The 57671-nt window shown below is 51.6% G+C and carries 48 protein-coding genes and 1 pseudogene; 20 read left to right on the top strand and 29 right to left on the bottom strand.

Annotated elements, in window-relative coordinates; genetic code table 11:
• Positions 1-40 precede the first annotated feature (40 nt).
• Positions 41-757, bottom strand: coding sequence for a YceI family protein (locus tag A3842_RS01470; RefSeq protein WP_074100199.1), 717 nt, complete (start codon positions 755-757; stop codon positions 41-43).
• Positions 758-940: 183 nt separating this feature from the next.
• Between A3842_RS01470 and A3842_RS01465 the strand changes: the two genes are divergently transcribed.
• The 4 genes from A3842_RS01465 to A3842_RS01450 all read left to right on the top strand — a co-directional run bounded on the left by A3842_RS01465 (position 941) and on the right by A3842_RS01450 (position 5145).
• Positions 941-1621 carry a response regulator transcription factor gene (locus A3842_RS01465; protein ID WP_074083313.1) on the top strand — a complete coding sequence of 227 codons (681 nt, stop codon included), beginning with the start codon at positions 941-943 and terminating at the stop codon, positions 1619-1621.
• Positions 1609-3027 carry a sensor histidine kinase gene (locus tag A3842_RS01460; RefSeq protein ID WP_074100198.1) on the top strand — a complete coding sequence of 473 codons (1419 nt, stop codon included), beginning with the start codon at positions 1609-1611 and terminating at the stop codon, positions 3025-3027. Before A3842_RS01465 ends, A3842_RS01460 begins: the two co-directional genes overlap by 13 nt.
• Before the next feature lie 95 nt (positions 3028-3122).
• Positions 3123-3617, top strand: coding sequence for a hypothetical protein (locus A3842_RS01455; RefSeq protein WP_074082850.1), 495 nt, complete (start codon positions 3123-3125; stop codon positions 3615-3617).
• Between the two features lie 70 nt (positions 3618-3687).
• On the top strand, positions 3688-5145 hold the full coding sequence (locus tag A3842_RS01450; protein ID WP_074100197.1) for an amidase family protein: 1458 nt from the start codon (positions 3688-3690) through the stop codon (positions 5143-5145).
• 206 nt (positions 5146-5351) lie between these two features.
• Here the strand turns inward: A3842_RS01450 and A3842_RS01445 are convergent, their stop codons facing one another.
• Together A3842_RS01445 and A3842_RS01440 are read right to left on the bottom strand one after the other, a co-directional pair.
• Positions 5352-5909 carry an SLOG family protein gene (locus A3842_RS01445; protein WP_074082846.1) on the bottom strand — a complete coding sequence of 186 codons (558 nt, stop codon included), beginning with the start codon at positions 5907-5909 and terminating at the stop codon, positions 5352-5354.
• A gap of 122 nt (positions 5910-6031) precedes the next feature.
• A complete protein-coding gene (locus A3842_RS01440) occupies positions 6032-8059 on the bottom strand; it encodes a beta-galactosidase (RefSeq protein WP_074100196.1) in 2028 nt (675 codons plus the stop codon).
• A gap of 119 nt (positions 8060-8178) precedes the next feature.
• Between A3842_RS01440 and A3842_RS01435 the strand changes: the two genes are divergently transcribed.
• Positions 8179-9015 (top strand): AraC family transcriptional regulator, encoded by an 837-nt coding sequence (locus A3842_RS01435; protein ID WP_083606917.1) that lies wholly within the window; start codon positions 8179-8181, stop codon positions 9013-9015.
• Positions 9016-9261: 246 nt separating this feature from the next.
• Here the strand turns inward: A3842_RS01435 and A3842_RS01430 are convergent, their stop codons facing one another.
• The 4 genes from A3842_RS01430 to A3842_RS01415 all read right to left on the bottom strand — a co-directional run bounded on the left by A3842_RS01430 (position 9262) and on the right by A3842_RS01415 (position 14493).
• A complete protein-coding gene (locus A3842_RS01430; RefSeq protein WP_256701418.1) occupies positions 9262-11283 on the bottom strand; it encodes a beta-galactosidase in 2022 nt (673 codons plus the stop codon).
• A 132-nt stretch (positions 11284-11415) separates the two neighbouring features.
• Complete coding sequence (locus tag A3842_RS01425; protein ID WP_074100194.1) at positions 11416-12723, bottom strand: ABC transporter substrate-binding protein; 1308 nt, start codon at positions 12721-12723, stop codon at positions 11416-11418.
• A 55-nt stretch (positions 12724-12778) separates the two neighbouring features.
• Positions 12779-13612, bottom strand: a complete 834-nt coding sequence (locus tag A3842_RS01420; RefSeq protein WP_074100193.1) for a carbohydrate ABC transporter permease — start codon at positions 13610-13612, stop codon at positions 12779-12781.
• A complete protein-coding gene (locus A3842_RS01415) occupies positions 13612-14493 on the bottom strand; it encodes a carbohydrate ABC transporter permease (protein ID WP_074082835.1) in 882 nt (293 codons plus the stop codon). Before A3842_RS01415 ends, A3842_RS01420 begins: the two co-directional genes overlap by 1 nt.
• A gap of 133 nt (positions 14494-14626) precedes the next feature.
• Between A3842_RS01415 and A3842_RS01410 the strand changes: the two genes are divergently transcribed.
• From A3842_RS01410 to A3842_RS33120, 3 genes are all read left to right on the top strand, one after another.
• Positions 14627-16459, top strand: coding sequence for a sensor histidine kinase (locus tag A3842_RS01410; RefSeq protein ID WP_074100192.1), 1833 nt, complete (start codon positions 14627-14629; stop codon positions 16457-16459).
• On the top strand, positions 16456-18084 hold the full coding sequence (locus A3842_RS01405; protein ID WP_074100191.1) for a response regulator: 1629 nt from the start codon (positions 16456-16458) through the stop codon (positions 18082-18084). The genes A3842_RS01410 and A3842_RS01405 overlap by 4 nt, the downstream gene beginning before the upstream one ends.
• A gap of 92 nt (positions 18085-18176) precedes the next feature.
• The gene (locus A3842_RS33120; protein WP_218619217.1) at positions 18177-18272 is read left to right on the top strand and encodes a YjcZ family sporulation protein; all 96 of its coding nucleotides are present in this window, start codon (positions 18177-18179) and stop codon (positions 18270-18272) included.
• 56 nt (positions 18273-18328) lie between these two features.
• On the opposite strand, the gene A3842_RS01400 is transcribed toward A3842_RS33120, so the two are convergent.
• The 3 genes from A3842_RS01400 to yicI form a co-directional block, all read right to left on the bottom strand.
• Entirely contained in the window at positions 18329-18745 is a 417-nt protein-coding gene (locus A3842_RS01400) for a hypothetical protein (protein ID WP_256701416.1), read from the bottom strand.
• Entirely contained in the window at positions 18723-19907 is a 1185-nt protein-coding gene (locus tag A3842_RS01395) for an SGNH/GDSL hydrolase family protein (RefSeq protein ID WP_074100190.1), read from the bottom strand. The genes A3842_RS01400 and A3842_RS01395 overlap by 23 nt, the downstream gene beginning before the upstream one ends.
• Positions 19908-20132: 225 nt before the next feature.
• Entirely contained in the window at positions 20133-22454 is a 2322-nt protein-coding gene (gene yicI, locus A3842_RS01390; RefSeq protein WP_074100189.1) for an alpha-xylosidase, read from the bottom strand.
• A gap of 126 nt (positions 22455-22580) precedes the next feature.
• On the opposite strand from yicI, the gene A3842_RS01385 reads away from it, so the two are divergent.
• Entirely contained in the window at positions 22581-23498 is a 918-nt protein-coding gene (locus A3842_RS01385) for an AraC family transcriptional regulator (protein WP_074100188.1), read from the top strand.
• A gap of 298 nt (positions 23499-23796) precedes the next feature.
• Here the strand turns inward: A3842_RS01385 and A3842_RS01380 are convergent, their stop codons facing one another.
• On the bottom strand, positions 23797-25917 hold the full coding sequence (locus tag A3842_RS01380) for a class I SAM-dependent methyltransferase (protein ID WP_074100187.1): 2121 nt from the start codon (positions 25915-25917) through the stop codon (positions 23797-23799).
• Positions 25918-25942: 25 nt separating this feature from the next.
• Between A3842_RS01380 and A3842_RS01375 the strand changes: the two genes are divergently transcribed.
• On the top strand, positions 25943-26443 hold the full coding sequence (locus tag A3842_RS01375; RefSeq protein ID WP_305953361.1) for a DUF1963 domain-containing protein: 501 nt from the start codon (positions 25943-25945) through the stop codon (positions 26441-26443).
• A 197-nt stretch (positions 26444-26640) separates the two neighbouring features.
• Here A3842_RS01375 and A3842_RS01370 read toward each other — a convergent pair whose 3' ends face one another.
• From A3842_RS01370 to A3842_RS01325, 12 genes and pseudogenes are all read right to left on the bottom strand, one after another.
• Complete coding sequence (locus A3842_RS01370) at positions 26641-27621, bottom strand: alpha/beta hydrolase (RefSeq protein WP_371915976.1); 981 nt, start codon at positions 27619-27621, stop codon at positions 26641-26643.
• A gap of 287 nt (positions 27622-27908) precedes the next feature.
• Positions 27909-29276 (bottom strand): sensor histidine kinase, encoded by a 1368-nt coding sequence (locus tag A3842_RS01365; protein WP_074100185.1) that lies wholly within the window; start codon positions 29274-29276, stop codon positions 27909-27911.
• Positions 29273-29947 (bottom strand): response regulator transcription factor, encoded by a 675-nt coding sequence (locus tag A3842_RS01360; RefSeq protein WP_074100232.1) that lies wholly within the window; start codon positions 29945-29947, stop codon positions 29273-29275. Before A3842_RS01360 ends, A3842_RS01365 begins: the two co-directional genes overlap by 4 nt.
• A 38-nt stretch (positions 29948-29985) precedes the next feature.
• Positions 29986-30861: a radical SAM/SPASM domain-containing protein gene (locus tag A3842_RS01355; RefSeq protein WP_074100184.1), complete on the bottom strand. Its 876-nt coding sequence runs from the start codon at positions 30859-30861 to the stop codon at positions 29986-29988.
• A 38-nt stretch (positions 30862-30899) separates the two neighbouring features.
• On the bottom strand, positions 30900-31886 hold the full coding sequence (locus A3842_RS01350; RefSeq protein ID WP_074100183.1) for a Gfo/Idh/MocA family protein: 987 nt from the start codon (positions 31884-31886) through the stop codon (positions 30900-30902).
• Between the two features lie 261 nt (positions 31887-32147).
• The gene (gene thrC, locus A3842_RS01345) at positions 32148-33536 is read right to left on the bottom strand and encodes a threonine synthase (RefSeq protein ID WP_074082811.1); all 1389 of its coding nucleotides are present in this window, start codon (positions 33534-33536) and stop codon (positions 32148-32150) included.
• A gap of 189 nt (positions 33537-33725) precedes the next feature.
• Positions 33726-34220: a CYTH domain-containing protein gene (locus A3842_RS01340; protein ID WP_074100182.1), complete on the bottom strand. Its 495-nt coding sequence runs from the start codon at positions 34218-34220 to the stop codon at positions 33726-33728.
• Between the two features lie 86 nt (positions 34221-34306).
• Entirely contained in the window at positions 34307-34858 is a 552-nt protein-coding gene (locus A3842_RS01335; protein ID WP_074100181.1) for a hypothetical protein, read from the bottom strand.
• A 182-nt stretch (positions 34859-35040) separates the two neighbouring features.
• Positions 35041-35139: pseudogene (locus A3842_RS31760) on the bottom strand (ABC transporter permease); the annotation flags it as partial.
• Between the two features lie 761 nt (positions 35140-35900).
• Positions 35901-37643, bottom strand: coding sequence for an alpha-galactosidase (locus tag A3842_RS01330; protein ID WP_371915975.1), 1743 nt, complete (start codon positions 37641-37643; stop codon positions 35901-35903).
• Positions 37588-37803, bottom strand: a complete 216-nt coding sequence (locus A3842_RS33685; RefSeq protein WP_371915974.1) for a hypothetical protein — start codon at positions 37801-37803, stop codon at positions 37588-37590. Before A3842_RS33685 ends, A3842_RS01330 begins: the two co-directional genes overlap by 56 nt.
• Before the next feature lie 42 nt (positions 37804-37845).
• Positions 37846-40386, bottom strand: a complete 2541-nt coding sequence (locus A3842_RS01325; protein WP_074082803.1) for a glycoside hydrolase family 2 protein — start codon at positions 40384-40386, stop codon at positions 37846-37848.
• A 350-nt stretch (positions 40387-40736) separates the two neighbouring features.
• On the opposite strand from A3842_RS01325, the gene A3842_RS01320 reads away from it, so the two are divergent.
• The 6 genes from A3842_RS01320 to A3842_RS01295 all read left to right on the top strand — a co-directional run bounded on the left by A3842_RS01320 (position 40737) and on the right by A3842_RS01295 (position 48060).
• Entirely contained in the window at positions 40737-42083 is a 1347-nt protein-coding gene (locus A3842_RS01320) for an ABC transporter substrate-binding protein (RefSeq protein ID WP_074100180.1), read from the top strand.
• Between the two features lie 119 nt (positions 42084-42202).
• Positions 42203-43096 carry a carbohydrate ABC transporter permease gene (locus tag A3842_RS01315; RefSeq protein ID WP_074082796.1) on the top strand — a complete coding sequence of 298 codons (894 nt, stop codon included), beginning with the start codon at positions 42203-42205 and terminating at the stop codon, positions 43094-43096.
• A gap of 2 nt (positions 43097-43098) precedes the next feature.
• Positions 43099-43932: a carbohydrate ABC transporter permease gene (locus A3842_RS01310; protein WP_074082794.1), complete on the top strand. Its 834-nt coding sequence runs from the start codon at positions 43099-43101 to the stop codon at positions 43930-43932.
• Positions 43933-43964: 32 nt separating this feature from the next.
• Positions 43965-45782, top strand: coding sequence for a sensor histidine kinase (locus A3842_RS01305; protein WP_074100179.1), 1818 nt, complete (start codon positions 43965-43967; stop codon positions 45780-45782).
• A gap of 29 nt (positions 45783-45811) precedes the next feature.
• On the top strand, positions 45812-47308 hold the full coding sequence (locus A3842_RS01300; RefSeq protein WP_074100178.1) for a response regulator: 1497 nt from the start codon (positions 45812-45814) through the stop codon (positions 47306-47308).
• Positions 47309-47313: 5 nt separating this feature from the next.
• Positions 47314-48060, top strand: coding sequence for a spermidine synthase (locus tag A3842_RS01295; protein ID WP_074100177.1), 747 nt, complete (start codon positions 47314-47316; stop codon positions 48058-48060).
• A gap of 17 nt (positions 48061-48077) precedes the next feature.
• Here A3842_RS01295 and A3842_RS01290 read toward each other — a convergent pair whose 3' ends face one another.
• Positions 48078-48443, bottom strand: a complete 366-nt coding sequence (locus A3842_RS01290; protein WP_074100176.1) for a nuclear transport factor 2 family protein — start codon at positions 48441-48443, stop codon at positions 48078-48080.
• A gap of 269 nt (positions 48444-48712) precedes the next feature.
• On the opposite strand from A3842_RS01290, the gene A3842_RS01285 reads away from it, so the two are divergent.
• Both A3842_RS01285 and A3842_RS01280 read left to right on the top strand, forming a co-directional pair.
• Positions 48713-49465, top strand: coding sequence for a 3'-5' exonuclease (locus tag A3842_RS01285; RefSeq protein WP_074100175.1), 753 nt, complete (start codon positions 48713-48715; stop codon positions 49463-49465).
• 208 nt (positions 49466-49673) lie between these two features.
• Positions 49674-50441, top strand: a complete 768-nt coding sequence (locus A3842_RS01280) for a MerR family transcriptional regulator (protein ID WP_074083308.1) — start codon at positions 49674-49676, stop codon at positions 50439-50441.
• Between the two features lie 56 nt (positions 50442-50497).
• Here the strand turns inward: A3842_RS01280 and A3842_RS01275 are convergent, their stop codons facing one another.
• Positions 50498-50884, bottom strand: a complete 387-nt coding sequence (locus A3842_RS01275) for a MerR family transcriptional regulator (protein ID WP_074100174.1) — start codon at positions 50882-50884, stop codon at positions 50498-50500.
• Positions 50885-50985: 101 nt separating this feature from the next.
• Here A3842_RS01275 and A3842_RS01270 point away from each other — a divergent pair, with 101 nt between their 5' ends.
• Entirely contained in the window at positions 50986-51396 is a 411-nt protein-coding gene (locus A3842_RS01270; protein ID WP_074100173.1) for a carboxymuconolactone decarboxylase family protein, read from the top strand.
• A gap of 42 nt (positions 51397-51438) precedes the next feature.
• On the opposite strand, the gene aroD is transcribed toward A3842_RS01270, so the two are convergent.
• From aroD to A3842_RS01255, 3 genes are all read right to left on the bottom strand, one after another.
• The gene (aroD, locus tag A3842_RS01265) at positions 51439-52203 is read right to left on the bottom strand and encodes a type I 3-dehydroquinate dehydratase (protein WP_074100172.1); all 765 of its coding nucleotides are present in this window, start codon (positions 52201-52203) and stop codon (positions 51439-51441) included.
• A 42-nt stretch (positions 52204-52245) separates the two neighbouring features.
• A complete protein-coding gene (gene rbsK / locus A3842_RS01260; RefSeq protein ID WP_256701427.1) occupies positions 52246-53160 on the bottom strand; it encodes a ribokinase in 915 nt (304 codons plus the stop codon).
• Between the two features lie 191 nt (positions 53161-53351).
• Positions 53352-54299 carry a copper amine oxidase N-terminal domain-containing protein gene (locus A3842_RS01255; RefSeq protein WP_074100170.1) on the bottom strand — a complete coding sequence of 316 codons (948 nt, stop codon included), beginning with the start codon at positions 54297-54299 and terminating at the stop codon, positions 53352-53354.
• Positions 54300-54661: 362 nt separating this feature from the next.
• Between A3842_RS01255 and glgP the strand changes: the two genes are divergently transcribed.
• The gene (gene glgP / locus A3842_RS01250; RefSeq protein WP_074100169.1) at positions 54662-56278 is read left to right on the top strand and encodes an alpha-glucan family phosphorylase; all 1617 of its coding nucleotides are present in this window, start codon (positions 54662-54664) and stop codon (positions 56276-56278) included.
• A gap of 49 nt (positions 56279-56327) precedes the next feature.
• Here the strand turns inward: glgP and A3842_RS01245 are convergent, their stop codons facing one another.
• Positions 56328-57569 carry a GGDEF domain-containing protein gene (locus A3842_RS01245; protein ID WP_074100168.1) on the bottom strand — a complete coding sequence of 414 codons (1242 nt, stop codon included), beginning with the start codon at positions 57567-57569 and terminating at the stop codon, positions 56328-56330.
• Positions 57570-57671: the final 102 nt, after the last annotated feature.

The raw sequence follows: 57671 nt of genomic DNA, 5'->3' as shown, positions 1-57671 counted from the left end.
CCGGGAAGAGTCTTAAGCTTATTTTATTGAAGTGTTCCTGTTATTTCGAGAGTACAAGCTCCAGGCGGACCTCGAGATTATTTTCGGTGTCTAACACAATCGAGTGTGGGTTGGCCATGCCGAAATCTTCAAAGGTTACGGTGGTTGTACCCGAGAGCATAAGCTGTCCGCCGCTATATACGGCCTGACTGTCGAAGGTGACATCCTTTGTAATGCCTTTTACGGTCATCGTGCCCTGCAGCTGGACGGGTACCGCCGTGCCTTCCGTCCATTCCGCCGGCAGCTTCGAGAAAGACTTTACGACAAAGGTGGACTGCGGAAATTCTGTTGCAGAAAGGAAGTCTGCTCCCTTTACATGCTCATCTCTCTGGCCGTTGCCGGAATCCAGTGCACTCATCTCCACGGTGCCTTCTCCGGTCATCGCCCCCGCATCGCCCAGATTCACGTTCCAGGTTCCCTTAACTGACGGGTCCACGAAATTGACAGTTTCCTTGGAGGTCGTTACCGACCAGTATACTTTCGAAGTGTCGGCGATGTTCCAGGCACCATTTAATTGCTCTGCTGTAACGGCTGCTCCTGCGGGCGATGCTGCCGCATTCGCTGTGTTCGTACCATTTGCTGCACCTTGCGCCTGTGTCGGAATCACGGACTCGATTTCAACATTATTGCCCAAGCTGTTATTCAAAAAGGTAAATGCGGTGATGGCTCCTACAATAACGACTCCAGCAGCGATGATGGCGATTGTTTTTTTCTTCATCCTGTTTCCTCCATCCAAATGGTTCTGTATTTTCCAGTATGGCTTGTTTCCCATTCTAGCAGAGCAATATGTCGGGAATAAGTCAAAGCACCCCCATCTGTATTGTGGTAAAATTGTCGTAATTTTAACTATATAGAGTGAACTTAAGAATCTAAGTTGCTGTAAGGAGACTGTCTATAGATGATGAAATCGATTCTGATTGTTGAAGATGAGGAGGCCATTGCCCGCGTGCTCAGCGCTTATCTCAAAAAAGCGGGCTTCCAGATCACCCGCGCCGCCGACGGACGCACTGCGCTGGAGGCCTTCGAGGTGGCTCCGCCTTCCCTGATTCTGCTCGATATCCATTTGCCGAATATGGATGGCTTTGAGCTGCTGGGTCTGATCCGTGAGAAAAGCAGCTGTCCTGTGATTATGCTGACAGCCAGAGACTCTATTCACGACCGGCTGGCCGGACTGGACGGAGGGGCCGACGATTACATGTCCAAGCCCTTCATTCCTGAAGAAGTGGTGGCTCGTGTAAATGCGGTGCTGCGGCGCCCCTCCCAGTGGTCCGACGGCAGCCGCAAACGCCATTATGGCGGCCTGTTTATTGATTTCGGCGCACGCTCAGTGTTCCTGAACGGAGCCGAGGTTTCCTTGAGCCCGCGTGATATGTCGGTACTGCTCTTCCTTGCCGAGCGCCCGAATCAGATCTGTACGCGGGATCAGCTGCTGGAGCATGTGTGGGAGATGGATTATGAGGGAAGTGACAGGGCTGTGGACCTGTCGATCAAAAGGCTGCGCCAGGCCCTGTCGCACTGGCCTGCCGGAGAAGGCGAAATCCGCACGCTTAGAGGAACGGGGTATCAATTATGGACCACCTGAAGTTGAAGAAGCAGCGCAGCACCCACACCTCCATCCTCTCCTACTGGACGGTCCGCTACCTGCTGATTATCGGCACGGGTCTCCTGCTCACCGCGCTGGTGACCTTTTGGTGGATTCAGCAGGAGGCAATGAACAACCGGATGCAAACCACCGGTCTGCTCGCGCAGGAGATTGCCGACCGCAGCGTCAATGCGGACGGCAATCTGAATATTTCCCCGGCTCTGAATCAGCTGATCGAGGACCGCAAGCGGTTCTTCAAACTGACGCAGGAAATGTGCGTCATTATTATGGGACCGGAAGGTGAACTGCTGTTCTCCCAGCCGGCGATGACTGACCAGGAGATGCGCTACGAGCTCAACGACAGCCTGAGCGCGGCGCGCAGCCCGGAGTTCAAGTCGGCCGGTGCCCGGATTCAAGGGAACGGCGAAACGCTCGGGCAGGTCGTGGTCCTGCAGTCCAAACGATCCCTGCGGTTCATTCCGCGGGAGGAGATCACCTTCTTCTCGATTCTCATCTTCTTCCTGATCCTCTTAAGCTGGCTGACTATTTATCTCTTATCCATTAAGCTGGCCAAGCCGATTCAGCGGGTTGCCGCCGCTGCTTCGCAGATCAGCGGCGGTGAATACAACATCATCTTGAAGACGGAGGCCAAGGAGCGGGAAATTCACGAGCTGCTGCTCTCCTTCCAGGAGATGGCGGGCAAGCTTCAGCAGTTCGAGCAGTCCCGGGCGGTGATGCTGGCCGGGGTCTCCCATGAACTTAAAACCCCTGTCACCTCCATCAAGGGGCTGGTGCATGCGGTGCGTGAGGGCATTGTGGAAGGCGAAGAAGCCAGTGAATTCCTCGACATCGCTCTGCTGGAGGCCGGACGGCTGCAGCGGATGGTCGCGGATCTGCTGGATTACAACGCCCTGGCTGCAGGTATTGTCGCCATCCGTCATGACAGGCTGGATGCCGTTCCGCTGCTGGAGGAGGTCGTCTATCAGTGGAAGCTGACCCAGAGCGAGGAGGTATGTGAACCGGTGCTGCAGCTGCCGGAGCAGCCCCTATTCCTCCGGGGTGATCCGCTGCGCATCCAGCAGATTCTCGTCAATCTGCTCAACAATAGCGTACAGGCCAAGGCGACGGGGCATACCCTTCAGCTGACCCTCCGCCTTGAGGCGAATCCGGAGGGATATGCCGTGATTACCGTCACCGATAATGGGCCGGGCATTTCTGAAGAGAACAGCGAGCGGATCTTCGAACCCTTCTTCCGCAGCAGTGACAAACAAAGCACACTCCGGGGCCTTGGACTCGGCCTTACCTTCAGCCGGCTGCTTGCCAAAGCCATGGGCGGAAGCCTGCGGCTCGGCGACCGGCCGGAGCAGGGCTGCGCTTTTGTAATCACCCTGCCTCTATGCCGGTAGACCCTTGAGAGTACGATCCGGATTATAGTCCTTGAAGGGAACGGCATGGTATAATCAGGGCGACTGAAATTGAAACCGTAAACCGGAGGCTGCATATGCTTACTTTTGAACAGAAATTGGCTATTCTTGATTCCTACCCCCAGCTGGAGCGGAGAAATGTATCGCTGGGCCGGGTGAACTACCACTATGAGGAAAGCCGCCATGAGAAAAAAACGGTAGCCTTCCATCTGCATCCGAATGGCAACGGGTTTGTGTATGCAGGACTGCTGCGCGGCTATGAGACCGATGACAAAGGCATGGTGAACATCCGTGACTACGGGGAGCCCGAACTGCGCAGCCTGCTGGAGGCGTCCATCACCTCACTGTCTATGTATATCCCGGAGGCACCGGCACCTGGCAAGAGAAAGAAAAAGCAGGCTGACGGAGCACAGACACTGTGGACGAATGATGAAGGACATACGCTTACCCTGAAGCCGGAGGATGACCTGTGGTATCTCTACGCCGGACTTCAGCTGGAGATGGCTTTCGAGACGCTTGAAGAAGCTGAGGAATATCTGGCGGAAGAAGGATTTACCCAAGTGCAGGTCTAGGATTCGGGAAGAGCCTGAAGACCCTATAGTTAAAAAGGCCATATTCCACAGGGAAAGAAGCGTGAACCGCATGAGTTTTGAAATCGTAGAGGCTACCATTCCGGAGATTCAGGCTGCGCTTGAAACCGGAGAAATGACGTCCAGACAATTAGTCCTCATGTATTTTGAACGTATCGCCGAGCATGACAAAAGCGGGCTGACGGTCAACTCCATTCTGGAGATCAATCCTGATGCCCTGTTCATTGCCGAATCTCTGGATGTGGAACGCTCGCTGCAAGGCCCCCGGGGGCCGCTGCATGGTATACCTGTCGTAGTGAAGGACAATATCAACACCGGCGATAAAATGCACACCAGTGCAGGCTCGCTGGCTTTGGCGGATTCTTTTGCCGGGGAAGATGCTTATATTGTCACCAAGCTGCGCGAAGCTGGGGCCGTCATTATAGGCAAAGCCAATATGACTGAATTCGCCAACTTCATGACGAACGGTATGCCGTCCGGGTACAGCTCACGCGGCGGACAAGTGCTGAATCCCTACAATATATCCACGCCGACGGGCGGCTCCAGCGCCGGCTCTGCGGTAGCAGTGGCCTGTAATTTCTGCACAGTGTCCGTGGGTACGGAAACCTCCGGCTCCATTCTGAATCCGGGCAATCTCGGCTCCATCATCGGTATCAAACCGACCGTGGGGATGATCAGCCGTTCCGGTATTCTGCCGCTCTCGAATACACAGGATACTGCCGGACCCATGGCACGCACGGTCCGCGATGCGGTACTGCTGCTGAACGCAATGCTGGGTAAGGATGACAGAGATGCCGCCATGGGGACAAGTGCAGGCCGTCTGCATGCGGATTATACCGTCTTCCTCGACCCGAATGGACTGCAGGGCGCACGGATTGGAATTCCGCGGGATTATTATTTTGAGGAGTTGACCGATGAGCAGCTGGCACTGTTCAACGCCTCGGTGGACCGGATGCGCGAGCTTGGCGCCACCATCATTGATCCGGCAGAGATCCGGACCGCTCGCGAGATCAGTTATTCCTCCGTCGTGCTGAACGAATTCAAAACCTCGCTGAATGCGTATCTGGCCGCTCTCGGCCCGGGAGCCAGAATGCGCACGCTGAAGGATATTATCGACTTCAATCATACACATCCTATGGAAACCTTGAAATACGGTCAAGCCACCCTGCTGGATGCCGAGTACACCTCCTCCGGCACGTTCACTGAGCCGCAATATCTGCGCGACCGGGCAACGGATCTCCGGCTCTGCAAGGAGCTTGGCATTGACGCCACGATGAAGGAGCATCAGCTTGACGCACTTCTGTTCCCGGCGGATTTCGGTGCAAGAATCACCTCCAGGGCAGGTTATCCTTCCATCGTTGTGCCTTCCGGCTACACTTCTGCCGGTGCTCCCTTTGGGGTCACCTTCTCGGCGCAGGCTTACCAGGAGCCGGTACTGATCCGCCTGGCATATGCCTACGAGCAGAATTACAAGGTCCGCAAAGCACCTTCCCTGCAAAGCTTCATATAAACAGAAACGATACCGTCCTTCTGAGGGACGGTGTCGTTTCTGTGAGAAGAGCTGCTTGTGCTATTCCTCCGCGATGCCCATATGCCGGTTGCCTGCATGTGATAGCCCCCAGGTGCGCAGCTCATAGCTGCGGATTCCCGTGAGAATGTACGGATCGCGCTCTGCGATCCGTTCCGCCATTAACAGAACTCAATTGTCTGTCCTCCTTATTCATAGCCGCGCTGGCTCTCCTCATCCGCAATATTCTGGATTTCCTCGGCATGCATCAGATAGAGGCTATAGTTCCCCTCCTCCTGCAGCTTCTGGACCCGCTCTTTCAAGAATTTGGGACTTCCCTCGGCCGCGTCTTCATCATAGAACAGCAGAATCCCGTCGCTTTTGCGCAGCAGCAGGTCATCTCTGGCCCGGAACTGCCAGCTTCCGTCGTATGGAGCATTGCTGACGGCCCCGTAATAATCAGCCCCGGCAATAATCCGGCGGTATTCTTCCTGCTTCTCCTCTTTCCACTTTTCTTCCGGAGCGGCATGTGCTGTAATAATGCCCAGCTTCAGTCCCGGATACTGCTGCTTCAGCTCCAGCACCACTTCACAGGCCCACAGATCCACCCCGTATTGCCCGGGGGTAATGATCCATTCCACCCCTTCCTCGATCAGAGGGATTAGTCTGTTTTTCAGCGCTTTTTTGATATACGGAATCCCCTGATGTTTGCTGTCAAAAATCCCGAGCTCATGCGCGCGGTAGCCTGTTACCAGTAAGGTTGTCATATACTGCCTCTCTCCTGAACCGTTAATCTTCATATCTCGCTCTATTTCTGCATTATACCATTTTGGGCGTAGAAAAAAGGACGATTCTCCAGGCCTGAAGCCCGGGAAATCATCCTTTTAGATTACTTGTCTGACAAAATCAGCACGCCACGCCCCGGAACAACGGCCGTGCCGCTGAAGGTCTTGCCTGTCAGCAGATCGGTGCGCTGTACGGAACCGATATCGGCGCTGAGTTCGCCTTCCTTATGGTTCAGCAGGAACAGATAGGACACACCGTCCTTAACGCGTTGTACGGATTCGATGCCTTCCGGTGCACTGACCAGCGGCCGGATCTCTTGTTCAGTACAGAGGTTCGACAAGAACCCTTGCAGGAAAGCCGCATCCGGACTGGTTGCCACATAATAGGCCTTGCCTTCGCCAAAGCGGTTCACGGTCAGGGCCGGCATGCCTTTGTAAAAGTCAGTGCCATACTCCGCGAGCACTTCTGCGCCTTCAGCGTGAATCAGATCGCACAGTAAATCGCATGGATAGGTGCGGTTCAGCGCTCCCCACTCTTTGCTCATCACGATTTCATTGCTCATTCCCGGCAGCAGCGCATCGATCTCCTCAGCCCAGATGCCGAGTACGCTGCGAAGTTCTCCAGGGTAGCCGCCTACGGTAACCAGATCATTCTCATTTACGATTCCGCTGAAATAAGTCGTAACGAATGTGCCGCCTGCCTTCACGAAGGCTTCTACCTTTTCAGCAAACCCCGGCTTAATCATGTACAGTACCGGTGCAATGACAATTTTGTACTTGGAGAGATCCTCTTCAACACCGATCATATCGGCTTCGATATTCTGCTGATACAGGGCATCATAATATTTATGCACTTCGTTCACATAATCCAGGGCTACGGAAGGTCCGCTCGACAGATCCAGCGCCCAGCGGTTCTCCCAGTCGTAGATAATGCCTATCTGTGCTGCGCTGCGCGCATCCAGAAGCTGGTCGCCCAGCAGCTCCAGCTCTTTGCCGAGTTCAGCACATTCACGGAATACCCGGGTATGTTCATGTCCCACATGCTCAATGACTGCACCATGATACTTCTCGCAGGCCCCAATGGAACGGCGGAGCTGGAAGAACAGCACAGTATCTGCACCGCGTGCTACTGCCTGATAACTCCACAGACGCATCACGCCCGGACGCTTCAACGAGTTATACGGCTGCCAGTTCTGCTGACTTGGTGTCTGCTCCATCAGCATGAACGGCTGACCATGCTTCAGGCCGCGCATCAGATCATGTGTCATAGCCGTATGGCTCACCGGCGTATCGAGCGACGGGTAGTTGTCCCAAGAGATGACATCCATGTGCTTGGCCCACTCGAAATAATCCAGCTCCGGATAGAAGCCCATCAGGTTCGTGGTGACCGGAACATTGGTGCTGTGCTCCTTGATCGCGTCATATTCCAGCTTGTAGCATTCCAGCAGACTGTAGGACATAAATCTGCGGTAATCGAGCGATATCCCCTGGAAGTTGGTCCGGTTGCCATTCCATTCCTCACTCAGCTCACTTGGCACAACAATTTCTTCCCAGTCATAGAAGGTATGTCCCCAGAAACGGGTATTCCAGGCTTTATTGAGAGCATCCAGCGAGCCATAACGGTTCTTCAGCCAGACTCTGAAAGCGGCTTCGGATTGCTCAGAGTAATCGTAGCCGCCATATTCATTGGAGATATGCCAGGCCACCAGCCCCGGATGATCCTTGTAGCGTTCAGCCAGCTTGCCCGCAAGTTTGGCCGCGAATTTACGGTAGACCGGACTATTCGGATTGGAGTTGTGGCGTCCGCCGAATTTGCGTTTTCTGCCCTGAACATCCACCCGGGTCACTTCAGGATAGCGGTGAGCCATCCAGGCCGGATGCGCACCGGTACTTGTAGCCAGGCAGACATAGGTTCCATTCTTATATAAACGGTCCATCAATTCATCAAGTCCGGAAAAATCATAGGTATCCTCCGACGGCTGAATGAGCGCCCAGGAAAATACATTGATCGTGGCGACATCAATGCCCGCCAGCTTGAACATCCGTTCATCCTCTGCCCATACAGGCGCGTCCCACTGCTCGGGATTGTAATCTCCGCCGTACCAAATCTTCGCCAATTTATCGTTGATCACTTATTGCACATCCTTTATAGTATAAGTATATTCTTATTGTAAACGTTTGCCGTTTCCCTTTAAATATAAAATTACCGCTGTATCATATAATAATATGGAACCTACAGGAGTGGATCATTGTGCTTGTGGCAGCACCCCGCAGAATTGTGTTTGGCCAGGAGGGAGGCTATCATCTGCCTATTACTCTGGACAGTATGGGTTATAACCCGGACCAGGAGAAGGTATCCCGGCCGGAAGGCTATCACGCCTATCATTGGCTTCAGACTTCGCAGGGCGAAGGACTGATTCATTTCGAGAATAAAAAGCTTACGCTCGCCGAAGGCAGCGGCGTGCTGCTGCTGCCGGGTACCCCGCACCGTTATCAAGCGCTCTCCGCTGAACCTTGGTGCACCTATTATCTAACCTTCGGGGGAAGCTCCGCCCGGAATATTCTCGATTCGCTGGGGATGAACGCCAACTCCTTTTACCGCTGGGAGAGTGAGGCTCCGCTCCCCCTGATGCTGAAGGAAATGCTCGACCGCTATGATGCCGCAGAGGATATGTTCAGCCTGGGTGCCTCCTCTGATGCCTACCGTTTCCTTCTTACGCTAAGCAAATACGGACAACTGCATAACAATACCGCCATATCCCGCAATGTGGACAAGGTGCAGCCTTTGCTGAAATGGATGGACAGCCATTATGGCGAGCCCGATATTGGTCTCCACGATCTGGCTTTGCAGTCGGGGGTGTCGGGCCGCTATCTCAACAGCCTGTTCCTGCAAACCTTCGGTCTCTCCCCCTATGCCTACTTCGTCCGCCTGCGTATCCGCAAGAGCAAGGAACTGCTGGTCAGCCAGCCGGATCTCACGGTAAAAGCCATCTCGAAGCGGGTCGGCTTCCGCGACGTCAGCCACTTCGTGGCCACCTTCCGCAAGCAGTCCGGAACGACGCCGGATCAATTCCGGCGGCTGTACTAATGTCCGTTCGTGATCCAGCCCCCCGGCAATAGCCTTGCACACAAACATCAGTTAAACTTTTAGATTATCATGTGGGGTTATGGTCGGAACTACGGGGAATGTTTGGATTTCCTGATTTTATGCCGCTGACCGCGGTCAGACTGCTAGTCTGAAGAGTAAGCCGAAAGCGCTGCTGCTCCCTTGGGTCTCCCGCATGATAGACAAAAGGCGCCATCCCGCGGCCTGCGTCCGGGTGCCCGAATTAGATCAGCTTTCTGTCATCAGAATCTCTACGGCGTACGGCCCAAGCTCAACCGGTCCACTCAGCCCGGCACCGGTAAGAGCGCTGCGGTAATGCTTGGCCATTCCCACGGTCTGTGCTGTACGGGTGAGATTCAGCAGGAACAGCAGGTCTCCTGCCTCTCCGGTACGCGTAAATGCCTGCACACCGTCCGGCAATCCCGGAAACAGGACCAGCTCTGCATCCAGGGCGATATCATGGAGAAGCTTCAGCCAGTAGTCCTCACCGGCATGAGTCCCGAGATAATAAACTCTGCCCGATCCGAAATGGTTCACAGTAACCGCAGGAGCTCCGGCGAAGAAATCGTCTCCATACCAAGCGATAGGCTCGGCCCCCTCCGGCCGCAGAATGTCGCACCACTGACTGCATTCATACAGCATACTCTCACGATCGACAAGCAAATGATTTTCGCTTCCGACCGGGTCGTATTCCTCCACCGAAACACCCGCCGCACGTGAGAAGAATCCCGGCAGCGGCTGCATCACGCAGATGTTGTTCATATTCTTCACGCCGCTGCGGTTCGTGAGAATCACCGTTCCCCCGGCTTCGGCACAGGCCTCCAGTGACTGCGAGGCTTCTTCGTCGTGCAGGTACAGACTGGGGGCAATCACCAGCCTGTACCCCTCAAGCGGCTGACGCCAGTCGATAACATCACAGCTGATGCCAAGCCGGGTCAGCGCACGGTGGTACAGCTTGATGTTCTCATAATAATCCATTCCTTCGGCCTGAGGCTGGATGCGCAACGCCGCCTGCTGCTCATGCGAATACAGGATGGCGGCCCTGCTGACGACCTCAGTCCCCTCCAGCAGCGGGGCCAAACCGTTCACCTCGCCGCACAGCTGTGCGAATTCGGCGAACCTCCGCCCGGGCACATTGCTGTGGTCGATCAGCCCATGCCAGAATTGCTCCGCTCCGGCAGCCGCACTGCGCCAGCGGAAATGCACAACCGTATCGGCTCCGCGCGCAATTGCCTGCCAGGCATAAGCCCGGATGAGTCCCGGGTACGGCGTCCGCCACATCGGGAACCAGCACCCCGGAGGGCCGCTAAGCTGCTCCATGATCCAGAAATTCCGGCGTTTGATGCCCCGGGTCAAATCCAGGGAAAGCGCGCCGCTATAAGGCGCAGTCGCCTGCTTCTGCGGTGACGGGTTCGGATAATAATCGAAGGCGGCCACGTCGAGATCCTCAGCCAACCCATGCATGTTGAGCCGCTGCGGATAGCTGTGGAAATTATGCGTAATGAAATGCTCCGGGCAGACCCGGCGCAGAATTTCTACCTGGGAACGTTGGAAGGCAATGCATGATTCCCACTGGAACCGCTGATAGTCCAGCAGAAGTGAAGGATTCTGGTGCGGTGAGCCGCCGTAAGGCACTGTAACCTCAAACCAGTCGCTGTATTCCCCGCTCCAGACCACGGTTCCCCATTCCTGGTTCAGATGCTGGAGCGTGCCGTACTTTGCCCGCACCCAGTCCCGGAAGTCCTTATTGCAGCGGTCACAGCAGCAGTCCAGCATGCTGAATTCATTATCGGTCTGCCAGCCGATCACGGCCGGATGACTGCTGTAGTGTTCAGCCAGGCGTTCAATGATGCGGCTTCCGAATTTGCGCAGGGAGACACTGTTGTAGCAGCGGTGCCCGCGCACGCCTTCGTGATAAATCCGCCCGTCCGCAAAGACCGGCAGCACATCCGGGTAAGTCCGCGTCACCCAGCGCGGCGGTGTTGCTGTAGGCGTCCCGATCACAACCTGGAGGCCATATTTATGAAACAGATCTATCGCCCTATCCAGCCAGCCGAACTCGAAATCCCCTTCGCTCGGCTCCAGACGGCTCCAGGCAAACTCTGCCACCCGCACCACTCTGACGCCGCTCTCCTTCATTAACTTCACATCCGGCTCCCACATGGATTCATCCCAGTGCTCCGGATAATAATCAACACCGACTTGAACGTTTGTATAGCCTTCCCCGGCCATTCCTCCACTCCCTTTCATCCTCTTATTTTAAATCAAATAAAGACGCCCCGCCTCACATCAATGATGAGATAGACGGAGCGCCTTTCGCAAATCCACTTTATCCAACTGCTTATTTGGTCCGTGTCCGGACTCTCTGTTTACTTGATCCGCTTATTTCTTCAGCTTGTCCCAAGCAGCCTGCATACCTTTTTCCCAGCCGGCTTCGTCGGTTTTACCGGCGATCAGCTCTTGGATGACGCTGGCGAATTCTTGAGTTACACCATCAGGGAATTTTGAAGCCTGCAAACCGTATACTTTACCTTCTTTAACATATTTCCATACATCAGAACCAAGCAGACCGATATCTTCAGGTGTTGCTGGAATGGTGGACAGAGCAGGGATGAACTTCCATTTTTTTGTAATATATTCTTTACCCATGTCAGAAGTTACGAGCCAGTTCAGGAAGGTTTTAGCTTCTTCCTTCGATCCGGAATCCTTGTTGACAACCAAGTTGGACGGTACGCCTACAGACAACTTATCGTTCATCGCAGCATCGTCGTTGATTGGCATAGGGAACATACCGATGTTCATGTTAGGCGTGATGTTGTCCACCAGAGTCTGTGCCCAGTTGCCTTCTTGCATCATAGCTGTTTCGCCATTGGCGAACATAGCCAGGTGAGTATTAGCATCTGTTGTCAACGGATTTTTTTGTCCGTATTTTACAGTCAGGTTAAGCAGGTTGCTCCAATCCTTGAATTTCTCGTTGCCCACGATTGTGGAAGTTCCGGCATTCAAGCCCTTGATGAAATCATCCACATTATTCTGCTGTGCAAAAGCTACGCTAATCCCCTGGATACCCAGCAGCCACCATTCCTGATACGCGTTGCCGAAAGGAATAACATTGATCGCCTGCAGCTTCTTAGCGTCTTGTTCCAGCTCAGAAATGGTCTTTGGAGTTTCAGTGATGCCCGCTTTTGCAAACAGGTCTTTATTGTATACATAACCGATACCTTCAAGGTTCATTGGCATACCATAGGTTTTGCCGTCTTTGGTCATGGGCTCTGCAGCCAAAGGAATCAGATTCTTCACCCAAGGCTGATCGGACAGATCTTCCAATTTGTCAGCCCACAGTGCCATTTCAGCGTAACCGCCGTTCGAGAAAATATCAGGAGCATCGCCGGAAGCAAATTTAGTCTTCAGGGCTGCCGCATAGTCCGCACCGCCGCCGACCGTTTGGATGTCCAGCTTGATGTTGGGATGTTCTTTCTCGAATTCAACCTTCAGCTCGTTCAGGCCTTCCACGATTTCAGTCTTGAATTGAAAAATTTTAACCGTTTTCACTTCGCCGGCTTTGTTGCCAGCGCTTCCATTGGATGCATTATTGGATGCGGCATTATTTGAGTTCCCGCCACAGGCTGCGAGCACTACTGTCATTAGCATTACAGATGACATCAACAATGCAGAACGTTTCTTAATCATTTTATTTCCCCCTTGTATAATTTAACTGATTCCTATGTGGAACGGGGGCCCGGTGTTAACCTTTCACCGAGCCAGCCGCTATTCCCTCAACAATGTAACGCTGCATGAACAGATAGAAGATCACAATTGGAGCAACCCCGATCGTCAGTGCCGGGAGCGCCATATCCCATTGCTTCGTATATTGCCCGAAGAACGAGAAGGTAGCCAGCGGAATGGTCCGCAGTTCAGGTGCCTGAAGAATCAGCGACGGAAGCAGATAGTCATTCCAGATTCCCAGAGCATTCAGAACGATAATGGTCATCAGCATCGGCTTCAGCAGAGGAAGCACAATCCGGAAGAACGCCGATATCGGATTACAGCCATCGACCGTTGCTGCCTCTTCAATTTCAAGAGGTACGGACTTAATGAAGCCGTGGAACAGGAAGATCGCCATCGGAATACTGAGTCCCAGGTTGGAAATAATGAGACCCAGAAAGGAGTTATTCACTCCTAATACATTAACGACCTTTAGGATCGGAATCATAATGGTCTGGAACGGAACGACCATCGCCGCTACGAACAGCAGCAGCAGCACCCGGTTAAACCGGTTATTGGCGCGAACCATGCGGTAAGCAGCCATGGCACTGAACAAAGAGATCAGAACCACACTGATGATGGTGACAACCAGCGAGTTGCGGAAGGCTTCAGAGAAACGGGCCAACTTCCATGCGCTTGAGTAGTTCGACCACATGAAGTGCTGCGGCCAGCTTGCAGCATCACTCAGGATCTCCCCGAAGGATTTCACCGAGTTCGCCAGCAAGAAATAGAAAGGAGAGAGGAATAGAAGCGCCAAAAGAATCATGATTACTTCAATTCCGATATTCCATCTGCTCTTGGACTTTGCATTCATTAAGCTTCTACCTCCTTGCTCTTCGTCACACGGACCTGAATGACAGTGATGATAGCTACAATCAGGAAGAAGAGCAGCGCTTTGGCCGTGCCCAGACCGTAACGGTTGTTAAGGAAGGCTTCATTATAGATATTCATGGCCACAGACTCGGTCGATTTGAACGGTCCGCCTTTGGTCAGCGACAAGTTCAGGTCGAACATTTTGAAGGACCAGGAAATGGCCAGGAACAAACCGATGGTTACCGCAGGCATAATCAACGGTACGATAATGTTGCGAAGCACCTGCATCCGGGAGGCGCCGTCAATCTCAGCCGCTTCCAGCACTTCTTTGGATACGTTACTGAGTGAAGCGATGTAGATCACCATCAGATAACCGGAAGACTGCCAGATAAACACTAAGACAATTGCCCAGAAGCCCGTAGTTGCATCACCGAGCCATGGAAGGTTAAAGAAGGACCAGCCGGTGACATCGCCCATCGTGGCGAAACCCTTGATAAAGATAAATTGCCATATAAACCCCAGCAACAATCCCCCGATCACATTCGGCATGAAGAAAATGGTACGGAGCATATTGCGTGTTTTTAATGGTTTAGTCAGCAGATAGGCCAGGAAAAAGCCCACTACATTGGTCAAAACAACTCCCAGCACAGTAAATCTTACGGTAAACCAGAAGGATGACCAGAAATCCGGATCATTTGTAAATATCGCTTTAAAGTTATCAATGCCAACCCAGCTTACGTTTCCGGATACGCCGTTCCAGTCCGTGAAGGAATAATACATTCCCATCAGAAATGGAATAATCGTAATCAGGGTAAAAAACAATAATGCCGGACCCACAAAAAAAGCCTGTTGACCAAATTGGGACAACTTCGAACCGCGCATTCACCCGTCCCCCTTTCTTTTACTCACTCACTTGTTTATGATCTAAACATATTATCTATTTTTTGAAGAACCTCTCACACCTACTCAGGTGATCTTTAAGGTGTAAAATATTGATCGGATGTGACAAGAATCGATGAAATGGAACAGTATCCGCACTAAATTGATTGTATTTTTACTCCTTCCAACCCTAATCTGTATCATGGCTACGATGTTTATCAGCTATTCTTACACGACGAAGTCTCTCAGAACCCGCGCGGTGGATGAGAATAAAAACCTGCTATACCAGGGCTACAAAAATATCAGCACCCTGATTCAGGAGGTAAACCGGCTGTCCCTGACGGTCTACTCGGACTCCGACTTCTACAGGCAGCTTGAAGCGGGCTACGATGATATGACGGCCAATATCCGGATTTACTCTTCGCTGAACTATATTTTGACTTCTATTCCTGACATCTTTCAGGTCTATCTATATCGTGTCAAGGATAGCAAAGCCACGCTCGTAGCCCACAACGCCACACCCATGCGCCGGCAAGGAATTCCGCTCTATGATAAATCCCGGATCACGGATTCATCCCCCCTATCCATTCAGAGTACACATATAAGCAACAGCTACGGGCTGAATTCAGTGATTCCGCAGTTGATTCCGGAGCCGGTTTTCACCCTGCATAGAAGGATTGAGAGGGTCCCTTCCACCGATGCGCTCGGCTATCTCTCTATTGATGTGAAGCTGACAGCGTTTACGGACATCATGGACCAGTTGTATGAGCGCGATAAAGAAAACATCTATCTGGTGGATGACAGCGGCACGCTCGTATACAGTCATGATGAGGCAACCATGGGTAAACCGCTGCATGCCTCCTGGTATGACAAGCAAATCGCGGCAAACGGGCAGTCTCAGGGTTATTTTGAAGAGGACGGAGCCGTGTTTATCTATCAGAAGATTGAGAGCCCGGGACTGAACTGGACGCTGGTGAAGCAGATTCCGGTCTCTTACCTGTACCGTGAAGCGAACGAAGCCGTCAGAATCAACATCATGCTGCTGGTGCTGCTGATGATTATGATTATTGCACTGACGATTCTCATCTCCTTCCGGATTACGGCCCCCATTAAGCAGTTGACAAGGTACATGAATCAGGTGCAGACGGGTAATCTTGAGATCGATATCAGGCCAACCGGAAAGGATGAGATTGGTCTCGTCACCGAACGCTTCCGCAGCATGATGGATACGATCAACAACCTGATTCTGCGCGAATACCGGCTGGAACTATCGAACAAAACCAATGAGCTGAGGGCACTGCAGGCGCAGATTAATCCTCACTTCCTGAACAATACGCTGCAGATTATCGGTACTCTTGCTTTGGAGCTTAAGGTGCCGCAAATCTATGCCCTGCTCTCCGCGCTCGCCAAGATGATGCGCTACAGCATGTACAATGATGAGAAAATTGTTACAGTTCAAAACGAGCTGGATCATGTCAAAGCCTATTTGGAGCTGCAGAAGGAACGTTTTGAAAATAAGTTCACTTTCCGCTACGATATGGAAGAATCGCTCCTGAATGCGCTGATGCCCAAAATGATCCTCCAGCCCATCGTGGAGAATTACTTCAAGCATGGCTTCAATCTCGCCCGTACCGACGGGCTGATCGAACTCACAGCGGCCCGGCTTGCCACCGGGCGGATGGAAATCATCATCCAAAACAATGGCAGCTCCATTCCTGCAGCGAGGCTAGAAGCGCTGCAGCAGGAGCTTGAGCATCCCAGCCGCCTGGATATTAACTCCCTGAAGGACGCGGACAGCAAAGACAGCACACGGGATGCCCCGGGTGCCCGGATCGGACTGCCCAACGTGTTGGCCCGGCTAAGGCTGGTCTGTGGGGACAGTGCTGTGCTGATGGTGGATAATCATAAGGCAGGCGGAGTGATTGTCAGATTGGAAATTGAAATTGTTGTGGAGAGTGAAGGGATATGAAGGCGCTGATTGTTGACGATGAGGCCAGAGTGCGCAAGGCGGTCAGACTTCTGGTTGACTGGGACGCGCATCAGATCGGGGGAATTCTGGAGGCCGGGAACGGTAACGAAGCCATTCAACTGATCCGCAAGGAAAAGCCGGCACTTGTCATCATGGATATGATGATGGAGTCGGGTAACGGGATTGAGCTGATGACCTGGGTCAATGAATTTGCCGGGAGCACCAAGTTTATTGTGGTCAGCGGCCATAATGATTTTGACTTTGTCCGCCAAACCGTCCGGCACGGCGGAATTGACTATATTCTCAAACCCATTGAGCCGGAAATGATCAATAACGCTGTATCCAAAGCTGTAGCCGCCTGGCGGACCGAAGAGGAAGAACGAAACCACCGGCAGAAACAAAGTATAAGGCTGAATGAAATCAAGCCCATCTACGGGGAGAAGCTGCTGTCGGCGCTGATCGATGATCCATTGAATGCGGAAGCCACGCTACGCAGGCTTTTGGATGAGGGAGTGGTCCCGCACCATGCCAGCGTCTCGCGGCTGATTCTGGTACAGACTGATCCCGGCAACAATCCGTTGATCAAACGGTTCGGCGGAGACAGCGAACTGATGTATTATGCCATCGTCAATATCTGCAATGAATTTCTGCAGCAGAGCAAAGGGATTGCGTTCCGCTATTGGGGCGGACCGCCTGAAATCGCAATGATCCTGTGGGATGTTCAGGAATCGGTTGTCGAGCTGGTCAACCGGATCAACCAGGGAATATACCTGACACTGCAGTTCCGCATGCACTTTGGCATCAGCTCAGTAGGAAGCCTGCCTGGAGGCCTGCCCGCAGAACGGGCAGAAGCCGCCGAAGCACTACTCCGGCGGAATCTGTTAAGACATGAAGATTACTGCCATTTCTCCTCGCCCGCTGTTCCTTTGGATACCGGAAACGGGGCGCCGATGCTCTTTGCAGACGTACAGGAAGAATGGAGAATGGCCGTGATCAGCGGCAGTCCAGAAGTGCTGTCAGCCGCAGCAGAGCATTGGACCCACGAGCTCAGCCGCCGGGGTGTGGTTACCCCGGAGATGCTGAATTCCTGGAAGGCCGACGCCCTGCTCTTCCGTTCCCGGCTGGTGCGGGAAGTCCTGGGCGGACAGGCCGATCGTGCACTGGCAGAGCTGGAGCGGGCGGATACCCTCAATCCGGCTCCACTGCCGAGCGGCTATTCCTTTTCTCTGTTCGCCTGGCGCGACTGGTCCTTCGCCATGCTGCAGCTGCTCTCGCAGGAGCTTGCCGCCAGAGCAGTGAAGGAACGTAACCCGATGACGGATATTGTAAAATATATTGAGCAGAACTACCCCTCCGACCTGTCACTGCAGGAGGTAGCCGGTAAATTCTACGTTAGCCGCGAATACATTTCACGCAAATTCAAGCAGGAGTATGGCATCAATTTCTCTGACTTCATCGGCAATGTCAGAATCGACAAAGCCAAGCTTCTGCTGCAGAACCCCAACCTGAAGCTGTCGCAAATCTCGGAAATGGTCGGTTTTCATGATGTCAAATACTTCAGCAAGGTGTTCAAAAAACAGGTGGGCCTCACTCCCAAGGATTACCGGATGCAGAATACCCCCTGATATATTTTTCAATCGGGTTAATCGTCCATACAGAGATTGAGGAAGGTGCATATCATGGGTCTGTAAGATGAAAACGCGGAGGAGGTTATACAATGAGCGGTTGCGGAAATATTGGAGGCCTTGTTACTTCCACTACTACAATCTTGGTGCTGTATATTCTGCTGGTGATTATTCTTAGAACATTTTAATCAGTCATAGGCCCAAAAAAAGAGAGCCTACAAACATGTAGGTTCTCTTTTATGTGTCAAGTATATAACAGAGTAATAACAAGCAATTCATACAGCACAAGGGTTAATATCATTTCATCACTGCTGCTTCCAAAAAAAGCACGTTGTCCTCCATGATGCTGTACCTTCAAATAAACCAACCCTCTATCACAGCCCACAATTCTCCCGGTGAACACTTGACCGTCTAATGTTTGTACTCGGACAAACTGATTGGCATGTTGTCTGCATATGCCATGTAAGTGATCTCTAACGGATTTCAGGTTTTGGACATAATGATTGTCAGCTTGATACAACACTTTTTGCTGTGATCCCATTTGGATACCCATAGTAAGCACTACCTTCCTGTAAAAGTAATACATAGTATGCCCAGCGTGCTTTGGGTGTTCTTTTTTCGGAAATCCTTCTAGAGCCTTACTTACTAACTGCTCCTTCATACCATGCCAGAAAAGCATCCGCCACCGCTTTGCCGGCCGTGCCGTTCGGATGCGGGTCGTCACTATTGCTCATGTACTCCGCGCGGACTCTATGGTCCGCCGGAGCCGGCATAGACAGTACGGCCGCGATATCAAATATACGGCTGACTCCCGCAGGCGGCGCGGTAAGAATCTGTGCATTTACACTGCGCCAGGCTTCCTCACGCTCGCCCTCAAAATTAAATGGCGGCACAGTGCTTAGAATAATCTCCACTTCCGGATTGGCCTCTCTCAACAAGGAAATGATGTGCGTCAGATCTTCAACCAATTCCCCAGCCGAGCGCTTGCCGATATCGAGATCATTCACGCCCAGCACAATAAGTACTTCATCCCCCTGCTTGGCCTTATTCAGCCAAGAGCCGTTCGTGGCCACATCGTAAGCCCTGCCCCAGCCGGACCCGAGATTCCACAGCCCATACCCGGTTCCAAGCCCTTCCGCTATCCGCGCAGCCCAGTAGGAATATTCGTCCTTAGCCGTCCGCACACCCTGTGTGATGGAATCACCCAGGAATACGAGTCTTTTGGACACTTTTTTCTTATAGCCGATGTAGCTTGGCAATACCAGAAGATTGTCCGATACACGGAAGGAAGCATTCGATTCCTGTCCGGCGAGATTCCCCGGGGCATCGTAGGCAGAGACCAGGATGCCCTCTACGTTGTAAGGGAAGGTTTTGCCCGGTGCAGCCGTTCTAATCGTCCATGTAAAAGCAAGATAGTGGCCCTCCGGCAGTGTAAGCGAAGCCTCGTCACTCCAGAAAGTCTCCCCCGGGGCCACCTGCTTCGCCGCTGCTCCCGAGAAAGTCACAGGCACCTCAGTGCCTGCCGCGACAGTACCATCCGGCGCAAGCCCTCCGTCGGCAATATAAGCCGCCTCCATGCTCCATTCGCCTCCCGGCTCGCTGCCTCTAGCTTCAAGCCCCATATCCCAGGTCGAATCCACCGCGTTGCTGTGCCAGAATTTCAGGGTCAGGCTTCCATTCTCACGCAACCGGATATACGTCCGGTAAGTATGCGTGGATGGCTTCTGCGAGTTCATGATATAATTGGCGGCCGTGGACAGCGCAGTGGCTGAGGAATACTCAGACTGGCTGAACACTTCGCCTTGATTCTCTTGACTGTGCATAGTGAAGTAGCTCCTTCGTTCATACGAATCTGTAAACATTCACAGTATACGGACATTACCGACATAAAACTAATACGAATCAGCCAATATATAACACAATTCTGATCCCCGGAGACCTCCGGCAGATCCCCTCACAGTAAAAACCTCTCTGACTCCATGGAAGCCTTCGCAGCCATGCTGTACAGAGAGGTTGTGTCATTCTGCTATTGTGCAGAATCCTTATTCTTATTTCAGCATGATGGTGAACGATACGGATTTGGCTCCGGCGTTCACTTTCACTGTTGTATCGTCCGCTTGCTCTGCTCCGTCTACGGAAGCGATAGCGCCCAGGTCTTTCACAGCCAGCGTGAATGCCTTGCCGCTTCCTTCTGCCGTAACGGTAACCGCGCTGCCCTTACGTTCAGCCTTCACGGTCAGCTCAGGTGCACCATTCATATCACGAACGGTTGCAGTCGTTGCTGTTCCGTCTTCCAGTGCATACAGACCGAATTTCACGCCATCGGCAAAATCATAATCCGGACGGGTATCTACACTGCCTGTAGCCAGCAGTGAGTTCTGACGGACAAACAGCGGCAGGCTGAAGAAATCATGTTTTTCCTTGCGCCATGATCCGCCTTGAACTGTTTCACCGCTAAGCAGGTGTGTCCAGCGTCCAGCCGGCAGATAGTATTTCACTTCGCCGTTTTCCTGGAAGATTGGAGCCACCAGCAGCTTATCGCCGAGCATATATTGACGGTCAAGCACTTCACAGGTCGGATCTTCCGGGAACTCCATTACCATCGCACGCATCGAAGCCCAGCCCTGCTCATGTGCCTGTCCGGCGATATCATACAGGTAAGGCATCAGGCTGCATTTGAGCTTGGTGAAGAAGCGGGTAACATCCACGGCTTCATCATCGTATGCCCAAGGCACGCGGTACGAGGTGCTACCGTGCAGGCGGCTGTGGCTGGAGAGCAGGCCGAAGGCCAGCCAGCGTTTGAACACATGCGCCGGAGCGGTATTTTCGAATCCGCCAATATCATGACTCCAGAAACCGAAGCCGGACAAGCCCAGGGACAACCCGCCGCGAAGGCTCTCTGCCATCGACTCATAATCCGCGTAGCAATCGCCGCCCCAGTGAACCGGGAACTGCTGTCCGCCGGCCGTTGCCGAACGGGCAAATACAGCAGCTTCATGTTTGCCAAGCTTCTCTTCCAGTACTTCAAAGACCACTTTGTTGTACATTTGAGTGTAATAGTTATGCATTTTCTGCGGGTCAGAGCCGTCGAAGTACACCACATCGGTAGGAATGCGTTCGCCGAAGTCAGTCTTGAAGCTGTCTACACCCATATCCACCAGGCCACGCAGGTAGCCGGCATACCATTCACAAGCTGCAGGGTTCGTAAAGTCTACAAGTCCCATGCCCGCTTGCCACAGGTCTGTCTGATACACGTCGCCGTTTGCTTTCTTGATCAGATAGCCGTTTTTCTTGCCTTCTTCAAACAGCGGTGAACGCTGTCCAATATAGGAGTTGATCCATACGCAGATTTTCAGGCCTTTGTCCTTCAGGCGTTTCAGCATGCCGACAGGGTCCGGGAATACGCGCGGGTCCCACTGGAAATCCGTCCATTGGTATTCACGCATCCAGAAGCAGTCAAAGTGGAAAACATGCAGCGGCAGATCGCGTTCAGCCATACCTTCAACGAAGGAATTAACGGTCGCTTCATCGTAGTCGGTTGTGAATGAAGTGGTCAGCCACAGGCCGAAGGTCCACGCTGGCGGAAGCGCTGGCTTGCCGGTTAGCGAGGTGTATTTGGTGATAACTTCTTTAATGGAAGGCCCTTCGATGATGAAGTATTCCAGGCTTTCGCCGGCTACACTGAACTGGGCTTTTTTCACTTTTTCCGAAGCGATTTCATACGATACCAGTTCGGGGTGGTTAACAAATACGCCATAGCCTTTGCTTGTTACATAGAAAGGAATGTTTTTATAAGCCTGCTCGGAGCTGGTGCCGCCATCCTTGTTCCAGAGGTCAACCACCTGTCCATTTTTGACAAAAGAGGTAAAGCGCTCGCCCAGACCATAGACGAATTCGCCTACGCCGATATCCAGCTCTTCACGCATGAATGTGTTGCCGTCCTGATCGGTAATGTAAGCCATCGATTTGTAACCGCTGCCGGTAATGCGCTCATCGCCCCGGAAGAAGTCTACGGACCATTGAGTCCCTTTGTTGATTACAACACGAAGTCCGCCGCTGATCAGCACAGTCTGTGCTTCGGTTTCTTCGATTTGTACGTGATCGCCGGTTCCCTTCGTCAATTCAAAGGCTGGACCGCGGTCCAATACGCCATCATTGTGAATGATTTTGATGCCTACCACGCCTGGAAGCGGGGAATGGAATTTCACAGTCAAGAGTGTGGAATTCAGGGTTGCTGCACGTCCTGTAATCGGAGTCGTCTGCGTAACAGCAGTCAAACCTTCAGCCGTTTTTTCTACTACATAGTTCTGAACTGCACCATTGATGTTGATTCCGTCACGAACCAGCCAGAGGCCGTCTGTAAATTTCATGTGGTACTTGCCACCCTTCAATTTGGTGTTTATAGTTGCATTATAACGATAATAATTAGACAAAACTAATATAATATAGCTTATTTATAACATTATTCTGATGTTTCATCGAAAAGGAGGCCCATAATGGACCGCACCTCGCAGCGTCTGCTCAAAGAAGACCGTGTTCATGGGGATGTAATGTTTCCACTTGCCGCCTATTGGATCGAGCTTCCTGCCGGAACCCCTGTCTTGGATACGCACTGGCATGAGGAAGCCGAGTTCTTCCTGCTGCTGGAGGGAGAGATTATGTTCCAGGTCGATACCGATTATTTTCCGCTCCGTCCAGGTGAAGCTGTATTCATTGAATCCGGTGATGTCCATGCAGCATATGCGCTAAAAGATATCCCCTGCCGCTTCTGCGCACTGGTCTTCCACCCCGATCTGCTGGCCAGTGCTCAATATGATACCATTCAGCAGACGGTGATTCTGCCGCTTCTGGAGAAACGTCAGAGTTTCCCCCGCCATATTACACCCGATGTCCCCTGGCAGCAGGAGCTGCTGCGCCATCTGGAGCGCATGATGGAGGCATATGATCATAAAGTGCCCGGATTCGAGTCCTTTATGAAAGGAACTTTGCTGATCATGCTCTCCCAAATCGCCATAGAGGGCCGTTCGGTGAACCACAGCCAGTCAGAGGGCGCCGATACCACCAAGATCAACCGGCTCAAAAAGGTTATTCTCTATATTCAGGACAACTACCAGGAACCGATCCGTACCCGTGATCTTTCGGAGCTGATCCCAATGAGTGAAGGCCAATTCTGCCGCTTCTTCAAGGCCATGACCCGTAAAACACCGGTCGATTATATCAACTCCTACCGGATCCGCCAGGCGGCAGACCTGCTGCAGCAGACGGAACGCAAAATCTCCGACATCGCCCTGGAGGTCGGCTTCGACAACGTCAGCTATTTCATCAAAGTGTTCCGCAAGGCGATGAAATGCTCTCCTTCGGAATTCCGCAAAGGACAGGGGCAAGTCTCCGCGCAGGGGCAACTATATCCTTAAGCTCAGAGCCCCTAAGTGGAAGAAGTAGAACTAATTCTGCCGAATTTGCTCTGTTATGAGAATTTAGTAGAAAAAGTAAACCTAATTTCGCAATAACATTCCTTTCAGGCTGCCACTAGCTGAATTAAGTATACTAATTCCAATATAAGTCTCGCCTAGTGTAATCCAGGCACCAGGAAGTGGAGAGAGAATCCCACGAATCCGGTGCCCAACTATTACTCGTCGACCGAAGTGGCAACCCTAATCTTTGTACAAAACTAAATTGTCCCGTCTCTCTTGCGGAAAGGCAGCTGGAAATCTACCCTTCCTTCCGAATCACAATAAAGCAAGTGCTGTCCGGCAGCGGCACCCCGTGGCCTTCCTCATCCATAATGACCACACGGTCCTTCAGCGCATCCGTATAGCCCTCCTGTAAATAGTGGCGGAAAACCTCAAGCTTCGCCCGTTCCCCCAAGGTCTGCTGAATGAAGGCCTTATACTGGGTCGGAGTGAAATAACCGAACTGCTCCTGAACCTCATGGATATACGCTTCTTCTCCCCAGGTGTAGGTGTACAGAAACTCCATGGCATCGTTTACCGGCATCAGCACCTCTTGCTCATCTACGTGCTCAACTTGAATGTCCCGTCCGGCAAAATCCTTGGCATACCGCTCCAGCGCAGACATTCCGCCAGCCTCCAGAAAACGCACCCGGCGCCGCTGATTCACCGGCTCGCTCATAATGCCGTCGCGAATAATAATCACGCCGCCGTCTGCCAACACCTCAAAGCTACTCACCAGTGCCGCCGCCACGGTCTCATGATTGAACTTCACCCCGTTCAGCGGCACATAGGAATACAGCTCATGCAGAATGGAGGAGAAAATAACGGTGTCCACCGTACCCGGCTCCACAAAGTCCTTAAGGTTCAGCGCATCGCCCTGCAGCACTTCCCAGCGCCGGCCCTCCCGCTGCTTCTTCTGGCGCAGCGCTTCTACAACATTACTGGAGATATCAATGCCCACCGGTATCACGCCAGGCATCCGCTCTTCGATCAGATCCAGCAGCACCCCGCCGCCAGGGCCAATGTCCAGCACCTTCCGGCCGGTGACATACTCCAGAATGACCGCTTTATAGTCTGCCGTCTCATTCATTTGGCTTAAATACGTATCCTCGTTATGGAACCGGTCAAAGGCATCACGGCGCAGCTCAAACAAATCGAACAGCATGAGCACAGCCCGTTCATACAGTGCTGACTTCTCCGCTTCGGTGCAGAACTCAATCAGCTTCTCCGCTGCCGGCGAGAACTCGAAATGGAAGAACAGCGTGTCCGGCAAATGCCCCTCCCGCCGCAGCCGGTGAATCAGATGCGGATTGCCCGGAGGGGTGGAACCCTTCAGAATATCCTCCCAGGCCAGCCCGGATAAATACTTTTCAATGATTCGTTTCTTGTATACATTAATCTTCTTGGCGCCTTTGTAGTCATAATAAATGCTGTTCATAACCGCCTCGTAGCTGATATGGTTCAGACCAGTCAGCTTACTGCCGCAGGCAGTGAGAGCCACAACCTTGAGAAACTGCTCCAGCGAAAAGGTCTGCAGTGCTGATTCCACATACCAGAATGTAATTGGCTGCATCAGCTCCAGAACATCGGGATTGAAGCCCTCCTGCACCAGGCTGCTCCACTCGGTATCATAATCCTCGCCGGCTGCAATTGCCCCCGCACGCATTCGCCGCAAACGCTCCTTCATCGGTACCCCGGCATGCAGCAGATCCCCGGATGAAATCACGGCGATCAGCTCCATCACCTCGGTCCGCGCCTCCTGCCACAGCTCCGGGGATACTGCGGAAATTATGCAGTGATTCAGTGCGAACAGCAGGCGCTCCAGCTCATCAGTGGTCAGCAGCCCTTCCTCTACCATCGACGCCAGCGGTCGGTTGACGGATGGCGGCACCTCGCCGCGAATCTGCTGCCCGATGAGGCCATGTGTTTCAATCAGCCGATGCACAATCTCTTGCTTCGCTGCTTCGGTACCCCCCGCCTCCATCCCACGAACAGTCTGCAGACCATATTCCTCCGCCCCAACTGCCCTCAAATATAGCTGAGCAGAGCCGATATTGTGCACAAAAATATTAATCCCTTCCGCCTGCCACAGCTGGCGCTGGCGCAATGTCCCGCCCTTTGCCGTCTCTGACCAGACCAATGTCTCTTCGGCCAACTCCTTGATCCAATACGACAACGCCAGACTATCCAGCAGACGAAGGCTCCGCTCCACGTAATCCAGCACCGGGTTGATGTATTCCAGTTCATGCAGGGAGTCTACGCGTTCCAGGTTGACAATCGTTTCTTCCGCTTGAACGATATATTCCAGCCAGGGGAAGCCTCCGCCGTACAACTGTCCGGTTTCCCGGTATTCTTCAATGGCTCGCAGGGATTTCAGCATGCTAATTCCTCCTAAGTATGTATAAGTGCTTTACGTGTACGATCCGGAGCTGTGGTATGACGACCCGCAATATGATGCCGACACAATGAATAACAATTTGGTTTATTATACCACTGAGACTTCAGAATTGATAAGAATGGAACCGCCAAAGGGGCTACTGGACCCCGAGAGTTTCAGATCTGCCCTATTGGAAAAAAAGCTTGAATTGACGATACCTGACAGCGATTATTTGACAGAGAACAAGCTGATGAAGAATAAAGAAGATTTAGAAAAATACTCGCTGGGATTCTGGACTAAATTCATGGAAACCTATCAGCAAGGGATCGGGTTTCGTTTTTTGGGCCACATGACACCTCTGCAATACGGAGGCCATCCCAGTGATGAACTTCTTCTGTTACAAGCAGACTCTAGTGATGAGATTGGTATGGATTGGGATTTGTCCGGGTTATTATATTTTTTTATACGGGAGGATGACTTCAAAAAGGCATTCTTCGGGCATGTCTATACAGACCGTGTGGGGACATAAGGAAGGGGGATTCTTATTAATGGATAAGCGGTTGACCTTTAATGGAGCGGTCGAGAAGTAATGACACGATCGACTTGTACCTAGCAAGAAAATGATTATTTCCTTAGAACTCCACCACAAAAACAGCGGCAATCCGGGACTGATTCTCTCGTCCATGGCTGCCGCTGTTTCTATGATTTGAGATTTAGAGCAATCTCTTATTTGGACTCCTTCATAAATTCCCTGAAGTCCTGAACGATTTCTTTGGATTGGGTATGGTGCAGATAATGTTCCCCTTCGAGTGTGATCATTTTTCCATGTACAGAATCTTTGATTTGCCCTTCATGCAGGGAGATCCATCCTTCAACGTCTGTATTATTCGCTTGTACAAAAAGAAGAAGGGGAAGATTCTTAGGGAATGCCAAAGCTTTCGCTGCATTAAAATTAGAAGAAATATGTTCCATTTCATTCATAACAGTGGCATTATTCGAGTGTATATTCGAAATCAGTCTCATTTGTTCTTTCGTTTGATCATCAAATGGCAGTCTGGCATAAGGGTCACCGCTTATTTTCTGCACCAGTCTCATGAGACCCGATTTGTTGAGAAATTCGAACGTTTTTACCGGTAATTCCTTATCCATACCACCTTGCGTGGGAACACTGCTGTCGATCCCGACAAATGCATTCACTTCGTCTGGATATTTGTTCACATAATCCAGCCCGTAAATGCCCGCAATGGAATGCCCCATCAGCGTATAACGCTCAATATGAAGCTGCTGCAAAGCTTCATGAATCTCACTTACAATATTCTCTGTGGTTCGTTCTTTATCCGTTCCATCACTTAATCCATATCCAAACGGCTCAATCACAACTACCTTGTAGAAGGGTGACAGCTCATCTACCAGCAGCTTAAAATCAAGTGCCGGCGCTGCTGTCCCATAACCGGGCAGCAGTACCACGGTATCTTCACCTTTGCCTTGAATCAATACATTCATCTTTTTCCCGTCTACAGGGACTAACTGGCCATAGGACTGGATCCTACCTTGCTCCGACTTGTTGCTGATCAGATTGACTATAAAAACAATGGCTAAAAAAAGGGCTATTGCGATAATTAATCCTGCTAATGATTTCAGCATAATCCTAAGCGTTTTTTTCATTCTCGTATCCTTCCCCGTTTTCGCTGCCTCTCTTTGTTTCACTCGTATCTTCTCCTGTCCTCATCGGTGATTCCGGTTGTCTTAACGATCCGTTAAGGTAAGCTTAACCAACGAAGATGTACTCCCCGTGACGACAATATGAACGGAGTATGAACAAACAAGTAGAAACGGCTTCGCCGTCCTTTTTTAAGGACGGCGAAGCCGTTTCAGCGAGAAATAGAAGGATAATTTATAGCGCGAAGCATATAAATTTTTGTATTTCAAAAAAAGCTACGGCGTCGCAAGCACAGGGGCTTGAGGATCATGCCGTAACCTGGAAAATGCACCTGCTAATCAGCCTTCGTTGTGATCGGCAAGGTGACAATAAGGGTTGTTCCCCGGCCGGGCTCACTCTCCACCCGGATGTCACCTTGATGCAGCGACACAATCTGTTTAACGATGGCAAGTCCCATACCGCTGCCACTATACTTACGGCTGTGGGAGCGATCGGCCTTAAAGAACCGTTCGAATATACGCTTCTGGTCCTCGGGGGAAATACCGATACCGTTGTCGGATATCTGGACGATCACATGGTTAACCTCTTGCCTGATGCTAACATCAATAACGCCTCCATCCATGGAGAATTTGATGCTATTGCCGATCAGGTTCGTCCATACCTGGTTTAATTGATCATAATCGGCCATTAGTCGAACGGCCTTCAAATCAAGCTCGAAACGGATGTTGCGGGCGAGCCATTGCGGCTGGATCGCGACGATGACCCGTCTGATCTGTTCATCAAGGCTGAACGTGGTGAGCTGCAGCTGCTGTGATTGCGATTCAAGCAAACTCAGTTTTAGCAGGTTATCGCTCATCTTGGACATCCGGTCTGCTTCAGCGATGATAATATCGAGATAACGGCTCCGGTCGTTTTCTGTGATGCCCGCTTGCTTGAGCGCCAGAGCATAACCGGATATCGAGGTGAGCGGCGATTGAACTTCATGCGATACGTTCGATACGAATTCCCTGCGCATCTGCTCAAGCTGCTGCAGATCATACATCATTTCTTCGAAGCTGCGTGCCAAGGTACCGAGTTCACCCTTTTGCTTAATATTCAGCTTAATGCTGAAATCTCCAGCTGCTATGCGGCGGGTCGCTTTTGTCAGCTTCTTGATCGGACTGATTAGGAACATCGCGGCCACCAGAATCAATAAGCTTCCTGCAACCAACGAATAGGTCAAAAAGTTTATAATCCATTTGATGAGAAAAGATGAGGACGAGGAAGGACGCTGCTCTAAAAACATCGCTTTTGTTCCCATTTCCGTTTTTAACGGCAGTCCTAAGAGGATCGGATTAATCCCATTCGTCTTGCCTTGAAAAACCTTACCTGCAAGCACTTCCTTTATTTGTTCCGCAGTCACAGAGATTGGATCATGTTCCTTAAGTACTCCCAAAGATTGCAGCTGCCCCTTCCCATCATAGATTCGGACATAATAGGAATTGAGCTGTTTCATACCACTTACGAACGAGTCTGCTTCACGAATAGGTAAAGTCTCGTAAATCCGGGTAATGTCCTGACCAAAATCACGTAAGGTGATTTGCAGGTTTTCGTTCAATTGATCTTTAAATATCCAAGTTGCCACAAAAAAAGCAATGACCGTGCCCCCGATTACAGACACTAAAAACGTCAGGACAACGCGTATATATAAGGATCTGATCATTCGTAAACCTCAAGCCGGTAGCCCAGCCCGCGGACCGTCTCGATACGGAATTCGGGTGTCGCCGCGAACCGTTCGCGCAGACGTTTAATGTGTACGTCTATCGTTCGGTCATCTCCAGCGTAATCAATCCCCCAGATTTGATCGATCAACTGCTCGCGCGTATAGACCTGTCCGGGTGTGCCGGCAAGCTTATACAGCAATTCGAACTCCTTGAGCGGCAATGTGAGCGGCTCCGTCCCTCTCATCACCTTGTAGGTCTGGCGGTCAAGGATGACGTTGCCGAACTGGATCGTATGCGTGGAGCCAACCCGGTATCGTTTCAGTAATGCCCTGACACGGGCGGTCAACTCCAGCGGATCGAAAGGCTTCGTCATATAATCGTCCGTTCCCAGTTCGAACCCTTTCACTTTCTCCCATGTTTCGCCTCTTGCAGACAGCATCAGTAATGGGAGATCGGGATTGGCTCTTCTGAGCTCCTTGCATAACGTCCAGCCATCCATAATCGGCATCATAATATCGAGCACAACCAGATCGATATTCGTCGAGGCGTAGACGGTTAGTGCTTCCTTGCCGTCCGCAGCTTCGGCCGTTGTAAATCCGTCGTTGCGCAGAAATAAACAAACGAGTTCGCGAATGTTCGCATCGTCGTCCGCTACCAGTACAGTAGGCATCCGTTCCCTCTTTTCCAGTTCAAGCTTGCCTTCCCTTGCTACGTTCCAAACCGCTGTCTGTACCCGCATTTGCGGCACAGCTCTTCTACCGCTTCCCGGCGGGAGAAGCCATAGAACAGATTGTTCGCACGTTCGCCCTCAACAATCTCGGAGAACGGCTTCTCATGGATATTGCCGAGGTTAATCACACCCTCGCCATCCAGACAGCACGGTACCACCGTGCCGTCGACCAGCACCGCCGCCTGGCTGCGCAGCGCGTGGCAGAAGCCTTTGCCGTCATCCTCCGGCTCGTGTAAGGCCGGCCATCTGAACTCGTGATCCTGGTTCAGATACACGCGCGGGGCAATTTTCACCCCGCTGCCGGGCACCACCTTTTCTTCAATCTTGAAGTCCAGATTGAAGGCTTCCTCCAGCAGCGCCAGCGTCTCGCGGTTGCGGCTTTTCTCCAGATTCGACCGGTTGTCCTCGGTCAGATTCCACAGCCGGAAGGAGATGATGACTCCCTGGGCTGATGCCTCCCGTACAAAGGAAATAATCTCTGACACGTACCCCTCGCGGTTCTCCGAGCCCGCATGGCCGTCGAAGCTGTGCAGGGAGAAGTTCATCTGCCGCAGCGCCGGCTTGCCGAGGATTTTGGGCCCCGCTTTATGAATCAGCGTTCCGTTGGTCGTAATGTTGACCTTGAACCCTTTGGCGTGGGCAGCATCAAGCAGCTCGCCGATTTTCGGATGCAGCAGCGGTTCGCCTTTGACATGCAGATAGATGTGATTGCTGTGCGGCTTGATCTCGTCGAGAATGGTATTAAAGGTATCCAGCTTCATGAAGTTTTTCTGCCGTTCGGTAGGCGGACAGAAGCTGCAGGCGAGGTTGCAGACGCTTGTAATCTCGATGTAGACCTTTTTAAAAGTTTTCAAGTTCCGCTCCCCATTTCAATATTCATCCGATACTTCGGCTACAGGTCCGAGGCATAGCGGAGGCCGATCTGTGCTCTGGCTTCCTCCATCACCTCAGAGACCGCCAGAGAATTAGCGTGGCTGTTCACGCTGCTCTCGCGCTGACCATTCTTGATCAGACTGATAAATTCCTCAACCTCATAATACATCGGCTCAAATACCTGCGGAAGGGTAAGCTCTTCGACCGTACCGTCGCGGTAGTAGATTTTGACCTGGTACGGCTGGTTGATCTTGTCGATGACCATCGTGCCGTTCTCGCCTTGAATCTCGGCAGGCAGATAAGAATCGGCAATCTTGGAATGCATGACCACAGCATCCATATCGGGATAACGCATGACAATGCTGCCTTCACCGTCCACTCCCGAAGAGAGCATCAGGCCAACAGACTTCACGGTTTCCGGTTTGCCGAACAGCGCTACCATTGGATACAGACAATAGATGCCCAGATCCATTAGTGAACCGTTAGAATAGACCGGATTGAAGGCATTCAGCACTTTTCCCTGGCGGTAAGCATCATATCTCGAGGAGTATTGACAATAACTGGCGAAATAACGGCGCACTTGGCCCAGCTTGTACAGGTTGTCTTTGATCACGCCGAAGTTCGGCATATAGGTAGACTTCATCGCTTCCAGGAACAGCACATCGTTGCGGTGTGCCGCTTCAATGACTGCACGCAGCTCCGCGCTATTGGAGGCTGCAGGCTTTTCACAGATCACATGCATCCTGTGGTTCAGACAGATGAGCGACTGCTCCGCATGCATCGAATTGGGGCTGGCAATGTATACTGCGTCCACTTCCCCGCTAGTCACCATTTCCTCAAGGTTGGTATAGATCGAAGCGCCCGCATATTTAGCGGCAAAATCGCGCCCCTTCTCCTCAGTACGTGAATATACGGCAGTGAGAAGAAATTCCTCGTTCTCAAGACCTGCTTGAATGAAGCGGTCTGTAATCCAGTTGGTGCCTACGACTCCAAATCGAATAGTCATGAATGATCCCGTCCTTTGATTAATATAAGAGCCGTTTAGGCTGGTTATATGGATTCTCTTCCTGCTATTTTCTCATTCCGGAATAGCGATGTCTACTTTTCAGGGGGAATTTCCGACAAATTCCGCAAACTTATGGTTGTGAAAAAAATCACCAGCCGATTACATGACAAAACCCTGTCCTTTTCAGGAACAGGGCTATATGCCATAAGTTAAATTCAAGCGGCCCGCAAGAGGATGTCCGGCAGCGCTGCTCGTTCCATTCTATTCGTAAAACTTCACCAGCTGACGCACAATCTCCGCTTTGTCATGCTCTACCACGGTCATAAACTGCGGCATGGAGAACAGTGCAGAGATGGGAGCAGGGAATTCCTGCTTGATGCCGGTCAGGGCAATCGCCTCGTCGAACTTGGCCGGATGTGCCGTGGCGAAAGTAATATTCGTCTCGTCCGGACCGCTGAACGCTTCGTAGGCTGCAATGCCGCAGGCTGTATGCGGGTCCAGCAGATAGCCGTATTCCTGCTCATATTTGCCGATCGTATCCAGACACTGCTGATTTTTGACCCCCAGCGCAGAGAAATCCTGCTGCACCTGCTCAAAGGCTGCACCATCCACCGTAATCTTTCCTTCCGCCTGCAGCTGAGCCATGTACGCAGACAGCTTCACCGCATCCTCATCCAAGAGGTAATACAGATAACGTTCAAAATTGCTCGCTACCTGGATGTCCATTGACGGGCTGTAGGTTCCTGTGAAGCTGCCTGGTTTGTATTCGCCGGTCAGCACAAACCGTTCGAGAATGTTGTTCTCGTTGGTGGCGATGATCAGCTTGTGGATCGGCAGACCCATTTTTTGGGCCAGATAGCCTGAAAAAATATTACCGAAGTTGCCCGAAGGCACACTGATGCTGATCTTCTTCTCATCGCTGCCCTCAATCTGCAGATAGGCATAGAAGTAATAGACCGTCTGCGCCAGAATGCGCACGAAGTTAATCGAGTTGATCGCCCGCAGGTGGTAGCGGCCCTTGAAATCCAGATCAGCGAACAGCTCCTTGATCACCTTTTGGCAGTCATCAAAGTTGCCTTCAACCGACAGATTCAGCACATTGCTGTCATCCACTGTCGTCATTTGCAGTTCCTGCACCTTGCTGACCTTGCCGTGCGGATGAAGGATACAGATCTTGATCCCTTCTTTGCCGCGCACGCCCTGAATCGCCGCCGCACCCGTATCCCCCGAGGTTGCACCGAGAATATGGATAATTTCCCCCCGCACCTTGGCAATGTAGGAATATAGTTCACCCATGAACTGCAGTGCCACATCTTTGAAAGCAAAGGTAGGTCCATGGAACAGCTCGAGCACGTACAAGGAATCATTCACTTGGTGCAGCGGCGTCACTTCCGGCGCGCGGAAATTGCCATAGCTGGTGTAGACCATTTCTTTGAGATCATTATAGGGAATTTCATCATTGGTATAGTAAGAGAAAATTTCAAGGAACAGCTCCTGGAAGCTCAGGCTTCTCCATTCTTCCAGCTTCTCGGGGGAGATCACCGGAATCTGAAAAGGCACCATCAGCCCGCCGTCATCCGCCAGCCCCATCAGAACCGTATCAATAAAGCCCTTAGCCTTCACATTGCCTCTTGTGCTTATATACTCCATACCTCTCTCATCCTCCTGAACCCCTCTTTAGTTATCCTTCATACAGCTGGTCTATAAGTTCACGTTCTATGTGATGAAAATGTGCTGAACCAGCCTTAAGCTCACTCTATATTAACACGTTTACGCGTTAAAGTCCGTTACTTCTGTGTCAACTTTTGTGTGAAAATCTGTAGCGTCCGCTGCCTATTGTCATTGGTTCTGCAGCTCTTTCCAAACGGTCTTGTTGCTGTACTTCTTCTCGACGCTTACATCCTGGCCGAACCATTCCGGGGCCACAAAGCTCTCCGCTTCCTCCATGGAATCAAATTCAACCTCCAGCACCGCAAGCTCAAGCTGGGTATACAGGTCAATCTCCACTGTCGTGCCGTTCCAAATGCCGGTAATCCGCGTCTTGACCAGCGGCACGGCTTTGACCGCTTCGATCATCTGGGTATACAAACCTTCCGAAATGTTATATTCAATCTCCTGGCGGCTGATGCCCTTGCCATCCTTGAAGGTGTGTGTGTACGTAATTTCACCCGAATCCAGGTCGGTGATCTTGCGCACTCTCAGCTCCTGCCCGTCCTCTATCGCAAGGTACGTCTGGTCAATACTGTGCCGGGTAACCACCTGGACCTGACCATCCTGAATCAGCCGCTCCGGATACTCCGGCAGCAGAAATTTACGTTCAATCTCCATAGCCATGCTGTCTCGCTCCTCTGTTCGTTTCACATTTATATTATTAATCATCATAGGTGCGGGTCATCTGCAAGTCAATGGAATCCGCAAACTCAGTCGAACAGGCGGTCGATAGACTGTATGTCATAATGATTGATGATTTTAAATGACCCGCTGCTGTACTTATCGTTCCTGTTCGAGTCATTGATGTAGATATACTTTTGGTCATCCAATGTGATTCCAAACCTTGGATGACCGTCTACAAAGATGCTAATCCAGTAGTTTCTGGTGAAATCGTGCGAACCGTAAGAGCTCATCAATTTCACGTCAGCAAAAGCATTCATAATACTTGCGATTTCCGCCGGATCAGTCACAGTGACCGTAACTTCATCTGTAGTTTCCGGCAAGGACCGGATGACTTCAATAGAGCTTATATCCTCCAGATCAATGCGGCTGGACACCCGGCTCTCGAACGAAGTGAAGGACTGCACGATCGTCCCTACCCAGAATACAGCAATCCCGAGCAGGAACACAGTCAGGAAAATTTGCGTCAGGGTTGGCTTCTTCCACTTCCCCAAATGTTTCTGCCCCCTCTGCTTCTCTGTATTTTCTACCTCGTTCATCTGATCCATCCCCGTCACCAGCAGCGCCTCCTCCGAAATCATGCAATGCTTCCATTATATACAATAAGGCTTGCACAAAAAAATTTTTGGCTGAAACGTATTTGCTTGAAGGAGAGTAAGTTTGCTTTTACAACAGGACTGCAAAATTAATGGCGCGAAGAATTAGCCCCTTTTGTGTAGCAAAAAGGGTACCCCCTACCGGGATACCCTCCTTAAGCTCAATTTACTGGTTCCTTGCCGCCGAGCAGCGCCGGTGTAGTGTACGCCGTCAGACTGCCGACGAAAACCAGGATACCGCTTATAATCAGACCCGGTAAGGTAATCAGAGTCGACTGATCCAGCGAGACGTTAACCATTACAATCCGATGATGTCCATCAGCACACATTCCCTTCCGGTCAGCCCGGCGCTTAAGATCACGGACCATGACCTGACCGATATAGGCGCAAGCCGCGTAGTGCCGCTGTTGTTCCCGCTTGGGGAAGTGTAGCCGGCGTTTCAGGCGAGCTCGTTCTATCGAGTCTGTTCCAGACTCTTTTCAGCGGTTGAGAGCAAGTTTATGTGGAAAAAGTAAACCTAATCCCTTCGATTCCACTCCCGACAGAAGTACAAGTGGAAAAAGTAAACCTCATTTGCCCGTTTCGCACTCTATCAGATGAATTCGCTCAGATTAAGTCTACTAATTCCAACTATCCGCGCTATGAAGCACTTTTGAGCAGATTTAAGTATACTTTTTCCACTCCCCCTTTACTTTTCTTCAATTTGCTTTTATTTACTTTAATTCACTTTACTCCCCTTTACTTCACTCTACTTTTCTTTCCCTCCCTTTCATTCCCTTTTATTTCCTTTACTTTTATCTCCTTTCCCTTTCCCTTACTTTCCCCCTTAAATTAAATTCCATTGAATTCGCTTACATTATTTCACGGTAAATGCCTGCAATCATGCGCCCTCGACCTGCAACCTCCTCCTACTGAACAACTACATGCCTTGCCCGCAAGGGAGTACAGTCTTTCCGCCTTCTTCTCCCTATGCAAAAAAATAGGGGAAGCCATGTCTCCCTGGCCTCCCCCTATTCTGCAACGCAGTTTACCCCTCAGCCAGCAGCCGGAAGCATCCGCTCACAAAGTCCCGCTGGATCTCCGGCAGCGCCAGACCCGCCTGCATCAAGCGGTCGCCGCCGTAGACTTCCCCGCTGTCCGCGAGCCGGTAGTCCAGCTCCGGGTTCAGTCCGCTGAGCAGCAGGCTCCGGCGCGGCGGGTGCGGTTCAGCCAGCACCCGGAAATAGTAGACCAGCGCCTCGCGCTGGTCGTCCGAGACGAACATCCAGGCCGTTTCGTTCCCCTCGAACGGGCTCTGCAGCCGGTACAGATTGCCCTGCTGGACCAGACTGCGAATTCCCTTATAATTCGCGACCTGTACCTTTACCAGTTCCTTTTCTTCCGGAGTAAACTTCGTCAGATCCAGCTCATAGCCGAAGTTGCCGGACATGGCGACATCTCCCCGGAAGGACAATGGAGTGATCCGTCCCACCTGATGATTCGGCACTGCGGAGACGTGTGCCCCCATGGAGCTGACCGGATAGACGAGGCTCGTACCGTACTGAATCTTCAAGCGCTCCACGGCATCCGTATCATCGCTGGTCCAGGTCTGCGGCATATAGTAGAGCATACCCGGATCGAAACGCCCGCCGCCGCTGCAGCAGCTCTCGAACAGAATATGCGTATATGCTGAAGTCAGACGTTCCAGCAGTTCGTACAATCCTAACACATACCGGTGCGCGGTTTCGCCCTGACGTTCGGGCGGCAACTGCGCCGAGCCGATCTCTGTCAGACAGCGGTTCATATCCCATTTGATATAAGCCACTGGGACGCTGGAGAAGATGCGGCTGAGGGATTCAAAAATATACTCCCGTACCTCTTCTCTGGTGTAGTCCAGTACCAGCTGCCACCGGAGTTCACTGCGGCGGCGGCCCGGAACATGCAGACACCAGTCGGGGTGGCTGCGGTAGAGGTCGCTGTCCGGCGAGATCATCTCCGGCTCCACCCACAGGCCGAACTTCAGCCCATGGCCGTTCACCCGGGCGGCAAGATCGGACAGGCCGCCCGGCAGCTTGCGCAGATCCTCCACCCAGTCGCCAAGTGAGGAGTTGTCCGCATCGCGCTTGCCGAACCAGCCGTCGTCCAGCACGAACAGCTCGATGCCGAGCTTCGCGCCTTCAGCGGCGATAGCCTCCAGCTTATCGGTATTGAAGTCAAAGTATGTCGCTTCCCAGTTGTTCACCAGGATCGGCCGTTCTTTATCCCTGTACTCTCCTCTGCTGAGCCGTGTCCGGTATAGTCTGTGATAGGTTCTCGACATTTCGCCAAGCCCCTGTCCCGAGTAGACCATTACCGCTTCCGGTGTCTGGAAGCTCTCCCCCGCCTCAAGCCGCCAGGAGAAGTCAAAGGAATTCACTCCCATTGTGAGCCGGGTCATTCCGAAGGAATCCACCTCTGCCACGGCTTCAAAGCCCCCGCTATACACCAGTGAGAATCCATACACCTCTCCCTGGCGCTCATCCGTGCCACGCTTCGCCAATGCGGCAAAAGAGTTGTGCTGGTGGCTGCTCATCCCCCGGCGGCTCTCGATCGAAGTACTGCCCTGCTCCAGCTGCCTGCGGGTGAGACGGCCTTCCCGCGACCAGGCGCCGGACAGGTAGATCATGTCCATATCCCCTGCCGGGAAATCGACGGAAGTACTCAGTGCCCGCAGCAATTGCAGCGGAGCCTGACCGTCATTCACAAATTCGGCGGTGCGGGTATTCCTGCGGCAGGCGGTCAAGCGAGCCACCGGTCACCAGCGGATGCAAGCCTTCCAGATTACTGCCGTGGCGCAGCTTTTCACCCCAGTACACATGCGCCGGATAGCCGTTGACCAGCTCGATGATGTAACTCATGCCCTTGCTCTGCAGGTGGAATATCCCCTTGTCTTCCTGTACCCAAATCGCCATGGTCCTTATTCCTTCTCTCTTGTAGGTTTCAACCCAAAGACTCTATTCCACGTAATCCGCCATCGAGCGAATCTCAAGACCCTTCGGAGCAGCCGGCACGAAGTCCGCTTCCCCGCTGCCGCGCAGGAAGAATTCCACAGTCTTCGTCTCCCCTGGAAGCAGGTCAAAGAAGTTATCCGAGAAGATTCCTTCCTCTTCCGTAGTCAGATACACCCCTCTCGCCAGCACATTACTGGTTACCTTGAAGCTGAGTCCGCTGCTGCCGGGAACCTCTGTCACCGTAAGGTGCGGCAGGGTCAGCGCAATTTCTTTGGCGGACACGAAGTAATGGTGCTTATGCTCCAGCAGCCGGCCTTCAGCCAGCAAAGACGCAGTGAACAGAACACGGTCAGACTCGCGGCCCTCCAGCAATCCGTCAAGTCCTGCCATAAATACGACGTCTGTAGTGTCCGCTGCCAGGGTCACCGGCTGTGACCATTCCTGCAGCACAGCGCCGCTGAAGTCATGCAGCCGGACCTGTAGTTCGCCTTCAAACGCTTCCTGACGGTCAGAAACGGCATGCACCTTGAGGGTATGCCCGTCCGAGCCGTCAATGGAGAGCAGAAGATCTTTATAGCTATTGCGCGCTGTGTATTGCAGCGCCTTCCAGCGGCCGTAGTAATCCATGCTCGCCCAGGAGGCTACCGGCCAGCAATCGTTCATCTGCCAATACAGCGTACCCATGCAGTAGGGTTTGTTTCTCCGGTGGCTCTCAATAGCCATCCGCATGGCCTCTGCCTGAAGAATCTGGCTCATATAGAGGAAACTGCTGAAATCCTTCGGCTGCGGAAGATAGATATCCATGTATTCCTTAATTAGAAGGTTGCCGCGCCCGTTCTTCTGATGCGCGAGCATCACTTCAGATTCCAGCGCCATATCGCGATCTTCCGCATAACTAAGCACCGATTTCAGCTCAGGGAAAGACTGGAAGCCGTATTCACTCATGAAGCGGCCAACCTTAACGTTGTAGTTCTCAAAAGGCTCGCTTCCATGCCATACCCCCCAGTAGTGCACATCCCCTTCACCAGCAATCCGCGTGGCATGCTGATTCAGGTCATGGGTAAGGTCCCGCATCGGTGAAGATGCCCAGTAATCCACATCCGGGTGACAGGCGGCTACAGCCTCCGGCAAGATACGATGGAATACTGCTTCATAATCCTTCCACAGCTTCTCACGGATCTCCGGACTGTACTTTTCCTTCCAGCCCCAGCCCATATTGTCTTCATAGTGCGACCACGCCGAATCCATCTCATTATTGCCGCACCACAAAGCGATGCACGGATGGTTGCGCAATCTCCGCACATTATAGACAGCCTCTTCGCGCACATTCTCCAGGAATGGCTCATCACCAGGGTACATGCTGCACGCAAACATGAAATCCTGCCAGACCAGCAGCCCGAACTCATCACACAGCCGGTAAAAAACTTCCTCTTCATAGATCCCGCCGCCCCATACCCGCAGCATGTTCATATTGGAGGCTGCTGCCGAGGCGATCTCATGACGATAACGCTCCTCGGTAACTTCCGTGGAAAAACTGTCATTTGGAATATGATTGGCACCCTTGGCAAAAACCCGCACACCATTCAGTTCGAAATAAAAGGAAGCCCCACGGTCATCCGGCTTCCGGACCAGCTTGATCTCCCGAAGTCCGGTAGTAACATCAGTCTGCGCCACGGCCTTCCCTTCCTGGAGCAGCTCTGCCCGAAATACAGTCAACTCAGGTGCCCCAAGACCATTACACCACCATAGACGGGGCTGATCCAGGACAACTTCCAGCTCCAATGTCTGCTTGCCCGGCTGTACCGCAGCGGATTTCATCCATTCCTGACCGCCGCTGCTGATCCGCAGCAGACCGTTCCATCCGGACGGGGCATCCACTTCCACAAGCACAGTCACCCGGGCCTCTTCCCGGTTCACCGCATTTTGCCGGATATATACATCTGTAATAGCAACGGTATCCCTGCCTTCCAGCACAGCCTCACGCCAGATGCCGCTGGTCAGGAATCTTGGCCCCCAGTCCCAGCCGTAATGATACGGCGCTTTGCGGGCAAATACGCTGATCTGCTGTCCCCCAAGTCCGCCAAGCTCGGATTGGTCATTGGGTGCCGGCAGCGCATAACCCAGCTGTTCCAGCTTCGGCAGATCTTCATTCACTACGGAACGGAATCTCACGCGAATCTCATTTTGCCCGGTCTGCAGCAGCCCCTTCACATCCACAGTCCAGGCCCGGAACATATTGTCTGCTGAGAGCGCATGCACATCATTTACATAGACATCCGCATACGTGTCGAGTCCTTTGAAGACCAACTCAGTACAAGCATGCTGCTGCCATTTCTCTTCCAGTTGCAGGACCGTCCGGTATTCCCAGTCTTTCTTATCGATCCATTGCAGGTCATGCTCGTTCTTTCCATAAAAGGGCTGTGGGATTCGTTCATTGCGGAGCAGATCAGTATGCACCGTTCCAGGTACAGCTGCCGGCAGCCATTCCTCTTCATCACATGCTCTAAATTGCCAGTTGTCCAATTTCAGTTGTATGTGCTTCATTAGAACCTCCTAAAAGTTTTGTGAGCATAGACATCCTGTAATCACATCGTACAAAACTCGCTACGGAAGCATGGGCTTAAGTGTTGTGAGCCTAAGCTCCTTGAGTCTGCATCATACCAGACTCACTTGGAAAACATACGTCCTAAAGTATTGTAAGCATGCGCTTTCATGAATAATGTTCATTTCCATTGTATTTTGTTATCCTATTGTTAGCAACAAACTAATTATATTCATTTAAACAGAATAAATAAAGACAATAAATAATAATTCAATCCATTTCTCAATCCGAAATTTATCGTTATAATAACTAATGTAAACGCTAACAATAAAACGAAAAAGGGGACAACGCAATGAGAAACAAGTTATTTTCGTTATGTTTTGTTATCATCATGATTTTCTCTTTATCCCTGACAGGCTGCGGCTCCAACAACAATAATAATGCCGCCTCAGCCACAGACAAGCCTGCAGCAACTACGGATACTGAAGGTACCGGTGGTAATGCGTCAGCAACCACTGAACCGGCCGCAGCAAGCGGCACCGACATCAGCGGCAAAATCACCTTCCTCACCAACAGAACCGACATGATCGGCAAAGAGTATGACGAATATGTTAAGCGCTTTAATGAGAAATACCCGAATATCAAGGTCGAATTTGAAGCCTCCCAAACCGACTACAACCAGCAAGCCAAAGTTAGAATGGCCAGTGGAGAGCTTCCAGATGTGATGTTCGTTCCAAGCATTCCAAACTCGGATCTGCCTAAATATTTTGCTTCCCTGGACGATCTTGGCCTGAATGACAAGATTACCTTTAAAGACTTCAAATCCTATGAAGGCAAGCTCTACGGAATTACAACAGGTAACTCCACTTCCGGGATTGTCTACAACAAAAAGGCCTTCGCCGATGCCGGCATCACGGAAGTTCCTAAGACCTGGGACGAATTCCTGGCTGCCTGCGAAAAGCTGAAAGCCAAAGGTATTGTGCCACTGGCTTCCAACTTCAAAGACAAGTGGCCGCTTAACGACTGGGTATTTGCAGTTCCTCGCATCATTGAGAACAAAGCTGATTTCCCTAATGACAAGCTGAACACTGACACTCCTTTCACTATGGATAATGGTTATGGCAAATCATTCAGCCTTCTGAGAGAGCTTAACGAAAAAGGCTATCTGGAAAAAGACATCAACTCCACCAACTGGGAACAATCCAAGAAAGACATCGCAGCCGGCAAGTTCGCCATGTATTTCCTTGGCAACTGGGTAATCAATCAAGTCGTCGGCGCAGGTACAACTTCTGACAACGTAGGTTTCTTCCCGCTTCCTTATGACAACTCAGGTAAACTTACTGCTCCGCTCAGCCCTGACTTCTTCTATGCCGTGGCTAAGGACAGCAAAAATGTAGACGCTGCCAAAGCCTTCGTGAAATGGATGATCGAAGAATCAGGATATGAAGATTTTGCCGGATTTATCTCTCCGCTGAAAGGCAAAGAATCCAAGCTGCCTCAGCTGAAGGAATTCCAGGCTACCGGCGTAACTCTGCAAGAAGGTACACCGGATGATCCTAAGGTTACCGAAATCACTAACAAAGCACAGCTTGATATTCCAGCCATGCTTCAGGAATTTGTACTTGCCAAAGATCCGCAAACCGTCTTTGACAAATGGAATAAAGCCTGGGCTAAAGCTAAGAAAGACCTCGGCTATTAATCTCAAGTCACGCTGTAACGTTAGCATCCTATAACACGGCGCAAAATGGATTATCGCCTTTACGGATAATCCATTTTGCCATAAATCACAGAGCGCTCACAAGGAAAGTAGGTCAAGTGATGTTAGGAACATTATCCTATAGCAAACAAAAAACGATTATTATCGTATCCTTTCTGCTCATTCCGCTGCTGCTGCTGGCTACATTCACGTATTATCCGGCACTCAAGCTCATCTACTACAGCTTCACGAACTGGGACGGCTACAGCCCCGAGAAGCCTTGGGTAGGACTGGATAATTACCGCGAAGTCTTCAGCAATCCTGATATTTTCAAGGTATTCATCCATAACTTTGCTTACTTCGTCATGGGGATTGTCCAGAACGTAGTGGCTATCTATTTCGCTGTTGTGCTGAACAGCAAGCTGCGGGGCCGCAACGGATTCCGGATTATGCTCTTCCTGCCCTACATTATGAACGGCGTTGCCGTTGCCTTTATGTTCGGCTATGTATTTGATACCACCAACGGCTCGCTGAATCTGTTCCTGGACAGCATCGGACTGCACCATCTGGCCCAGACCAGCTGGCTTGGGACCGAAGGCCTCGTCAACTACTCACTGGCCTCCACCGGCTTCTGGCGCTTCATGGGCTACAATATGGTTATCTACATCGCCTCTTTACAGGCCATTCCGCGCGATATTTATGAAGCGGCCAAGATCGACGGTGCCGGCTCTTTTCAGACCCTATGGAGAGTGACCCTGCCGAATATGAAGGCTGTTATTCAATTGAATCTCTTCCTCACTGTTACCGGTGCGCTTGAGGTCTTCGACCTGCCATTCGTACTCACCAAAGGCGGCCCGGCCGGCGCAAGTCAGACCTATGTGCAGCGCGTGGTCGAGACAGCATTCGCATATAACAATTACGGCCTGGCTTCAGCCATGAGCATTATTCTGCTGTTCTTTGTTGTTATTGTGCTGCTGGTACAGCAATTGGTTCTTAACCGGGGAGGAGACAAATAAACATGACACACACTAAATTTCGTCTGGTTGATATTATCAAATACGTCTCACTCCTGATCGGGGTCTTTGTCGTCCTCTTCCCTCCTTATGTGGTAGTCGTCAATGCCTTCAAATCTACAGATGAATTCAATTCAAGCAGCTCGATGTCCCTGCCAAAAAGCTTCCTGAACTTCGACAACTTTGTTGCCGTCTTCCAGCGCGGTGGGCTCCTCAGCGGTTTCGGCAATGTCCTCGTGATTATAATAATTACATTGACCTTGAACATTCTGTTTGGGACAATGGTAGCATATGTCCTTGGCCGCTTCTCTTTTAAAATGAAACCGGTCGTCTTTGGGGCTTATCTCGTAGCCACCATCATCCCAAGCATCACCACCCAGGTTGCCACCTTCGGCATCATCAAGAACATGGGTCTCTACAACACGCTCGGCGCTCCAATTGTCCTGTATATCGGCGCAGACGTGATCCAGATCATTCTGTATCTGCAGTTCATCCGCAACATTCCGGTTGATCTGGATGAGAGTGCCATGGTGGAGGGTGCTTCCCTGTTCAAAATCTACCGTTCGATCATCTTCCCGCTCCTGACCCCGGCGACAGCTACGCTAGTGATCTTGAAGACGATCAGCATATACAATGACATGTACATCCCTTACCTTTATATGCCCAAACAGAGCCTTGGCGTGGTCACCACCATCCTGATGCGTTTCCAGGGGGTCAACTCCGGGGAATGGAACCTGATCTGTGCCGCGATTCTGCTGATTTTGCTGCCGACAGTGATTCTGTACTTTTTCCTGCAGCGTTACATTTTTGAAGGAGTAACCAGCGGCGCGGTTAAATAAGGGGAAAGGAATGTACCGAGAGGAATAACAACGTGCTGTCAACAATCCTGAGGATTTTTCGCAAAATGTGGTTGTTCCTGGCTGACCTGCCGATGGAGCGCAAGCTGATTGTTGTGTTTGTATTTCTGATTTCCATGCCCATTACTTATGTCAGCTATCTGTCCTCCCGCTCCATGTTCAGTTCTGTTCTGGAAAGTGCCACGGACAGCGCGGGCCAAATGACCTCGAACGCATCGGATACGATGGACCGCTATGTGGCAGACTTGAAACGGTATACTACCTTACCGCTGTATAATACCGATGTGCAGCTCTACCTGACGCAGAAGAGCACCGATTGGGATAAAAATACCGCCATGTCGATGTTCCTCAGTTATCTGAAACCCACGAAAAGCGAAATCCTGGCCGTCTATATGGTGGACCAGTACGATTCCGTTTTTTACGATACGGCTGCAGGTATCAACATGACTTTTCCGAAGGACCGGCTGTCTACATGGAAAAGCCTCAGCGAAGCCGGAGGAACGGCTCCTGTCATTCAGGGGAGACACAGCATCCAGGTGAACTCGTCCGAACAGCGGGAGGTCTTCAGTGTGCTGCGCACGATCTATTCCGTAAGCACGTTGAAAAGCATCGGAATTCTCGTCTTCGATATCGACATCCGCCTATTCAAGGGTATTCTGGATCCCGTAAATGCTGTGACTCAGGGCAATACCCTGGTGGTGGATGATCAGGGGAAGCTAATGTATGACGGTGAAGATACGGAGAAGGCAACTCCCGAAAAGCAGGCGCTCACCCGGCAGCAGCTGCTGGGTCATGTGAAACAGGATCAAGGACATTTTCAGATTGAGCTGGACGGACAGCCCTACCTGGCCGTATACACCGTATCCAAGCAAACCGGCTGGACGACAATGGTTACCATTCCGCTATCCCGTATTCTGTCGCCTGTAGAGAAAAACCGCAATACACTGATTCTGACCACACTCGCGATTATAGCCTTTGCCCTGTTCGTCGCTACGATCATCTCGCATGCGCTGACAAAACCGCTGAAATCGATGGTCCGGCTGATGAAGCAGGTGCAGCACGGCAATCTGGAGGTCTGGCTGCATCCCAAATACAACGATGAAATTGGCATGCTTGGCAGCCACTTCAACCGGATGATCGTCCGGGTCAAGGATTTGCTGCAGGAGGTCTCTCTGACGGAAAAAAGAAAACAGAAAGCCGATATGCGGGCACTGCAGAACCAGATTAACCCGCATTTCATTTATAACACCCTGGAATCGATCCGTATGCTGGCCGAGAGCAGCGAGGACCCGCGGGTCGCGGAGCTGACCTATCTGCTCGGATTGCAAATGCGCTACGGCATTGTCCGCAGCGAAGAGATGGTTACGATCCGCCACGAGCTGGACCATGTACGGAATTATCTGCATCTGCTGCAGATCCGCTTCCCGGATAAATTCAAACTGGATATTACAGTGCCGGAAGCATTACTCCCCCTTCCTGTCATTAAGCTGGTCCTGCAGCCGATCGTCGAGAACGCTGTCTTTCATGGCCTGGAACCGAAGGTAGGACCCGGTACACTGAGCATCAAAGGCTGGGAAGAGGATGGCAAAGCCGTATTTTGCGTAGAGGATGACGGTGTGGGTATGGATAGTGACACTCTGCGTGCTTTGAACGACAGCCTGAAAAGCGGAGCAGACGGTGAAAGGTTCGGTATTGGCCTTAGGAATGTGAACGAGCGGATCCGCCTGCATTACGGCCCTTTGCTCGGTCTAAGCGTAAGCAGCGAGCCCGGCAGAGGCACCCGTGTCACCTTATGCATTGAAGCGCTCACCAGCCGTCTCCGGGAGGAATAATACTAGTTATTTTAAGGAGGGATTCCGGATTGCTGCGTATTGTGATTGTAGATGATGAGATTCTGATTCGCGAGGGCCTGGCCCGGATGATAGGCAAGGAGAGCAGCAGCTTTCTTGTCATAGGAACGTATGGCGACGGCAAGCAGCTGCTGGATGCCCTTCCCTCCCTTCAGATTGATGTGGTCATTACAGACATCCGGATGCCGCATGTCGACGGGCTCGAGCTGATCAAACAGCTCAAAGCCGGGTATCCGCGGATACGTACGCTGCTGATGAGCGGATTTGTAGAATTCAATTATGCCCGGGAAGCAATCCGCAGCTCTGCTGTGGACTATTTACTGAAACCTATCAACAAAGAGCAGCTTTTTGAAGTGCTCTACCGTCTGGATGAGGAGCAGAGGATGTTTCGGGAAAAAGAAGAACGCCAGCGTTCCGGGCTTCTGCTCTCGCTGCTGCATGTCGAGCAGCCATCCGAAATCCTTCTAAGCAGCCTTACCTTGCCCCAGCCTTACTTCTCCGTGTTCGTGCTCAAAGGAAGCTCGCGGGAAACCGTCTGTGCCTGTTCAGACAGTCTGCGGCAAGAGAAGGAAATATTGCTTGACCTTCTGGAAATCAGAAAGGGACTGTATGTATGGATCTGGTATTCTGCCGAGCCTTTAACAGCTGCGGAATTGAATCGTATCGACGGGACTATCCGGGCAGCAAGCAGCGGACAATGCCTCCATGCCGGAGTCAGCGGCTCATACCGCACTCCCTCCAAGCTTAGATCCGCCTACCTGGAAGCCAAGCGGGCCTGTGATGCAGGGATTTACAATTCGCAGCCGCTGCATTATATTACTGCTCAGGAGCTTCCGGATGCGGACATCAGCCTGAGTGATCCCTTTGCGCCTGTGCGTGAGCCGTTGATTCACGATCTGCAAATTTTGAATATATCCGGCGTTCTGGGACATCTCCATTCCATGTTCTCTTTGCTGGAGTCGCAGCGGGCTTGTCCTGAACATATTCTGCGGGCCTGCCGGGAAGTTGAGGACACAGCACGCAAGGAGCTTCAGGAATTCGGAGCCGTTTACAGAGTAAGCAGCCGGCCTTCGCTTGAAGAACAGATCGAGACCTGCATGAGCTTTGAAGAGATCGAGCGGATGTTCATCTCCACCTTCACAGACGCATTAAGCATAATCCGCACGCACCGTCTGGAGCTGTCAGGTACCGCTGTCGAAACCGTGAAGCGCTGGGTAGCAGCCCACTACAATCAGCACGCCGATTTGAACATGCTGGCAGGGATGGTATTTTTGACACCAAGCTACTTGAGCAAGCTGTTCAAGCAGGAAACCGGGTTGACCCTGACCGACTATGTGATTGAAATCCGTATCCGCAAGGCCAAGCAGCTACTGAAGAATGCCCATGATCTGAAGATTCACGAGATCGGAGCTGAAGTCGGCTACCCCGATCCCGCCTATTTCAATAAGCTGTTCAAAAAAATAGTCGGCGTCACACCGAACGAATATAAACGCATTTCACTTGTTTAAGGAGAATGATCGCTTTGCAGCTATGGTTAAGCACCGCTGGGGCTGGGCATGGAATCCAAGTTTACGATACCACAGAATTATATGGTGAGAGAGGCAGATTCCGCGTGCTGCAGTTTTCGGGAGACGCTATTCAGGGAGCCCTTGATCTGAACCACCCCCGCCGGGTGGTCTTTGAATATCCTAGAGCAATGATCCATTTAATGGAGTCAGGAGGGGCGATGTTCGAGGATGTGTTTGTCATTGGACATGGCATCGGGACGATCGCCGGATACTTCGCAGAGAAACGCTTTAAGACCGCCGAGGTAAATGCAGAGGTTGTGAAGCTCAGCAGGCAGCACTTTGGCTGCAGCCAGGACAATGTTGTTATCGGGGATGGGCGCAGCATTCTGGAGAGTGAGCCGGACCACCGCTATGACTTCATCCTTCTGGATGCCTTTACCGCAGACGGTACCCCGCAGCATCTGGTTTCCAGCGAGTTCTTTGCCCTGGCCCGCTCCAAGCTGAACAGCCGCGGTTCGATCATCATGAACCTGATGGGCAGAAGCGAAAGGGACCGCCTGATGGGTGCCATCCACACGACCCTTAGCGAAGAATTCCCCTATATCAAAGCTTTTGCTCTTCCTGCAGAAGGTACAGCCGATGTCCGTAACATCATCATTATGGGCAGCATCAGGCCGATCCGCTATCAAGCCAAGCAAATGGCCGGATTTGTGGAAATCACGCTCGGGCAGGGCCATGTGATCCGGGATTAAGGCATCCTAATCTTGCTTTAATCCTGCGGAGGCATCGGTGTCCCCTGATGGAAAAACATCTGCCAGCGCCCATCCCTGTACCTCCAGATCGAGCTGCGCAACGTATTCCGCCCGTTCACGGCATTAAATGTCCGGTAGGTAGCCAGCACAGCCTCTTCAGATAGCGGATGGAGCGCAAACTCACTTAGTGTCAGCTTCACCGCACCCGCACCTCCTTCACCCGTCATATCCTTCTTATGCCACACTGTGCCGGAGCTTCCGTATTCAAAAAAGTCATCCGCAAGCAGCAGCGAGAGCTGCTGCGGTGATGTCCGAACCTCCGTGGTCAGCAGCTCCTCCTCCAGCTCGCATATATGCTTCCAAAGCAGAGTTTCTGTATCCATTCCAGCCCCTCCTTACAGAGTACCATCCGTTTCCACGGCTGTATCACCGCACACCTCCATGCAGACGAGGCAAATATCATCCTGTTCCTCCTGCTCACCCTACTGGTTTTCTTTGATGAAAGCAAGCAGATTTTCCATTACCGCCGAAATCGGCTCAAGTCTGGTTTCTTCCTCTGAACTCCCCATTCCTGCGTTTTTTTGCTAAAATAGAATAGTCGGCGTATTTTAAGGCAATCCTAGCGCCAGTCACTGAAACGGAGGCATTACCTGTGGATTATATTATTCTGGACATCGAATTCAACGGCCGCAAATTTGCCAGCGAGCACCCTATGGAGGTCATTGAGATTGGAGCCGTCCGGTTAGACGCTTCATTGCAATATAAGGATGAATTCTCGGCTTTGATCAAACCCATATACTTCTCTACCCTGAATTCGTTCATTAAGAAAAAAACGGGCATCCCCCAGGAAGATATAGACGTGGCCGACCGGTTCCCTAGGGTGATTACAGCCTTTCGGGCCTGGTTGGATCAGAGCCTGGACGGTGTTCTCCTTCTGACGTGGGGCGGTGAGGATATGAAACGGATCATTCAGGATGTCCGCATGCACAAAATGGATGATACCTACTGGCTGTCTGCCACCTATTTCGATCTGCTCAAAGGCGTGCTGCGTGCCCGCAGCCTCACCAATGATATCAGCGTCGAAGGGGCGATGGCCCTATTCGAGCTGGAGCCTTCCGGCTCCGCGCATCGCGCGCTGGACGATGCCAAGATGACAGCGGAAATTTTCCGCGCCGTCTTCCCGGATCTCGACTTCGAGCGCTCCCAGCACTATGTGGACACCTTCTCCAATGCCAGAGAACGCAAGACAGTCAAGATCGCAATCAAAGCGATGAACGCGCAGAAGATCGTTCCCACCTGGGACCTGGTTGCCGAGCACTATTTCCCGGCTGAGGACGCTTTGGCTGATCCACGCAAGCTGGCGGAATTGCAGGCCTACTTTGCAGCACAGCTCGGCAAAAAGTAAAACTGCATTCATTATCGCCATATGACAGCGGCAGTTCCCTTAGTGGGTATACTAGGGAGACTGCCGCTGTTTTTTTTATCATAAAAAAGATTGACATTGCCGTTACGTAAAGGTGTACATTCAATTTGCAAGCAGCTGCTTGCAAGTCGCTGACGCGAAGCGATCTATTCAAATACACGCTGAGAATGAGCTGGAGGCTGAAGAAATGATGGAGTATACCGTGCAGAAGCTGGGGGCGCTTGCGGGAATCAGCACACGGACCCTGCGGTATTACGATGAGTTTGGTATTCTCAAGCCGGCGAGAATCAACTCCTCGGGATACCGTATCTATGGTCAGGCTGAGGTCGACCGGCTGCAGCAGATTCTTTTTTACCGGGAGCTGGGGCTAAGTCTGGAAGGGATCAAAGCGCTTGTAACCGCACCTTCCTTTGACGGCGCCCAGGCCCTGCGCGAGCATCATGAGAAGCTGCTTCAGCGGAGACAGCAGTTGGATAGGCTGATCCTGAACGTCGAGCGGACACTGGCACAAACCGAAGGGAGAATAACTATGAGTAATGAAGAGAAATTCGCAGGCTTTAAGCAAAAGCTGATCGACGATAACGAGCAGAAGTATGGACAGGAAATCCGCGGAAAATATGGAGATGAAGCTGTAGAGAAGTCGAACCGCAAGCTGAGAAATATGACGGAGGAACAGTACGACAGGGTTCAGGAGACGGAGGCTGAGATGTTCGCCGCACTGGAGCAGGCCATGGAGGACGGTGATCCGGCAAGCGTACTGGCCCAAAAAGCCGCCGATCTGCACCGTCAATGGCTGACCTTCTACTGGGATACCTATACCAAAGAGGCCCATGCCGGAGTCGCACAAATGTATGTCGATGATGAGCGGTTCACCGCCTACTACGACAAAAACCGGTCCGGCGCGGCCAGGTTTCTGAGGGATGCCGTTCATGTGTATACCGGATCGGAACAAGAGTAGGCTTATTCTACACGTTTGTAAAAGTCAGAGCGGCAGCGGATCATCCCGCTGCCGCTCTATTTTATACCCGCCTCCACCTCTTCCTCCATTCCTTTGTAGTACTGAATCTTGTCGGCAATCTTCCCGAGATTATCGCCAAGCTTCCGCATCTGCTGCTGGACCCTGCTCTGGTGGGCTTCCAGCATCAATCGTCTCTCATGAACAGTCGACGGACCTTGGCTGCGCAGATCGGAATAACGCTTCATTTCCCGGATGGGGATATCCAGCTCCCTCAGAATGACTAGGAATTGTACCCAAGATACATCAGCTTCAGAATAGGCCCGGTAGCCCTGTTCATTCCTGGACACGCCTTCCAGCATGCCAACTTTCTCGTAATACCGCAGCGTATGCGCTGACAGTCCCGTCAGGCGGGACATTTCCTGAATCGTAAGTAAGTTCTCCATGGCGGAATCATACCACAAAAAATAAACAGTTGCATTAGAGCGCGCTCTAAGCTGTAACCTGAGTCCAGAAGTAAAAAACTCTATTCATCGGAGGTTACCTTATGACAACAGAACGTTATGAACGCGGGTGGGAAAAGCTGATGGAGGTGGATGGCAAGGGCGGGACAAATGTAATTCATTCGCTGAAGGACATTTCTCCTGATCTGGGCAGATTTGTGATCGAATTTGCTTTTGGCGATATTTATCCCCGCGAAGGACTGGATTTGCGGCAGCGCCAATTAGTCACCATTTCCTCACTCACTACGCTTGGCGGTTGCGAGCCTCAGCTCACCGTTCACATCAATGCAGCGCTTAATGTAGGACTTTCTCCTAAAGAAATCGTGGAAGCCATCCTGCATTGTGTGCCTTATACCGGATTTCCGCGTGTGCTGAATGCGACCTTTGTAGCCAAGGAGGTATTTAAGGAGCGGGGAATTATGATGCAGGATCAGCAAAAAGACAGCTCCAGCTGATGGAGCTGCCTGTATTTCCTGATTCCTTGAATGCCCGCAATTCTACAGGTTGCGGTGCAGCAGCGCAAGCACACTGCGCAACTCGGCTACCGCCACCTGGCCCGGAGCCGAGGGCTTGTGGGCTGCGCCAAAGGTCAGCGCTGAGCCAAAGATTTCTCCGGCCAGGCGGCTGATTACACCTTCTCCGCCCATGGACATCGTAATGATCGGACGGTCCGCATACTGTTCCCGCATCGTATTCGTCGCAGCCAGTAGCGTCAGCACATCACCCGCATGCTGCGGCATGACAGCGATTTTGGGCAGATCCCCGCCAAGCTCCTGGGCCTTGCGCAGCCGTGAGATCATCTCCTCCTGGGAGGGTGTTCCGTGGAAATCGTGATTCGAGACGATCACGAACACCCCACAGGCATGCGCAGCCGCAATTAACTCACGAACGATATCCTCCCCCTTGAACAGCTCCACATCGATGATATCGACGCAGCCGCTCTCTGCAGCCGCTTGATTCAGCCGGATATAATATTCCTTAGCAATCGCCCGCTCGCCGCCTTCCTCTTCACTGCGGAACGTGAAGATCAGCGGAATGTCCGGAAGGACGGAGGAGATTGCGGACAAGGTTTCCTGTACTGCGGTGAGATCTTCAACCTCTGCAAAAAAGTCGCTCCGCCATTCCACCAGATCCGGTGCCAGCTCCTTCAGTGCCTCTGCTTCTGCTATTAGCTCAGCTGCCGTAGCTCCAACCAGTGGAACGCAGATTTTGGGAATATCCTCACCAAGGGTTACCTGTCTAACAGTTACTGTACCGCTCATTTCCTTCAGCTCCTTATGTATAAGCGTGTAGCTAAGATTCATTTACTGATCAGCAGCGTCCTGGAGAAATTGCTCAACCTCCGGCAGCTGCGGCAGCGACGGAATCGCACCCTTCTTGCCCACAGCCAGCGCACCGACAGCATTCGCAAATCTGACTGCTTCGTCAAGCGTCTTTCCTTTGGTAAGCTGCCAGGCCAGGGCTCCGTTAAAAGAATCTCCAGCCGCTACCGTGTCAACAGCTTGTACAGGAAAACCGGGAATATGCAGACTTCCGGCATGATTCACAATTAGCGCTCCTTTGGGACCGAGGGTCACAATAACGTTACTGACCCCTTTTTGTAACAAAATACGCGCCGCTTGCTCTGCATCATCAATACTGTTCACGGCCATTCCTGCCAGGATGCCCGCTTCCGTCTCATTGGGTGTCAGGTAGGTAACATGCTGGAGAAATGCATCATCCAGAGCCCGGGCCGGTGCAGGGTTCAGGATTACCGGGATTCCATGCCTGTCGGCGATAGCCGCAGCATGTGCACACATAGAGAGGTCCGTCTCCAGCTGCAAGACCACCATTTCCGCCTGGCTGATGATCGGCGCAAGTGCTGCAATATCCGCTGGACCCATCTCGATATTCGCCCCTGGCACAACGATAATCCGGTTCTCCCCTTCTCCGTCCACAACGATGGAAGCGACCCCTGTACTAAGTGTTTCACTCTGTCCAATATGCTCGGTATGGATATGCTCCTGGCGCATGACCTCAAGCAGCTCGCTGCCGAAGGCATCCTTACCTACTCTGCCGATCATCGTCACCTCTGCGCCAAGACGGGCTGCTGCTGCTGCCTGATTTGCGCCCTTCCCGCCTGGAGACAGGGTAAAGTCCTGTCCGAACAATGTCTCTCCGGCCTCTGGTGCCCGGCTTGTGCGCACCACCATATCCATGTTCAGGCTGCCGATTATCACTATACCCAATCTGTTCACCATCCTAACTTGTTACACTCTATCTTACTCGGGTTTACCCGGTTTTATCAAACCCCATTTCTCTCTGTACTAAGCAGAAACGGTACCGTCCTTTAAGGGACGGTACCGTTTCTGCGAGAAATAACTTCCTCTTGAACATGCGCTGCTATGCAGCCTGAGGCTGCTGTTATCCTCTACTCTTCGTAGATGACTACCGATTGGGATTCCGGCTCCCACTTCACAGTAGCTTTCAGAGCTTCACTGACAAAGCGGACAGGCACAACCGTATTGCCCTTAACGATGGCCGGCGCTACCTGAAGAGTGACTGCCTTACCGTTGACATACGCCGTCTTGTTATTAATAAACAGCTTTACCGTAGTCCCTTCGCGGGTCATGGTCACCGAACGCTCCTTCCCATTCCATACCACTTCAGCCTGCAAGGCTTCAGCAATCGCCTTGAACGGTACCAATGTGCTTCCGGATGTAACAATAGGAGCAACGCCAGAGGTGGACTCTTCTCCGTTAACGTACAGCTTTACCCCGTTTTTGCCGGTTTGTGCATACAGCTTACCAAGCTTTTTATACGAGTTCAGATTCTTTACGTTAGCCAGAATAGCTTCTTTCTGGACGTATACTGCATCGGTTACACTGCCCTTTTGGTTCAAAATCTCCGCAAGTGCCGACAATGCGGCATCCTTATCTTTAATGGCTACCAGCTCAGCCTTCATTTCTGGTGTCAGATCCGTAGGATACTGGGTCAATAAAAGCTCTGCAATCACGGCCCCTGCCGGTTTGTCCTTTACATTTTCGATTGCATGCAGAAGACCCTTATATCCATTATGGCCCTTATTTTCATATGTAGCATAGGTAACAGTAGTAACGGACTCTTTATCCTTTTCTTTGATACTCACATTTTCCTTGTCCTTGTCCTTGTCCTTGTCCTTGTCCTTGTCTTTATCCTTGTCTGTTGGTGCTGTTGCATTAGCAGGCACCGCAGCTGGAGCTTCTACTATACTTTTGCCATTGCCGTTGCCGTTACCGTTCCCCCTACCATTATTGTTTTCGGATTTGGCCTGTGCCGCTCCTGACATCATGCTGATGGCCAGCAAGCAGCTTGCAAGAATACTGACGGTTTTTTTCATGTGACCGGTTCCCCCTATGTTGTGATAAATATCTTTATTTATTTCGGCTGCCGGCTCTCACTTTATGAGCAGAAATGAATTTTCGGGATAATAAGCTCGGGCCGGAATTTGCAACGCTACTTCAGTCCTAGCCTGCGGGGCCTACTCCACGGAGCCATCCAATCGTTTAGGGAAAATGCTGCTTTACACCGGGCCATTTCTTTTTAAAAATTCGGTATGCTTTTTTTCTTCAAATGTGCTAAAATAGATGTGCAATCGCTTCCAGGAAAGCTTCTTGCCCATTTGAGCAAACGTTTGCACCTTAGATTAAGCCTGCAGTAACGCCAGTTTTTACTCTACTATGTATTTAGGAGGCTTATCAAGTGAACCAGAACCAATTACCGTCAGTAGCTTATTTCAGCATGGAGTACGGACTGCATTCCGACTTCAAAATGTACGCCGGTGGCCTGGGCATATTGGCCGGAGACTACATCAAGGGTGCCAAAGATATTAACGCTCCAATCATCCCCATCGGCCTGAAATGGAAGCAAGGCTACACGGACCAAAAGATTGACGCTAACGGCGATCCCTACGACTCCTACCACAATTACGTCTATGATTTCCTTGAGGATACAGGCGTAAAGGTCACCGTTAAGGTCCGCAAGATCGATGTAGTCTGCAAGGTCTGGAAAACCGATCATTTCGGCAATAATCCACTGTATCTGCTCGATACGGATATTCCGGAGAACGGAGATGCCTGGATTACGGGCCAGCTCTACGGCTGGTTTGGGGAAGAACGGATCGCACAGGAGATTGTCCTCGGAATAGGCGGGGTAAAAGCCATGCGCGCACTGGATATTCCGATTGACGTCTACCATTTCAACGAGGGACATGCGGCACTGGCGGCTATTGAACTAATCCGTGAAAAAATGTCCGGCGGCAGCACCTTTGAAGAAGCCTGGAAAGCTACACGGGAAGAGGTTGTGTTCACTACACATACACCGATTAAGGAAGGCAATGAGACGCATCCGCTGGATCGTCTGGAGTATATGAGTGCTTTTAACGGCTTGACCCGTGACCAAATGGAGCGCATCGGCGGTGATCCGTTCAATATGACCGTAGCCGGACTACGCCTGTCGCGTATCTCTAACGCTGTGGCCCAGCTTCATGCCGATACCGCGAATAAAATGTGGAAGGAAGTCGCGGGCCGTTCGGAGATCATCGGCATCACCAATGCCATTCATACCCCAACCTGGGTCGATGAACGGATGACCAGAGCCTTCGAAGAAGACGGCGATCTGTGGGCCGCACATAAGGAGATCAAAGGCGAGTTAATCGGTTTTATTGAAGAACGTTCCGGCATCTCGCTGAATGCGGACAATCTGCTGATCGGCTTCTCCCGGCGGGCGGCACCTTACAAACGCAGCGACCTGATTTTTTCCCAACCTGAGATTATTGAGCCTTACCTGGAGAGTGGCCGCATCCAAATCGTATTCTCCGGCAAAGCCCATCCGCTGGATGACAACGGCAAAAAAATCGTCAGCAACCTCGTGGCCATGATGAAAAAATATCCGAAGAGCGTAGTGTTCCTGGAAAATTACGATATGACGATCGGAGCAATGCTGACGCGCGGTTCCGATATTTGGCTCAACAATCCGCGCCGTCCGCTGGAAGCCAGCGGCACCTCCGGCATGAAGGCTGCCATGAACGGTGTCCTGAACTGTTCCATCCTTGACGGCTGGTGGCCGGAAGCCTGCATCGACGGGGAAAATGGCTGGCAGATTGGAGACGGCTTCGAGACGAATGATTTCGCTGTGCTTGACCAGCATGACAGCGATGCCCTCTACGACACACTCCTGAACCGCGTCCTCCCAACCTTCTATAAGGATAAGGAGAAGTGGGTACAGATGATGCGCAAGAGCATCGAAACCACCCGTACCGAATTCGCGAGCAAACGGATGCTGGAGGAATATTACAACCGGATGTATATCAAAGGTTAACCGTTAGCAACAATGTCCCGCCTCCAGCTTCATGCTGCAGGCGGGATTTTTACATTGTGCCGCTTACGGTGGATACTCTGTTGCGGCCGCTCGTTTTCGCCACATACAACCCCTGATCTGCGAGTTCTGTCAGTAGCGCAATATCCCCCGGATTTGCCGCTTCACCTGCGGCGGCGCCTATGCTCACTGTAATATAGGAGCTGACTTCAGAATATCCGTGGTGAACAGACATTTGTTGAATACGCATACGAATTCTTTCACTAAGCTCCATGGCCCCGTTCACCCCGGTATCAATAGCTGCAACCACGAACTCTTCACCCCCCAGCCGGGCTGCAAATTGCCGCTCCCCCTCCATTTCCCCATGAATCACCTGAGCCACTTCTTTAATGATCCGGTCCCCTTCAGCATGCCCGTAGTTGTCGTTGAAAGGTTTGAAGTAATCAATATCAATGATTAATACAGCAACCATACTGGCTGCTTCTTTGCCTGAGCTTAACAGCTGCTGCATCCTTTGGTCGAAAGCACGGCGGTTCGGAATTTCTGTCAGCGCATCGATAAGGGATAGCCTTTGCAGCTCCCCGTTGGCCCGGGCCAGTTCCTGATGTACCTTTTCATTCTGAATCACCTGCTCCTCCAGCTTGCGGTGGCTGTTCCCCAGCAGTATCCGGTTATAATAATTGCTGCAATAGTTCACATAGAGAATTCTTGACGCCACCCAGGTAAAGAAAAGGAACAAAGTCAGATTTATGTAGTGTCCTATCAGTACATTCGAAGACGATTGGAACAAGGGGAGCCCGATATACAGCAGTCCTGCCGAGACTCCATACAGGCACAGCATCATTTTGTTGTTGAAATAAAAGATGACTGAAATGCTGACCAGATTAATTACAAAAGCCATCACTTGCCCATATAGCCGCTGATCGGACAACGTCACGACAGAACCCCAAATCACAAAAGTATACGCATATACGATGAACAGCTTCTCATACAGCCGATACCTGCCCTCCACCTGTTTGGCATCTCTTTCATAGGCCGCAGCTCCCAGCAGAAAAGCCACATTCAGTCCGATCATGAAAACATACATTATAAAATAAAAGCTGAAATGAAAGCTATCGTGTATCTTAGTGAAAGACGCTGCCAAGTCAGTGACTGCCAAAGCTGATTCAATGCCTATAATAATTTTAGCAAACAGCTTACCTCTCGAAATATTTTCCTTAAGTGTAAGTATGTGCAGCTCTCTGCGCTCCTCACCCGTCATCGTGAATGGCAGACTAATCAGCCGATCCAGCATGTTGACTCCCCCTAACTGCCCAAACTCCCTGTAATTCCAACAGCCCCATTATCGTTCATTTTTAAGCCTGAGCGCAACAGAAAATGCTTGGTTCTCCAGAGT

The organism is Paenibacillus sp. P3E (genome assembly GCF_001909045.1).
GTDB classification, from domain to species: domain Bacteria; phylum Bacillota; class Bacilli; order Paenibacillales; family Paenibacillaceae; genus Paenibacillus_AQ; species Paenibacillus_AQ helianthi.
This window is presented reverse-complemented; position numbering and strand designations above follow the sequence as displayed.

What these genes read in the sequence shown, in the direction of transcription:
- A3842_RS01470 (WP_074100199.1), bottom strand. Translation starts at nt 757, where the DNA reads ATGAAGAAAAAAACAATCGCCATCATCGCTGCTGGAGTCGTTATTGTA.
- A3842_RS01465 (WP_074083313.1), top strand. Translation starts at nt 941, where the DNA reads ATGAAATCGATTCTGATTGTTGAAGATGAGGAGGCCATTGCCCGCGTG.
- A3842_RS01460 (WP_074100198.1), top strand. Translation starts at nt 1,609, where the DNA reads ATGGACCACCTGAAGTTGAAGAAGCAGCGCAGCACCCACACCTCCATC.
- A3842_RS01455 (WP_074082850.1), top strand. Translation starts at nt 3,123, where the DNA reads ATGCTTACTTTTGAACAGAAATTGGCTATTCTTGATTCCTACCCCCAG.
- A3842_RS01450 (WP_074100197.1), top strand. Translation starts at nt 3,688, where the DNA reads ATGAGTTTTGAAATCGTAGAGGCTACCATTCCGGAGATTCAGGCTGCG.
- A3842_RS01445 (WP_074082846.1), bottom strand. Translation starts at nt 5,909, where the DNA reads ATGACAACCTTACTGGTAACAGGCTACCGCGCGCATGAGCTCGGGATT.
- A3842_RS01430 (WP_256701418.1), bottom strand. Translation starts at nt 11,283, where the DNA reads ATGAAAGGGAGTGGAGGAATGGCCGGGGAAGGCTATACAAACGTTCAA.
- A3842_RS01425 (WP_074100194.1), bottom strand. Translation starts at nt 12,723, where the DNA reads ATGATTAAGAAACGTTCTGCATTGTTGATGTCATCTGTAATGCTAATG.
- A3842_RS01420 (WP_074100193.1), bottom strand. Translation starts at nt 13,612, where the DNA reads ATGAATGCAAAGTCCAAGAGCAGATGGAATATCGGAATTGAAGTAATC.
- A3842_RS01415 (WP_074082835.1), bottom strand. Translation starts at nt 14,493, where the DNA reads ATGCGCGGTTCGAAGTTGTCCCAATTTGGTCAACAGGCTTTTTTTGTG.
- A3842_RS01410 (WP_074100192.1), top strand. Translation starts at nt 14,627, where the DNA reads ATGAAATGGAACAGTATCCGCACTAAATTGATTGTATTTTTACTCCTT.
- A3842_RS01405 (WP_074100191.1), top strand. Translation starts at nt 16,456, where the DNA reads ATGAAGGCGCTGATTGTTGACGATGAGGCCAGAGTGCGCAAGGCGGTC.
- A3842_RS33120 (WP_218619217.1), top strand. Translation starts at nt 18,177, where the DNA reads ATGAGCGGTTGCGGAAATATTGGAGGCCTTGTTACTTCCACTACTACA.
- A3842_RS01400 (WP_256701416.1), bottom strand. Translation starts at nt 18,745, where the DNA reads ATGAAGGAGCAGTTAGTAAGTAAGGCTCTAGAAGGATTTCCGAAAAAA.
- A3842_RS01395 (WP_074100190.1), bottom strand. Translation starts at nt 19,907, where the DNA reads ATGCACAGTCAAGAGAATCAAGGCGAAGTGTTCAGCCAGTCTGAGTAT.
- yicI (WP_074100189.1), bottom strand. Translation starts at nt 22,454, where the DNA reads ATGAAATTTACAGACGGCCTCTGGCTGGTTCGTGACGGAATCAACATC.
- A3842_RS01385 (WP_074100188.1), top strand. Translation starts at nt 22,581, where the DNA reads ATGGACCGCACCTCGCAGCGTCTGCTCAAAGAAGACCGTGTTCATGGG.
- A3842_RS01380 (WP_074100187.1), bottom strand. Translation starts at nt 25,917, where the DNA reads ATGCTGAAATCCCTGCGAGCCATTGAAGAATACCGGGAAACCGGACAG.
- A3842_RS01365 (WP_074100185.1), bottom strand. Translation starts at nt 29,276, where the DNA reads ATGATCAGATCCTTATATATACGCGTTGTCCTGACGTTTTTAGTGTCT.
- A3842_RS01360 (WP_074100232.1), bottom strand. Translation starts at nt 29,947, where the DNA reads ATGCCTACTGTACTGGTAGCGGACGACGATGCGAACATTCGCGAACTC.
- A3842_RS01350 (WP_074100183.1), bottom strand. Translation starts at nt 31,886, where the DNA reads ATGACTATTCGATTTGGAGTCGTAGGCACCAACTGGATTACAGACCGC.
- thrC (WP_074082811.1), bottom strand. Translation starts at nt 33,536, where the DNA reads ATGGAGTATATAAGCACAAGAGGCAATGTGAAGGCTAAGGGCTTTATT.
- A3842_RS01340 (WP_074100182.1), bottom strand. Translation starts at nt 34,220, where the DNA reads ATGGCTATGGAGATTGAACGTAAATTTCTGCTGCCGGAGTATCCGGAG.
- A3842_RS01335 (WP_074100181.1), bottom strand. Translation starts at nt 34,858, where the DNA reads ATGATTTCGGAGGAGGCGCTGCTGGTGACGGGGATGGATCAGATGAAC.
- A3842_RS33685 (WP_371915974.1), bottom strand. Translation starts at nt 37,803, where the DNA reads ATGGCGATTTGGGTACAGGAAGACAAGGGGATATTCCACCTGCAGAGC.
- A3842_RS01325 (WP_074082803.1), bottom strand. Translation starts at nt 40,386, where the DNA reads ATGAAGCACATACAACTGAAATTGGACAACTGGCAATTTAGAGCATGT.
- A3842_RS01320 (WP_074100180.1), top strand. Translation starts at nt 40,737, where the DNA reads ATGAGAAACAAGTTATTTTCGTTATGTTTTGTTATCATCATGATTTTC.
- A3842_RS01315 (WP_074082796.1), top strand. Translation starts at nt 42,203, where the DNA reads ATGTTAGGAACATTATCCTATAGCAAACAAAAAACGATTATTATCGTA.
- A3842_RS01310 (WP_074082794.1), top strand. Translation starts at nt 43,099, where the DNA reads ATGACACACACTAAATTTCGTCTGGTTGATATTATCAAATACGTCTCA.
- A3842_RS01295 (WP_074100177.1), top strand. Translation starts at nt 47,314, where the DNA reads ATGATCGCTTTGCAGCTATGGTTAAGCACCGCTGGGGCTGGGCATGGA.
- A3842_RS01290 (WP_074100176.1), bottom strand. Translation starts at nt 48,443, where the DNA reads ATGGATACAGAAACTCTGCTTTGGAAGCATATATGCGAGCTGGAGGAG.
- A3842_RS01280 (WP_074083308.1), top strand. Translation starts at nt 49,674, where the DNA reads ATGGAGTATACCGTGCAGAAGCTGGGGGCGCTTGCGGGAATCAGCACA.
- A3842_RS01275 (WP_074100174.1), bottom strand. Translation starts at nt 50,884, where the DNA reads ATGGAGAACTTACTTACGATTCAGGAAATGTCCCGCCTGACGGGACTG.
- A3842_RS01270 (WP_074100173.1), top strand. Translation starts at nt 50,986, where the DNA reads ATGACAACAGAACGTTATGAACGCGGGTGGGAAAAGCTGATGGAGGTG.
- aroD (WP_074100172.1), bottom strand. Translation starts at nt 52,203, where the DNA reads ATGAGCGGTACAGTAACTGTTAGACAGGTAACCCTTGGTGAGGATATT.
- A3842_RS01255 (WP_074100170.1), bottom strand. Translation starts at nt 54,299, where the DNA reads ATGAAAAAAACCGTCAGTATTCTTGCAAGCTGCTTGCTGGCCATCAGC.
- A3842_RS01245 (WP_074100168.1), bottom strand. Translation starts at nt 57,569, where the DNA reads ATGCTGGATCGGCTGATTAGTCTGCCATTCACGATGACGGGTGAGGAG.